The following is a 45305-nucleotide window of genomic DNA, read 5'->3' as shown; positions in this document are numbered from 1 at the left end:
AGAAGTGAAACGCCGTAGCGCCGATGGTAGTGTGGGGTCTCCCCATGCGAGAGTAGGGAACTGCCAGGCATCAAATTAAGCAAAAGGCTCAGTCGAAAGACTGGGCCTTTTGTTTTTGTCTGTTTCTGCCGGATGGCGGCTCCGCCTTATCCGGCCTACAGGAATTATCCCGCCTACGAAGCTGGTGCTCTTGTAGAACCGACAAGAGTACAACCCACCCAATCGTTAACGATGAACTATCCTTTACACGTGCTTATATAAGCAGTGAGGATTTTCATTGGCTATCAAACCTTTTAACTACCAGCAGGACTTTTCCAGCATTGACTTCCGCCAGCAGCCTGAATTGTATCAGGTTGGACGAGGCGAGCAGGGGGTGCTACTGGTTGAACCCTACAAAAGCGAAATTCTTCCTTTCTGGCGCTATAAAGATGAAGCATCGGCGATGAAATCCGCAGAACAGATCTACCAGTTGTTCGAAGCTTACCGGCAGCAGGATGATTTCGTTGGTATGGACATGGCGCGTAAATTTATTCAGATGGGATACACCCGCGCCAGGCGATACGCTAACTATAAAGGCGGTAAAAAGTATGCAGAAGACGGCAGCCTGAATACACGGGGTAATGATCCTATTAAGGCCGCGGCGGCAACGGTTTTCAAAGGTTGGTGGGATAAAATTCGTCAGGACGAAGACTATCTGAAACGGAAACGCCAGCATCAGGCACGGTGGGGATAAAAATTAGCAAACAAATAATTAACACTTTATTTACTTTTTGGTCTCGCGTAATCTGAATCTCCAAAATAAAAGGCCGATTAAGCCTGGCAACGAGGAGAACAGTATGGCAGAAATTATTCAGCGTATAGATAGAAACAACGCTGAGGCTCCGAAGATGCGGCGACGCATATGGGCTATCGTGGGTGCCTCTTCCGGAAACTTAGTGGAATGGTTTGATTTCTACGTCTACTCTTTCTGCTCGCTCTATTTTGCACATATCTTCTTTCCTTCTGGTAATACCACCACTCAGCTTTTGCAAACGGCAGGCGTCTTTGCCGCCGGTTTTTTAATGCGGCCTATCGGTGGTTGGCTGTTTGGACGCATTGCCGATCGACGCGGGCGCAAAGCCTCAATGTTGATTTCGGTGTGCATGATGTGCATGGGGTCGCTGGTGATTGCCTGCTTACCTGGTTACGATACCATCGGCACTTGGGCACCGGCGCTGCTACTTATTGCAAGGTTATTTCAGGGGCTCTCGGTAGGGGGAGAGTATGGGACCAGCGCGACATATATGAGTGAAGTTGCGCTTGAAGGTCGTAAGGGATTTTTCGCCTCGTTTCAGTATGTTACGCTTATCGGTGGCCAACTACTGGCATTGCTGGTCGTTGTGATTTTGCAGCAGGTTCTGGAAGATGCTGAGCTTCGTGCCTGGGGATGGCGTATTCCCTTTGCGCTGGGCGCCGTGCTGGCGGTTGTGGCGTTATGGCTACGTCGCCAGCTGGATGAAACCTCGAAGCATGAGACTCGCGCATTAAAAGAAGCCGGTTCGTTGAAAGGTTTGTGGCGTAATCGCAAAGCCTTTTTGATGGTGCTTGGTTTCACCGCGGCAGGCTCGCTGTGCTTTTATACTTTCACCACCTATATGCAGAAATATCTGGTAAATACAGCAGGTATGCATGCCAATGTCGCCAGCGGCATTATGACGGTCGCGCTGTGTGTTTTCATGTTGGTACAGCCGTTATTCGGCGCGTTATCCGATAAGATTGGCAGGCGCACTTCTATGCTATGTTTTGGCGCGCTCGCGACGCTTTTCACCGTTCCAATTCTCTCCGCGTTGCAGAATGTGACGTCGCCTTATGCCGCATTTGCTTTAGTGATGTGCGCGCTATTGATTGTGAGTTTCTATACCTCGATTAGCGGGATCCTGAAAGCGGAGATGTTTCCGGCGCAGGTTCGCGCCCTGGGCGTCGGTTTATCTTACGCGGTAGCAAATGCGTTATTTGGCGGCTCTGCGGAATATGTCGCGCTGTCGCTAAAATCTGTCGGTATGGAGAGTTCGTTCTTCTGGTATGTTACCGCGATGGCCGTTCTGGCTTTCCTGGTTTCGTTGATGTTGCACCGTAAAGGAAAGGGCTTACGCCTTTAGTATCGCGCCATTTGCCAGATAGCGTAACCGGTTGTCGCGCCAGCGACATCCCAGACAAAATCTTTCCAGCTCCAGCCGCTGCCTTCCGGGCGGCTGTCCCAGAGTTCTTTTGAGGCTCCGAGACTCAAAGAAAACATCAGCCCTATCGCTGCGCTGCGATCAGGGCTTACTCCCTGATGGCGCGCATACTCATTACCGGCTGCCGATAGCATCGCTGATGCCATAAAATGTTGGGCTTTATCCCGACCGCTCCAGTGGTCGTTAGCCAGATGGCTGCACCCGGAGAGAAACAACACCGCAAAAGGAATCAACACGCGCACCAGTTCACTCCTAAGAGAAAACCCCGTACAGGACGGGGCTTCGATTACAGGATACGGCTAATTAATCTGTCGATGCGGATCCGGCGCAGGCGGCGAATCAATTTACGCACTTTTATCGGATAGTCGGCAATGCTCTGCAGGTCACGATAATGTTTTACGATGGTTGTGTGCGTTCGGATAAGTTCCAGCTCTTTTTCCCGCTGAGGGGCAAGCTCCTGCTTAGGGTCGTGGATCAGAATGGCGTTTTCCAGATCCAGACGCCAGGCGCGAGGATTCAGGTTGTTGCCGGTGAGTAGCATCCATTTATCATCTACCCACATCCCTTTCAAATGATAGGTATTGTCGTCATCTTTCCACAGACGCACCACAAGCTGATCGGTATTGACGTAATACTGTAAACGGCTCAGGAAGCGGCGCAGGTTAATCTCATAGAGATAGGGCAGCGCGCCAATGATCTTGAACGGTTCATCTTCCGGAATGTAAAAATCATTCGCGGTTTTATCGCCAACAATGATTTCGACTTTCTTTCCGTCGCGCAGTAGCTGAATAATGTTCCGTACCAGTACCGCTGGTAGATTGAAGTAAGGGGTACAAATGGTGAGCTTATGCTCCGCACAGGGCATGAGATGGAAAATGGTTTTGTTCAGCAGACTGGATTTTCCAAGCCCGACCAGCGGCGTAACGGAGAGCTGCTCGTCATTAGCGTCACCCTGAAAATGATATGACGCATCACGCAGCTCCTGACGGTATAAGCGGATATCGTTTTTAATCTCCGGGCTTTTCGGCCGCTGGGTATTATCCAGACGATTCACACCACGGCCATTCATCAGATTTTGCGTCACCCAGTCAAACATGATGTCTGCCATTTGCCGATTGCGAATCAGCTGGTAGCGATCGTAACGATATTTGTCATGCTGATGGAGATAGACATCGTTCAGGCTGGCGCCGCTGTACAGGACGCTATCATCAATGATAAAGCCTTTAAAATGCAGTACGCCAAGCGCTTCTCGCGTATTAATCGGTACGCCGTAAACCGGGACATCAATGCCGGGGTTTTCCTGCGCCAGTCGGCAATACCAGTCTGCATTGGTATTCGAGGCCGCTGCGCCAATGCGCCCGCGTTGCGCGCGATGCCAGTCGACCAGCACCCTCACGTCCAGTTCAGGACGCTGCCGTTTAGCCGCATAGAGCGCGTCGAGTATACCTTTACCCCCATCGTCCTGTTCCAGATACAGGGCAACGATACAAATACGCTGCGTCGCGCTGGCGATTTTCTCCAGCAGTGTCTCCCGAAAAGTAGCAGGAGTATAAAAGAAATCTACATCATCAACTGACTGAGAAATCTTAGGGAGTTGGGCAAGGTGTTGTTGATGTTTATTACGCTTAAATTTTGACAACATCACAGTGCATTTCTTCTCTGTTCATTGAAGGGTCCTCTGTGCTATGCAGACGACATAAGCGAGCAATAATAACATCAGTACCCGTTAAAGTGGTCAACATTTCCAGTACATTACTCACGATTCATCACATTTGGCCAGATTCAGCGTCAATCCCACGATGCCCTCTTCGAGCTGAATATCGACCTGAAATCCCAGTTTTCTGGCCAGCGCGACCATGCCGCGATTGTTCGGCATCGTAATACCGTTCAGCCGCTTCAATCCGTGATCGCGAGTATAGGCAATCAATTTCTCCATTAAACGGCGTCCTAAACCCAACCCTTTGAGATCTGAACGCACCAATACGGCAAACTCGGCATCTACGTTGTCAGGATCGGAGATCGCGCGCGTTACGCCGAGGATCTCTTCAGCGTTGTCCATCCGCCTCACGGCCACAAAGGCCATTTCTCGATCGTAGTCGATCTGCGTCATGTTGGCTAAATCTTCATGGGTGAATTCGTTGATCTCGCTGAAATAACGGTAGTAAAGATCCTCTTTGGTGACCTGTGCGATGAATTGTCGCAGTTGGGGCTCATCTTCCGGCAGGATAGGACGGAACAGGCAGCGATCGCCATTTTTCATCTCCACCCACTCTTCAAGCTGGTGGGGATAGGGGCGTACCGCAAGTCGACTTTCGTTATCGCCATCAAACGGGGCAATATCCAGCGTCACATCCAGCGCGGTAAACTCACTGGCGGAAGCCAGCAACGGATGGATATCCAGACGCTGAATTTCCGGGCAATCGACAATCAGGTTTGAAACCTGGACCAGCAACTGGCTTAAACCGACAATATCCAGCGGACGCAGCGCGCTACGGGCGCGAATTTTCCGCTGTTTAATGCCCTGAATCACCAGATAGCGCGCCAGATTCATGTTGAGCGGCGGCAGCGCGACGACCGCCTGCTCTTCCGGACGCCACTCTACGCCGCCTTCACCCAACATAATCAAAGGACCAAATACCGGATCGTGCTCGACCACCACACGAAGCTCCTGCGCGCCGGCGCGGTTAGCCATGCTTTGTACCAGCAAACCGTGAATCCGCGCCTGCGGCCAGGCCATCTTTACACGATCGAAAATGGCGTTCGCGGCCTGTTGTACCTCGCTTGCGGTTCGCAGGTAAAGCATGACCCCCTGAACTTCAGATTTATGCGGAATGTCGGGCGAGCGTAGCTTGAGAGCTACCGGATAGCCTATCTGTTCGGCGATATGCACCGCTTCAGCGCTGTCGCTGGCAATCCAGGTTGGGAGCGTATGCAGCCCATAGGCGTGTAAAATCGGCTGTACTTCATGGGTATCCAGTGAGGTGGCGCCTTCCGCAATCGCCCGCTGTAACAGATTATGCGCCTCAGCGGTATTGGACGTCAGGTTACTCGGCAACGCTGGCGTTTCCCGCAGTTGCTTCTGGTTACGCCGGTATTCCACCATATGCATAAACGCGGTAATCGTGCCTTCCGGTGTGCGGTAGGTTGGTAAGCCGGCTTCGCTGAATAGCCGTCTTGCTTCCTGAGACGAGAACTCGCCGCACCAGTTTGTCAGCAGCGTAACAAACTTGCCTCTGGGGTGGCGCTTAATCGTCTCGATCAGGGCATGGGCGCTTTCCGTACCCGGCGCGGCAGCGCTGGGAGAGTGGATAACCATAAGCGCGTCAAAATCCTGACTGGCGAGCAGGATATCCAGCGTTTTGACGTAATGTTCGCTGCTGGCGTCATCACACAGATCCAGCGGATTGGCAATATCAATGTGCGCGGGAAGCGACTGCCGTAGTTGCAGGCAGGTCTCTTCGCTCAACGTCGCCAGCTTGCCGTTACGCGACCACAACTCATCTAACGCCAGCGCGGCAGGCGCGGCGCCATTGCTGATGATCATCAGTCTATCGCCGCGTAGCGGACGCATATGGCTCAGTGTTTCGACGGCGGAAAAAAGCTCGTGCGTATCCTGGACTCGCAGCAGGCCTGCGCGCTGGATGGCCGCATCCCACGCAGGGTCCATTCCCGCGCTGGTATTAAGTAAACGCTGGGCTGCCGGGCTTCGGCCGCTTTTAATCACCAGAATCGGTTTGTTACGTGAAGCGCTACGGGCGGCGGAAACAAAACGGCGGGCGTCGCTTAACTGTTCCAGATAGAGCAAAATTGCGCTGGTCTTGCTATCGCGCGCCAGATAGTCCAGTAGTTCATCGACATCAATATCCAGGCTATCGCCCAGCGCGATAAAGTAGGAAAAGCCCATTTCACGCTGTTGCGCCCAGTCAAGAATAGTATTGGAAACGGCGGCAGACTGGGAAATAAAAGCGAGCTTGCCCTGTTTAATCGGGACGGGAGAAAAGCTGGCATTCAGCCCTTGCCACGGCGCGAGGAGCCCAAGACTGTTTGGACCCAGCAGACGCATTTTATAATGCCGGGCACAGGCAAGAAGTTCTTCATGTTGCGACGTGGGAGCAGAAAGGATAATGCACGTTTTACACCCTTTCGCGCCAAGCGCGTCCAGTAACGCCAGGTTACGGCTGGCGTTAGTGCATAAAATAGCCAGATCGGGGGTGAAAGGAAGACTGGCGATATCCGGCCAGGCCATGACGCCTAAAACGGCTTTCCAGGCGGGCGTCACGGGAAGGACGGGGCCATTGAATCCGCCCGCCAACAAGTTACGCATCATCAGGTAACCCGCGCGGTGGGGCTTCATTGAGGCGCCAATCACCGCGATCGATTTTGGTCGCAGTAGCGCTTCTAGTCCTTGCTGGCTCATACCGGTTTCCCTTACACAGAAGTGACCGGATAATTTTAAACGCTTTCGCTATTTTATGCTGTGACGTTTCCCGGATGTTGCGTTTTTCCTGCCAGATAGCGCGTTTTAAAACGGGTAAAATGTTCACCTAAACTGGTTGCCGCCTCGGTATCTCCCGCCAGATCTAACAACGCTATGGCGACTTCGGCGGTACAATATTGCCCTTCGGCATGGATTTCACGCAGACGATAAGCTGAAAGACGCGATAAATCGACGGAAATGACCGGCAGATGATCCAGATAAGGGCTTTTACGAAACATTTTACGTGCTTCGGGCCAGGTGCCGTCCAGCATAATAAACAGCGGCGGTTTCCCGGCGGGCGGGGTGGAAATGACCTCGCGCGCTTCGCCGGCGTAGGACGCAGGAAAGACCACTATCGGTTGATAATCCGGATGCTGTACCAGCTCCAGCAACGCCTGCGGCGGCTCGGTACGCGACCACTGAAACGCCGCGGTATCCGGCAAAATATCGGCTATCAGCCGGCCGGTATTGCTGGGTTTCATCGGTTCAGTGTCAAACATGACCAGACAAAAACGGCTTTTCGCCTGAGAAGGCGTTAACGTATCACACAGGCAAGATTTTAGCGGCAGCAGGCAGCGTTGACAGCGGCGAACCCGATTGCCTCTGGCAAGAAAAGGGCGTGTAGCGCGCGCAAGCCGTTCGGCGCGTAACTGAAGGACAGCGTTATTGGTCATAGAAAGCGTTTGCGGAGAAAAACGCTATTGTGGCAGAGGTGAAAACGGGGCACAAGATGCGCCCCGTGGCGTTTACAGCGCTTCGTTCAGCCAGCTGTCGAAAGGCGCTTTAGGCACTGCGCCATTAAGCATATCGACCACCTGTCCATGTTTAAAAATCATAATCGTCGGGATGCTGCGGATACCGAAACGGGCGCTGAGTTCCCGTTCCGCCTCGGTATTTACTTTGACGAAACGGACTTTACCGCTGCGCTCTTCTGCGACATCCTCGAAGATTGGCGCAAAGTTACGGCAAGGGCCGCACCAGGGTGCCCAAAAGTCGATCACCACTGGAAGATCGTCCTTCAACAGTTTGTCCAGCGTTTCGCCGGTCGCATTAATGACTTCTCCGTCAAACAACTCATGACCGCAGCGTCCACATTTTGCCGCGTCCTGAAGCCGATCGTCGGGGATGCGGTTAATGGCCTGACAATGGGTACAAACGGTGTTCATAGCTAACCTCTGGATACGTCGGAAGACGTCCCGCTACGCGCGGGATGTTTCTATAATGTTACATATTATCGAGGAGTCTGTGCTAAACAACAATGTGTTTTATTCAATGAGTACAATAGTCGCAAGCTTTTAAACGAAATCATGGCTAACCGGATGCACATCGGGTAATCTTCGCGCTTCGCGCAGCGCTGGTGGAGAAAAGCATGAACGATGAATTAAAAAACAAAAGCGGCAAAGTCAAAGTGATGTATGTCCGTAGTGATGATGACTCTGATAAACGCACCCATAACCCGCGTACCGGGAAAGGGGGAGGCCGCCCAGCAAAGTCTCGCACTGACGGTGGACGTCGCCCCGCCCGTGATGAGCGAAATAATCAGAGCCGTGACCGTAAACATGAAACTTCGCCGTGGCGCACCGTGTCCCGCGCGCCAGGCGATGAAACGCCTGAGAAAGTCGATCATGGTGGTATTAGCGGTAAAAGTTTTATCGACCCTGAAGTTTTGCGTCGCCAGCGTGCGGAAGAGACACGCGTCTACGGCGAAAATGCCTGCCAGGCGCTATTCCAGAGCCGTCCTGACGCCATCGTGCGCGCATGGTTTATCCAAAGCGTGACCCCGCGTTTTAAAGAGGCGCTGCGCTGGATGGCGGCGAATCGTAAAGCCTACCATGTGGTGGATGAAGCCGAACTGGCAAAAGCTTCCGGGACTGAGCACCACGGTGGCGTGTGTTTCCTGATTAAAAAGCGTAACGGTACGACCGTTAAGCAATGGGTAAAGCAGGCGGCGGATCAAGACTGCGTGCTGGCGTTGGAAGATGTCGCTAACCCGCATAATCTGGGCGGCATGATGCGTAGCTGCGCGCACTTCGGCGTGAAAGGCGTGGTGGTACAGGATGCGGCGTTGCTGGAGTCCGGCGCGGCGATTCGTACTGCGGAAGGCGGGGCGGAGCATGTCCAGCCGATCACTGGTGAAAGCATTGTTGACGTACTGGATGATTTTCGTCAGGCGGGGTACACCGTGGTGACGACGTCCAGCGATCGCGGTCAGGCGCTCTTTAGTACGACCCTGCCGGAAAAGATGGTGCTGGTCTTAGGCCGTGAATATGACTACCTGCCGGAAGCGGCGCGCGAACCCGACGATCTGTGCGTGAAAATTAACGGCACGGGGAACGTGGAAAGCCTGAATGTGTCGGTTGCGACAGGCGTGCTGCTCGCCGAGTGGTGGCGACAGAATAAAGCGTAAGGGCTGCAGCCCGGTGACGCAACGCGCGCCGGGCCGATTATGTACTTCCTACCGCCCGGTCAGACAAGGCGCTTTCGCGCCGTTATCCGGGCGATAAAACGGCGAGTCGCCAACGTTATTCACTCTCAGCCGGTAATACTGGCGTCCAGTCGATAGTTTTCTCGCCGTGTTGTTCCAGCCATTGGTTCGTTAGCGCAAAATGGTTACAGCCAAAAAATCCGCGGTGCGCAGAGAGTGGCGAGGGATGCGGAGCTTTCAGAATATGGTGGCGTTGTGGATCAATAATCGCGCCTTTCTTCTGGGCGTGCGAGCCCCACAGCAGGAAGACAACCCCTTCGCGGTGTTGGTTAATCAGGCTTATCACTTTATCCGTAAAGGTTTCCCACCCCAGGCTGGCATGAGAATGCGCCTGGCCTGCCCGTACCGTGAGCACCGTATTCAGTAACAGTACGCCCTGGCGTGCCCAGCTTTCCAGATAACCGTGCGCGGGGCGAACAAAGCCGGGAATGGAGGCTTCCAGCTCTTTGTACATATTCACTAATGACGGCGGGGGAGCGATCCCAGGACGCACGGAAAACGCCAGACCATGTGCCTGGCCGGGGCCGTGGTAAGGATCTTGTCCCAGGATCACCACCTTAACGTCGCCCAGTTCCGTGAAGCGAAAGGCATTAAACACATCTTTTTGCGGCGGGTAGACCGTGATACCCGACTGACGCTCGCCAGCAACAGTGTGAAGCGTATTGATAAAGTAAGGTTGCTGTTTCTCATCAGCCAGCACATCGTGCCAGGTTAACTCAGTCGCCATCTCGCTCTCCTGCGAATTTCCAGTTCCCTTAGCTTAACTGCTTCTTTCTGCAGTGCAAAATCCTGCGTGCTACAAAAACGGTTACCTACAAAAGATAGTTGAAAATTTATGTAAAAAGTTTATAGGTCTGAATGGTGTAAGTTGATGTAAAACAATAAATTCCCTTCATCACCCTTTTTATGGTGTGGTTTTTATTGATTTAAATCAAAGAATGAAGGGTGATCGAAGGGTATATATACACTCAAGCAACAATGGTTTTACCAATTGGCCGGGATTAGGCCGACCGAAATCAAATAATTTTGCCTGGGGAGGCATCACATGATTACAGGTATCCAGATTACTAAAGCCGCTAACGACGACCTGCTGAATTCCTTCTGGCTGCTGGACAGCGAAAAAGGCGAAGCGCGCTGCATCGTTGCAAAATCCGGCTTTGCTGAAGATGAAGTTGTGGCTGTCAGCAAACTGGGCGAGATTGAATACCGTGAAATTCCGATGGAAGTTAAACCGGAAGTACGCGTTGAAGGCGGTCAGCATCTGAACGTTAACGTTCTGCGTCGTGAAACTCTGGAAGATGCGGTTAAGCATCCGGAAAAATACCCGCAGCTGACTATTCGTGTTTCTGGTTATGCGGTGCGTTTTAACTCCCTGACGCCGGAACAGCAGCGCGACGTTATCGCTCGTACCTTTACCGAAAGCCTGTAAGGCTTATCCGGTAATAACAAGCGGAAGAGGCCGGGCCTTTTCCGCTTTTGTTTTATTTGGGTCAGTAAAAAATCCGCACCGCGCAGTACACCAGCAGTAACGCCAGAATGATATTTAACTGGCGACCATAATGGCGAAACGCCCGCTGAAACAGATGTCCCGCCAGCGCCCAACACACATTACCGAACGTGCCGATCAATGCCAGCAATATACTGACGCCGATGACCCAGTTCAGCGCCTGCGTTTGCGGTAAAACAAATGTAGACAGAGCGGTAATGCCGTACAGAATAATTTTGACGTTCACAAACTGCAGGCCAAAGCTTACCCAAAAGCCAACCGGTTTTGGTCTGACATTCTCATCCACCGCTGGACTGGTAGCAATTTTCCACGCCAGCCACAGGATATACGCAGCCCCCACCCAACTGAGTAAATGAATGATTGCCGGATCGATAACCGCAAGGGAAAACGCGATCCCGGCGCACAGCAGCATGACGACCAAAAATCCCAGACTCATACCTGCCAGTACACGAATACTCTGCCGAAAACCATGTGCAGTTGCTGCGCTAAGCGCGAGAATATTGTTAGGGCCGGGGGTAAGGGCGGTGATTAATGTATAAGTCCAGAAAGCGCTTAAAAGCATCGGTGTCACTTGTCATCTCCTCTGTTTTAGCAGACAGTACCCGATATGAAATATTTAAAAAAATGAATGTTTTTTAATTCTTAATTCGAGATTTTCGATAGGTTGGTGGTTATGGATCTGCGTCGGTTTATTACGCTGAAAACGGTAGTGGAAGAGGGCTCGTTTCTGCGGGCTTCGCAAAAGCTGTGCTGCACTCAGTCGACAGTAACTTTTCATATTCAACAGCTTGAACGTGAGTTTTCCCTGCAACTGTTCGAGAAAATAGGGCGCCGAATGTGCCTGACCACTGAGGGGAAAAAGCTGATGCCGCATATCCATGAACTGACGCGTGTGATGGAGTTGATTCGTGAAGCCGCAAGGCAGGATGCGGAACCCGGCGGAGAGCTGCGCGTGGCGACAGGTGAAACCTTACTGGCGTACAAAATGCCGCAGGTTCTACAACGTTTTAAGCTGCGAGCGCCGAATGTCAAATTGTCGCTACAGTCGCTGAATTGCTATGTGATACGTGATGCGTTGCTGAATGACGAAGTCGATCTGGGCGTTTTTTATCGCGTAGGTAATGATGACGCGCTCACGATGCAACAATTGGGGGAGCAGTCGCTGGCGCTGGTGGCCTCTCCACTGCTACAGGATGCTGATTTTACGCAGCCAGATCAGCATATCCCCTGTAGCTTCATCATCAATGAACCGCAATGTGTCTTCCGCCAGCTATTTGAAAGTACGCTACGGCAGAGGCGGATTACGCTGGAAAACACCATTGAACTGTGGAGTATTGAAAGCATTAAACAGTGTGTGGCTGCTAACCTGGGCATCAGCTTTTTACCACGTTTTGCCGTTGAACGAGAACTTAGTACCGGTCAGTTGAAAGAGCTGCCGTTTGGCGCGCCGTCGCTATCGATCATGGCGCTGTGCGCCCATCATGCCGGGAAAGCGGTCAGCCCGGCAATGCAGATATTTATGCAGTGTATGGAGGCGTGTTTTACCGTGGAAGATAAAAAAATGCCGGGTTAACGAACCCGGCATTATCATCACTCTTCGCTGGATTGCTCCTGCATTTTTGTACCGCTTGGCTTGCGGCGCTTACCGATATTTTTTGTATCGCGGTGACGTTTCTTCACGCGCGGCTTCTCTTTTTCTTTCTCTTTTTTCTTCTCGGCGCGTTTCGCCAGCACTTTTTTCGACGGTTTGCCGGTCAGCTTTTCGCTGGGCGCACGCGTGGTCGGGCGAAGCTCATCAATGACGCGCGCTTTTAGCGGCTCTTCGATGTAGCGACCGATTTTCAGCAGCAACAGATGGTCGTGGGCTTCAACCAGCGAGATTGCAGTGCCTTTGCGGCCAGCACGGCCTGTACGACCAATGCGATGCAGATAGGTATCGCCACTGCGCGGCATGTCGAAGTTAATGACGTGGCTGACGTCAGGAATATCAATCCCGCGTGCCGCGACGTCGGTCGCGACCAGCACGTTAACGCGACCGTCGGTGAGACGCTTAATACCTTCGTTACGTTTGATCTGCGCCATCTCACCTTCAAGATAGCAATTGTTGATCCCTGCCAGACGCAGCGTTTCAGCCAGTTCATGGACGCGTTCACGTTTACGTACAAACACGATAGAACGGGTTGCATCGTCTTGTTTTAGCAGGTGCTTCAACAGCGCAACTTTATGTTCGAAATTGTCGGCACGGTAGTACCACTGGTGAATTTTCTTGCGCTCGCGGGTTGACGGATTGGCGGAAACCTCAACCGGGTCTTCCAGCAGGCGCTCGGCAAAATCTTTAATCGCATCGCCTTCCAGCGTGGCGGAGAACAGCATCGTCTGTTTACGCCAGCGGGTCTCACCAGCGATATGTTCAATGTCCTGAGCGAAGCCCATGTCGAGCATCCGGTCAGCTTCGTCAAGGATCAGTGTTTCAACCGCCCGGCAGTCAAAGTTCTCTTCTTTTATATATTGCAGCAGACGGCCCGTTGTGGCGACCACGATATCCTGGTTTTCGCTAAACACTTCAGCATGGTTCATATAGGCCACGCCGCCGGTAATCGTGGCGATATCCAGATGAGTATGCTTAGCCAGTTCACGAGCGTGATCGGCAACCTGCATTGCCAGTTCGCGGGTTGGCGTCAGGATCAGAATGCGCGGCGGCCCCGATTTTTTACGCGGAAAGTCGAGCAGGTGCTGCAACGCCGGCAGCAGATATGCCGCCGTTTTACCGGTGCCTGTCGGCGCAGAACCGAGTACATCACGGCCATCGAGCGCAGGCGGAATGGCGGCAGCCTGAATGGCGGTCGGGCGAGTGAAACCTTTATCCTGGAGGGCATCCAGCAGGCTTTCGTCGAGTTCAAGTTCGGAAAAAGTCGTTACAGTCATGTTCTACCTCTGTGTGGGGCGCTGATTATAGACGTTACGGCCGCAATCTTCATCTGTTTGTATGGATATCCCTTCTCAGGTATTGTTTTCACCCGGCGCTGTCGCCGTTTTTTGCAAGGTTGTTTTTACATGTCTCAGTCTGGCTCCGTTCTTCGTCGTAACGGATTTACGTTTAAACAGTTTTTTGTCGCACACGATCGGTGTGCGATGAAAGTGGGAACTGACGGTATTTTACTCGGGGCGTGGGCGCCGGTCGCGGATGTAAAGCGAATTCTGGATATCGGTACTGGAAGCGGTCTGCTGGCGTTAATGCTGGCGCAGCGGACGGATGACAATGTGCCTATTGACGCCGTGGAACTGGATGCCGGGGCTGCCATGCAAGCGCAGGAAAACGTGGCTCACTCTCCCTGGCCGCATCGAATAACGGTGCATACTGACGATATTCAGCGTTGGGCGCCTCGCCAGACGGTACGCTTTGATCTTATTATCAGCAACCCGCCTTATTACGAACCCGGTGTGGAATGCGCCACGCCGCAGCGGGAGCAGGCGCGTTACACCGCTACGCTGGATCACCAGACGTTATTGGCTATTGCGGCGGATTGTATTACCGAAGATGGCTTTTTTTGCGTAGTCTTGCCGGAACAAATAGGTAACGCTTTTACGCAGCAAGCGCTCAACATGGGATGGCATTTGCGGCTACGTACTGACGTTGCGGAAAACGAAGCGCGCTTGCCGCACCGGGTTTTGCTCGCATTCTCCCCACAAGCCGGGGAGTGCTTTAGCGACAGATTAGTAATTCGCGGGTCAGACCAGCATTATTCTGAAAGTTATACGGCGCTGACCCAGGCATTTTATCTGTTTATGTGAGGCGTTAACGGCGAAAGGATCGATGGGCCTGATTCAGCCAGTTGTTGCGGATAATCCAGCGTAAAGTGCAGCCCCCGGCTCTCTTTACGCATCATCGCGCAACGCACAATCAGTTCGGCCACTTGCACCAGATTGCGCAGCTCCAGTAAATTATTCGAGACGCGAAAGTTGGCGTAATATTCGTCAATCTCTTGTTGCAACATAGTAATACGCCGTAGGGCGCGCTCCAGCCGTTTCGTCGTGCGCACAATCCCCACATAGTCCCACATCAGCAGACGCAGTTCGTGCCAGTTATGCTGAATCACCACCCGCTCATCGGCGTTCTCCACGCGGCTTTCATCCCAGGCGGGAAGGACGTCAACGCTGTGGACAGAAGGCATTCGCCTGTCGATATCCATTGCTGCGGACCAGCCGTACACTAAGCATTCCAGCAACGAGTTGGACGCCATACGGTTAGCGCCGTGCAGGCCGGTGTAACTGACTTCGCCAATGGCATATAAGCCGTCTACATCGGTACGACCATAATCATCGACGACCACGCCGCCGCAGGTATAGTGCGCGGCAGGAACAACGGGAATCGGTTCTTTGGTTAAATCCATCCCCAAATCGAGCAGTTTCGCATAGATCATCGGGAAGTGCTGGCGGACAAAATCGTCAGGCTTGTGGCTGATATCGAGAAACATACAGTCTGCGCCGAGTCGTTTCATCTCATGATCAATAGCGCGGGCGACAATATCGCGCGGCGCCAGTTCGCCGCGTTCGTCAACGTCCGGCATAAACCGTGAACCGTCCGGACGTTTAAGGTATGCGCCTTCGCCGCGCAGCGCTTCGGTAAGGAGAAAATTACGCGCCTGCGGGTGATAAAGGGCGGTGGGATGAAACTGGTTAAATTCCAGATTAGCGACCCGACAGCCTGCGCGCCAGGCCATCGCGATACCGTCGCCGGAGGAAATATCCGGGTTAGTGGTATATTGATACACCTTTGAGGCGCCGCCGGTCGCCAGCACCACCGACTTCGCATGACAGGTTTCAACCCACTCTTTATTGCGATTCCAGATCCAGGCGCCGACGACCCGGCGAGGCCCCGGCAGACCCATTTTATCGGAAATAATTAAATCAACGGCGTTGCTGCGTTCCAGCACCTGAATATTAGGATGATTTTGCGCCCGACTGACCAACGTGGTTTCGACTTCCTTTCCGGTAGCGTCGGCGGCATGAAGGATACGGCGATGACTATGGCCGCCTTCACGCGTGAGATGATAGCTCTCCTTGCCGTTTGGCTGGACATGCGTATCAAACAGGACGCCCTGATCGATAAGCCACTGCACGCAGGTTCGGGCGTTGCTGGCGACAAACTCCACCGCGTGGCGATCGCAAATTCCGGCACCGGCAATCAGCGTATCTTCGACATGCGACGCAATACTGTCGGTTTCATCAAACACGGCGGCAATACCGCCCTGCGCATAAAACGTGGAGCCCTCGCTCACCGGCCCTTTACTCAGGACGATAACCTTATGCTTTTCAGCCAGACGCAGCGCCAGCGAGAGTCCGGCCGCGCCGCTGCCGATAATTAACACATCACAGGACAGTTCAGGAGTTGTCATCATGGTTCTTGTTTAATTTACTAAACATGGTTGCGGCAGATTAGCACTATATGGCGCTAAAAAGCACGTTATGATTTCGCTGGTGTTGTGCTTATTAAACATAAAATAAAAATACGGCGAGAGATAAACGGCAAAAAATATTTTATAGGGCAGGGTGTTAGCGTCGGATTTTGTAGTGAAATAAAGATGCTGTTAGGTTACTCTGCAAACGACGAAATGGGCATTTCTGTACAGATAGTGCGTTGTTCAGCATCTGTAGACTTATAATGGAAGATAAGACCTGTCTACAACATGACAAACAAAAACAAATGCGTAACGGAACTTTACGAAACATAGACACTCTAACCTGTTGCTTGCTCATAGTGCGGCTTATGGAGTGGCGTTTCGAAAGCGCGTGGAAATTTGGTTTGGGGAGACATTACCTCGGATGAGCGAGCAGTTAACGGACCAGGTCCTGGTTGAACGGGTCCAGAAGGGAGATCAGAAAGCCTTTAACTTACTGGTAGTGCGCTACCAGCATAAAGTGGCGAGTCTGGTTTCCCGCTATGTGCCATCGGGCGACGTTCCCGATGTCGTACAGGAATCATTTATTAAGGCCTATCGCGCGCTGGATTCTTTCCGGGGGGATAGCGCTTTTTATACCTGGTTGTATCGTATTGCGGTCAATACCGCGAAGAACTACCTGGTTGCGCAGGGGCGTCGTCCGCCTTCCAGTGATGTAGACGCGATTGAAGCAGAAAACTTTGAAAGCGGCGGCGCGCTGAAAGAAATTTCGAACCCTGAGAACTTAATGTTGTCAGAAGAACTGAGACAGATAGTTTTCCGAACTATTGAGTCCCTCCCGGAAGATTTACGTATGGCAATCACCTTACGGGAGCTGGATGGCCTGAGCTATGAAGAGATAGCGGCTATCATGGATTGTCCGGTGGGGACGGTGCGTTCACGTATCTTCCGGGCGCGGGAAGCTATTGATAATAAAGTTCAACCGCTTATCAGGCGTTGACGATAGCGGGATACTGGAAAAGGTATTAGGCATGCAGAAAGAAAAACTTTCCGCTTTGATGGATGGCGAAACGTTGGATAGTGAGCTGCTCAAAGCGCTTACGCACGACCCGGAAATGCAGAAAACCTGGGAGAGTTATCACCTGATCCGCGATTCAATGCGGGGGGATACGCCTGACGTTCTCCATTTCGATATATCCGCTCGCGTGATGGCCGCTATTGAAAACGAGCCAGTACGTCAGGTGTCGCCATTAATCCCTGAGGCCCAACCCGCTCCGCAGCAATGGCAGAAAATGCCGTTCTGGAAAAAAGTGCGTCCGTGGGCGGCGCAGCTTACCCAAATGGGCGTGGCGGCGTGCGTTTCACTTGCAGTTATCGTCGGTGTCCAGCACTATAATGGGCAATCTGAAACATCCCAACAACCTGAAACGCCGGTTTTCAATACCCTGCCTATGATGGGGAAAGCCAGCCCGGTAAGTCTGGGAGTGCCTTCTGAAGCAGCGCCTGTCGGCAGTCAGCAACAGCAGGTACAGGAGCAGCGTCGTCGCATTAATGCCATGTTGCAGGACTATGAACTGCAGCGCCGACTGCACTCCGAACAGCTTCAGTTTGAGCAGGCGCAAACCCAGCAAGCCGCGGTACAGGTGCCAGGAATCCAAACTTTAGGAACGCAATCGCAGTAATGAAGCAACTTTGGTTTGCCATGTCCCTTGTGGCGGCTAGCCTGTTCTTCTCAGCAAACGCCTCGGCCGACCCTGCGTCCGGGGCGTTATTGCAGCAGATGAACATCGCCAGTCAGTCACTGAATTACGAGCTGTCATTCGTCAGCATCACGAAACAAGGCGTTGAATCTCTGCGTTATCGACACGCACGCCTGGATAGTCGCCCGCTTGCGCAATTGCTACAGTTGGACGGTCCCCGCCGGGAGGTCGTACAGCGTGGTAATGAAATCAGTTATTTTGAACCGGGCCTTGAGCCGTTCACCCTGAACGGTGATTATATTGTCGATTCTCTGCCTTCCCTGATTTACACCGATTTCAAGCGTCTGGCGCCTTACTACGACTTTATTTCCGTCGGACGCACCCGTATCGCAGACAGATTGTGCGAAGTTATCCGCGTTGTGGCGCGCGATGGTACGCGTTACAGCTATATCGTCTGGATGGACATGGATACCAAACTGCCGATGCGCGTTGATCTGCTGGATCGCGATGGCGAGACGCTGGAGCAGTTCCGCGTTATTGCGTTCACGGTGAGTCAGGATATCGGCAGCAACATGCAGGCGCTGGCGAAGGCGAATCTGCCGCCGCTGCTTTCTGTTCCCGGTGGCGAAAAAACGAAATTTAACTGGAGTCCATCCTGGGTGCCGCAAGGCTTTAGCGAAGTTTCCAGCAGCCGTCGTCCGTTGCCGACGATGGATAACCTGCCTATCGAATCGCGGCTTTATTCTGACGGTCTGTTTAGCTTTTCCGTCAATGTGAACCGGGCGACGCAAAACAGCAGCGATCAGATGCTGCGCACCGGGCGCCGAACGGTTTATAGCAGCGTTCGCGACAACGCGGAAATCACCATTGTCGGCGAGCTTCCACCGCAAACGGCGAAGCGCATTGCCGACAGTATCAAATTCAGGGCAGTACAATGATTAAAGAGTGGGCAACCGTTGTCTCCTGGCAGAATGGTCAGGCGGTGGTGAGCTGCGACGTTAAAGCGTCATGCAGTAGCTGCGCCTCCCGTGCGGGATGCGGCAGTCGCGTGCTGAATAAATTAGGGCCGCAAACCACCCATACCATTGTTGTGCCAAGCGCGGAGCCGCTGACGCCGGGGCAGAAAGTCGAGTTGGGCATCGCCGAAAAAAGCCTTTTAGGTTCGGCGTTGCTGGTCTATATGTCGCCTTTAGCGGGGCTATTTCTTTGTGCGGCGCTTTTTCAGATGCTGTTTGGATCTGACCTTGCCGCATTAAGCGGGGCCGTGCTGGGCGGCGTGGGCGGTTTTCTGGTTGCCCGCGGCTATTCCCGAAAACTGGCGGAGCGCGACGCCTGGCAGCCGGTGATTTTAAACGTTGCCCTCCCGCCGGACCTTGTTCGCGTCGAAACTACCTCAATCGAAACGCGCCAGTAAACGTTTTACCCAACGGTACACCTGCCGCGTTGGGTTGTTGTCCCGATAAGCATGCGCTTTTCCTGCGTTGCGGTGTTTTACAGGAAAAAAGCGAGGCGTTTTCCAGTTCCCGCTCTCCTTACACTATGAACATTTCCTCGACTTAGCGTTGTAGTGTAGAATGCGGCGTTTCAGTTAAAACAGACGTTAAGCTCAGAACAGCGACCTCTAAAGTCTGGTCAACCAGGCGTAAGGCATAATAATTTATCTCTATGAAGAACATACGTAACTTTTCGATCATTGCTCACATTGACCACGGTAAATCGACGCTGTCTGACCGTATTATCCAAATCTGCGGTGGCCTGTCTGACCGTGAAATGGAAGCTCAGGTACTTGATTCGATGGATCTTGAGCGTGAGCGCGGTATTACTATTAAAGCCCAGAGTGTGACGCTGGATTTTAAAGCGTCTGATGGTGAAACTTATCAACTGAACTTTATCGACACGCCGGGACACGTTGACTTTTCCTATGAAGTTTCCCGTTCGTTAGCCGCCTGCGAGGGCGCGCTGCTGGTGGTGGATGCCGGCCAGGGCGTAGAAGCGCAAACGTTGGCGAACTGCTACACCGCGATGGAAATGGATCTTGAAGTGGTGCCGGTGCTTAACAAGATTGACCTGCCGGCCGCCGATCCGGAGCGTGTGGCGGAAGAAATCGAAGACATTGTCGGTATCGATGCGACGGACGCGGTACGCTGCTCCGCCAAAACGGGTGTCGGCGTGACGGATGTTCTGGAACGCCTGGTGCGCGATATCCCGCCGCCGCAAGGCGATCCGGACGGCCCGCTGCAGGCGCTGATTATTGACTCCTGGTTCGATAACTACCTGGGCGTGGTATCGCTGGTGCGTATTAAAAACGGCACCATGCGTAAAGGCGACAAAATTAAAGTGATGAGCACCGGGCAGACCTACAACGCTGACCGCCTGGGGATCTTCACGCCAAAACAGGTTGATCGTACCGAGCTGAAGTGCGGCGAAGTAGGCTGGCTGGTCTGCGCCATTAAAGATATCCTCGGCGCGCCGGTTGGCGATACCTTAACCTCAGCGCGTAACCCAGCGGAAAAAGCGTTGCCGGGCTTTAAGAAGGTGAAACCGCAGGTCTATGCAGGTCTGTTCCCGGTCAGCTCCGACGATTATGAAAGTTTCCGCGACGCGCTCGGCAAGCTGAGCCTGAACGATGCCTCACTGTTTTATGAACCGGAAAGCTCCTCGGCGCTGGGCTTTGGTTTCCGCTGCGGCTTCCTCGGCCTGTTGCACATGGAGATCATTCAGGAGCGTCTGGAACGCGAATACGATCTGGATCTGATCACCACTGCGCCGACCGTGGTTTATGAAGTAGAAACAACGGCGAAAGAGACTATCTATGTTGATAGCCCCTCCAAGCTGCCGCCGTTGAATAACATTTATGAACTGCGCGAGCCTATCGCCGAATGTCATATGCTGTTACCACAAGCCTATTTAGGTAACGTTATTACGCTGTGTATTGAGAAACGCGGCGTACAAACTAACATGGTGTATCACGGTAACCAGGTCGCGTTGACCTATGAAATCCCGATGGCGGAAGTGGTGCTCGACTTCTTTGACCGTCTGAAATCAACGTCGCGCGGCTATGCGTCTCTGGATTATAACTTCAAGCGCTTCCAGGCTTCCGATATGGTGCGTGTTGATGTGTTAATCAACAACGAGCGTGTCGATGCGCTGGCGCTGATCACGCACCGTGATAACTCGCAAAGCCGTGGTCGCGAGCTGGTGGAGAAGATGAAAGATTTGATCCCACGTCAGCAGTTTGATATCGCGATTCAGGCGGCGATTGGTACGCATATTATTGCCCGTTCGACGGTAAAACAGTTACGTAAAAACGTGCTGGCGAAGTGCTACGGCGGCGATATCAGTCGTAAGAAAAAACTGCTGCAGAAACAGAAAGAAGGTAAGAAACGCATGAAGCAGATCGGTAACGTCGAGCTGCCTCAGGAGGCGTTCCTCGCCATTCTGCATGTCGGTAAAGACAATAAATAATCCCTAAGGAGTTGGCATGGCGAACATGTTTGCCCTGATTCTGGTGATAGCCACACTGGTGACGGGCATTTTATGGTGCGTTGATAAGTTTGTTTTCGCGCCAAAACGTCGGGCGCGCCAGGCTGCCGCGCAAACGGCGTCGGGAGATGCGCTGGATAACGCTACGCTCAATAAAGTGGCGCCTAAGCCGGGCTGGCTGGAGACCGGGGCGTCGGTTTTCCCGGTTCTGGCGATCGTTCTGATCGTTCGTTCATTTCTTTATGAACCCTTTCAGATCCCGTCAGGCTCAATGATGCCGACACTGCTTATCGGCGATTTTATTCTGGTGGAAAAATTTGCCTACGGCATTAAAGATCCGATCTACCAGAAAACCCTGATTGAAACCGGTCATCCAAAGCGCGGGGATATTGTGGTATTTAAATATCCGGAAGATCCTAAGTTAGATTACATCAAACGCGCAGTCGGTTTGCCGGGCGATAAAATCACTTATGATCCGGTTGCGAAAGAGGTGACGATTCAGCCTGGCTGTAGCTCCGGTCAGGCGTGCGAAAATGCGCTGCCGGTTACCTACTCTAACGTTGAGCCGAGCGATTTTGTACAGACCTTTGCCCGCCGTAACGGCGGAGAAGCGACCAGCGGTTTCTTTGAGGTTCCGCTAAACGAGACAAAAGAAAACGGCATTCGCCTGACCGAACGTAAAGAGACGTTAGGCGATGTGACGCACCGCATCCTGATGGTGCCGATAGCTCAGGATCAGTTGGGCATGTATTACCAACAGCCAGGACAACCGCTGGCGACCTGGGTTGTACCGCCGGGGCAATATTTCATGATGGGCGACAACCGCGATAACAGCGCGGATAGCCGTTACTGGGGATTTGTTCCGGAAGCGAATCTGGTCGGTAAAGCGGTCGCTATCTGGATGAGCTTTGACAAGCAGGAAGGGGAGTGGCCGACAGGCGTACGCCTGAGTCGTATCGGCGGTATTCACTAACTGTGACGAAATGATCGTTCACGCTGCCGTCTTTTTAGCGGCAGCGTGAATTATTTCCTGGATAAATTCCCTCAGACTAACGACATCCCCTGTCGTTGTGTATAGAATATTCCCCCGAAGTTTTAGGTTGGCGCCGTTTGGTCGCCACGGCACACGAAACAGCGTTGGTTATAGACAACCTTCTTTCCGCTGCAGCGATGCGGCAGGACAGATGACGTGTATCAGGTCTGTTTCGTGTGCTGGATTGTTGACGCATTCATTTATTGGTATCGCATGAACCCCATCGTAATTAATCGGCTTCAACGGAAGCTGGGCTACACTTTTAATCATCAGGAGCTGTTGCAGCAGGCATTAACTCACCGCAGCGCCAGCAGTAAACATAACGAACGCCTGGAGTTTTTAGGCGATTCAATCCTGAGCTTCGTTATCGCTAACGCGCTTTATCACCGTTTTCCACGGGTGGATGAGGGAGATATGAGCCGTATGCGCGCCACGTTGGTACGTGGTAATACGCTGGCGGAATTAGCCCGTGAATTTGATTTAGGCGAGTGCCTGCGTTTAGGGCCGGGCGAATTAAAAAGCGGCGGATTTCGTCGGGAGTCCATTCTGGCGGACACCGTGGAAGCGTTAATCGGCGGAGTATTTCTCGATAGCAATATCCAGACCGTCGAGCAGTTAATCCTTAACTGGTATAAAACCCGTCTGGATGAGATAAGTCCGGGCGATAAACAAAAAGATCCTAAAACGCGCTTGCAGGAGTATTTGCAGGGTCGCCATCTGCCGCTGCCATCTTACCTGGTTGTGCAGGTACGCGGCGAGGCGCACGATCAGGAATTTACTATCCACTGCCAGGTCAGCGGCCTGAGCGAACCGGTGGTTGGCACGGGTTCCAGCCGTCGTAAGGCGGAGCAGGCTGCCGCCGAACAGGCGCTGAAAAAACTGGAGTTGGAATGAGCACTGACAAAACTTACTGCGGATTTATTGCCATCGTCGGACGTCCGAACGTTGGCAAATCCACCTTGCTGAACAAACTGCTTGGGCAGAAGATTTCGATCACTTCCCGTAAAGCGCAGACCACGCGCCACCGCATTGTCGGTATTCATACCGAAGGCCCGTATCAGGCAATTTATGTCGATACCCCGGGACTGCATATGGAAGAAAAGCGCGCCATTAACCGTTTGATGAATAAGGCGGCGAGCAGTTCGATTGGCGACGTTGAGCTGGTGATTTTCGTTGTGGAAGGCACCCGTTGGACGCCGGACGACGAAATGGTCCTGAACAAACTGCGCGATGGCAAAGCACCGGTTATTCTCGCCGTTAACAAGGTGGATAACGTGCAGGAAAAAGCCGATTTGCTGCCGCACCTCCAGTTCCTGGCAAGCCAGATGAACTTTCTTGATATCGTACCGATCTCTGCTGAAACGGGTATGAACGTCGATACCATTGCCGGTATCGTGCGTAAACATTTACCGGAAGCTATTCACCACTTCCCGGAAGATTACATCACCGATCGCTCTCAGCGCTTTATGGCGTCTGAAATCATCCGTGAAAAGCTGATGCGTTTTCTCGGCGCCGAGCTGCCGTATTCCGTTACCGTTGAGATTGAACGTTTTGTTACCAACGAACGCGGCGGCTATGATATCAACGGGCTGATCCTCGTCGAGCGCGAAGGGCAGAAGAAGATGGTGATTGGCAACAAAGGCGCCAAAATCAAAACCATTGGTATTGAAGCGCGTAAAGACATGCAGGAGATGTTCGAAGCGCCGGTACACCTGGAATTGTGGGTGAAAGTGAAATCCGGCTGGGCCGATGACGAACGCGCTCTGCGCAGTCTCGGTTACGTAGACGATCTGTGAGTTAACACAGCGTGGAAGGGTGGCAGCGCGCATTTGTCCTGCACAGTCGCCCCTGGAGCGAAACCAGCCTGATGCTGGACGTCTTCACGGAAGAATCGGGGCGCGTGCGCCTTGTCGCCAAAGGCGCGCGATCTAAACGTTCCAATCTGAAAGGCGCGTTACAGCCTTTTACGCCGTTATTGCTACGCTACAGCGGACGCGGCGAGGTGAAAACCCTGCGCAGCGCCGAGGCAGTTTCTTTGGCGCTGCCGTTAAGCGGTATTACGCTCTATAGCGGCCTGTACATCAACGAACTCCTCTCTCGCGTACTGGAATATGAAACGCGCTTCTCCGAACTCTTTTTTGATTATCTGAACTGTATTCAGGCGCTGGCGGGAACCACCGGCTCACCTGAACCGGCGTTGCGACGTTTCGAACTGGCGTTGCTGGGACATCTGGGGTATGGCGTCAATTTCACCCACTGTGCAGGCAGCGGCGAACGGGTGGATGACACCATGACCTACCGTTACCGCGAAGAAAAAGGCTTTTTCGCCAGCGTCGTCATCGATAACAACACCTTTACCGGACGGCACCTGAAAGCGCTGGAGGCGCGGGAATTTCCGGATGTAGATACCCTGCGTGCCGCTAAACGCTTTACCCGTATGGCATTAAAGCCGTATCTTGGGGGAAAACCGTTAAAAAGCCGGGAGCTGTTCCGGCAATTTATGCCCAAACGCACAGTAAAAACGAAGAAAGATTAACGAGGATTGTCATGGCTGAATTACTGTTAGGCGTCAATATTGACCACATTGCCACGTTACGTAATGCGCGCGGCACCGACTATCCGGATCCGGTACAGGCGGCGTTTATTGCTGAACAGGCAGGCGCGGACGGCATTACCGTACACCTGCGCGAAGATCGTCGCCACATTACCGATCGCGATGTGCGCATTCTGCGTCAGACGCTGCATACGCGTATGAATCTGGAGATGGCGGTGACCGAAGAGATGCTGGCGATCGCCGTAGAAACCAGGCCGCATTTCTGTTGTCTGGTGCCGGAAAAACGCCAGGAAGTCACCACCGAAGGCGGCCTGGATGTGGCCGGACAGCGCGATAAAATGCGTGATGCCTGTGCGCGCCTGGCGGCGGCTGGCATCCAGGTTTCGCTCTTTATCGATGCCGATGAAACGCAAATCAACGCGGCGGCGGAAGTCGGCGCGCCGTTTATCGAAATCCATACCGGCTGCTACGCCAACGCAGAAACCGATGCGGAACAGGCAAAAGAGCTGGCGCGTATTGCCAGCGCCGCGACCCTGGCGGCTCGCCTGGGGCTAAAAGTAAATGCGGGTCATGGCCTGACCTACCATAACGTCAAAGCTATTGCCGCGCTGCCGGAAATGCACGAACTTAATATCGGTCATGCCATTATTGGTCGGGCGGTGATGACGGGCCTGAAAGAGGCGGTGGCTGAAATGAAACGTTTGATGCTGGAAGCGCGCGGCTAATGGCGATTCTCGGCCTGGGAACGGATATTGTAGAGATTGCCCGCATTGAGGCAGTGATCTCCCGTTCCGGCGAACGTCTGGCAAGACGTGTGCTCAGTGACAACGAGTGGGCTATCTGGGAGACGCATCAGCAGCCGGTGCGTTTTCTCGCCAAGCGTTTTGCGGTCAAAGAGGCGGCAGCGAAAGCTTTTGGCACCGGCATCCGTAACGGTCTGGCGTTTAATCAGTTCGAAGTGTTTAACGATGAGCTGGGAAAACCACGTTTGCGGCTGTGGGGCGAGGCGTTAACGCTGGCGGAAAAACTCGGTGTGGCGCACATGCATGTCACGTTGGCCGATGAACGCCATTACGCCTGCGCTACGGTCATTCTGGAAAGTTAGATTTGCCGGATGGCGGCGTAAACACGTTATCTGACCTACAGGCCGATATATTGTCGGCCTGATAAGCATAGCGCCATCAGGCATTGTTGCGTTGGAAGTGCGTTAGCCCGCTTACAGTTTATCTGCGTGATGCATCAGAACAAACTTATCCCACAACTGTTCTTCGCTTTCGACATGGGCGGGATCCTGCAAAATCGTATTGGGGATCGGGCAGACTTTCTGACAGGTCGGCGTTTCGTAATGGCCTACACACTCAGTGCATTTGTCGCTGTTAATCTCATAAATGCTGTCGCCCATTGAAATCGCCTCATTCGGGCACTCCGGCTCGCACATATCGCAATTGATACATTTTTTGGTGATTAACAGCGCCATCAGGAAATTCTCAGAAACAACACAAATCGGGCGGGCATTATACGCCTATTTTCTGCTCGGGCCAGCTCTTTTCTGGCGCTGATTTGTTATCTACAGTGTAAAAATTTTTGATCTGCTTGAGCAGGCAGATGGTTGCGTTATCCAGTGAAAGATCATTACTGTGCACCAGCATGACAGGAATAAAGAATGCGGGGATGCCCAGTGAAACCAGGCGAACATTTTTGGGTGTCGATAAATGGGTTAGCGAGCGGGTAATAAATGCGATGCCAATCTGCGCTTCGGCATACTCAAGGCATGAGTAGTGGTTATCCAGTTCGCAGATGACGTTAGGAACGACTTTGCGGTTATTAAATTCTGTGGTGATGATCCCTCTTAATAGCAGAGAGTCATTAAGCACGATAATGGGCTGGTCGTTTAAATCTTTTAGATGCAGACGTTCGCGTGTCGCCAGAGGATGAGAAAGTGGGATTGCAGCGATAATTTCATCTTCAAACAGCATGGTCGAGCTTAGCTGGGCAGGGAGCGCTGTTCGATAAACAATGCCAATATCAACGGCGCTATCCGTCAGCTTTTTAATGGTTTGCTCAGTTGAGAACTCTTTAACATTTAAAGATATTTCCGGATGGTGCGCCATAAAGTTGCGAAAAGCGGGCAGGACCAGGTAGCTGCCTGACACCCCGATTGAAATAGTATCGCGCTGTTGGTCCTGATAGGGAAGAAGTTCATTTTCTGCATTTTTTAAATCCAGCATTATTTTGTTAGCGTGTCGTTGCAAAATAATGCCTGCTTTTGTTAATTTAATTCCTCTACCTTTTCGCTTAAATAATATTGTTTTAAGTGATGACTCAAGTTGTTTGATTTGCTGACTCAATGATGGCTGAGTGATAAACAGGCGACTGGCTGCCCGACCATAATGTAATTCATCACACAATATCAGGAAGGAATGTAGTTGTTTGATATTCATTAAAATTTAATGCCAATCGATTGGGTTTTGTTATAACGATTATAAAAAATACCAAATTGTTTGCCTATTTTGCTTTTTTTAAACTGTGATCAGTGCATTTTAAAAAGGGAAAATTATGTCGGCATCAATCAACCGCTGGGGAATGCTTGCCGCTCACGTGTGCATCAATTTTGTGCTCGGGGGCGTCTACGCATTTAGCTATTTCAAAACACCACTCATGGCGCAATATCACTGGGATCCGGCTACGCTGGCGTTAGCATTCTCTATCAACATGGGGATCATTCCTTTACCGATGATTTGGGGCGGGAGAATGATCGACAATGGTAAAGGAAAGCAGGCGATAGTTATCGGCGGTATCCTGTTTTCTTTAGGTTTTATCTTGTCCGGGTTTGTGGATAATTTGCCCATGCTGTTTTTAACCTACGGCGTCATTGCCGGGTTGGGATCGGGCCTGGCTTTTACGGGTAATCTTAATAATATTCTGAAATTTTTCCCCGACCGTCGCGGTCTGGCCAGCGGTATCGTACTGGCGGGTGTTGGCGTCGGGACGCTACTTTGCACCCGCCTGGCCGAATATTTTATGGCGCAAACTCACGATGTTAGTCGGGCGTTGTTATATCTGGGTATTGTTTATCTGGTGGTTATTTTTATCGTCCAGTTCTTTATTCGTAGCGCGCCAGCAAAAGATAGTGGAGGAATTAAAGCGTCGCCACTGGATAAAGACTATCGGCACATGCTGAAAGATCTGCGCTTCTGGCTGCTGTTTATGATTCTGGCGCTGGGCGTGTTCTCTGGGATGGTAATTAGCTCAAGTTCTGCGCAAATTGGTATGACGCAGTACGGTTTACTGTCCGGTGCATTAGTCGTTAGCCTGGTCTCGATATTTAACTCGATCGGACGCCTGTTCTGGGGAGGGTTAACCGATAAATTAGGCGGCTATAATACGCTGGTTATTGTTTACCTCTTTACCTGCTTGTGTATGCTGCTGTTATTTTTCTTCAATGGCAATACTTCGGTATTCTATTTCAGCGCTCTGGGCGTGGGCTTTGCTTATGCCGGTATATTAGTTATCTTCCCAGGCTTGACCAGCCAGAACTTTGGCATGCGTAACCAAGGGTTAAACTACGGATTTATGTATTTTGGTTTTGCCGTCGGTGCGGTGATTGCTCCTTACGTAACATCTGCTATTGCAAAATATACCGGAAGCTACAATACGGTATTTATTCTGACAACGGTGCTATTGCTTATTGGTGTTGTACTGACCCTGATAACGAAAAAATATGTCGCAACGGTTTTAGCCAAAATCCATTAATCAAATCATAAGGAAATAAAGATGAAAATTGCAATCGCAGGTGCAGGCGCTATGGGATGTCGTTTTGGCTATATGCTGCTGGCGGCCGGGCATGATGTGACGCTTATCGATAGCTGGCAGGAGCATGTCGATGCTATTCGCAGCAAGGGGTTGTTTGTCGAAACGGAAACGACCCAGCAGTATTACCCTATCCCCGCTATGATGGCTGATGAATCCCACGGGGAATTTGAGCTGGTTATTCTGTTCACTAAAGCCATGCAGCTGGATAGCATGCTGCAGCGTATTAAGCCGCTGCTGCCAGCCGCGAAGGTCGTGATGATTTTATCTAACGGTCTGGGAAATATCGAAACCCTGGAGAAATATGTCGATCGGCAGAAAATCTATGCGGGTGTGACGTTATGGTCCAGCGAACTGGAGGGGGCTGGGCATATTATGGCCACCGGTACCGGAACGATTGAACTGCAGCCGATAGCCAGCCAGGATTCAGCTCAAGAGGCTAAGGTCATTGCCACCCTTAATAGTGCTGGATTGAATGCTGAAATAAGCCCTGACGTATTATTATCGATCTGGAAGAAAGCAGCCTTTAATAGCGTAATGAACACCTATTGCGCGTTACTGGATTGTAATGTCGGCGGATTTGGTCAGCGGCCTGGTGCTTTAGATTTAGCGCAAGCGGTAGTTGATGAATTTGTGTTAGTTGCTGCCAGCCAGAATATTCCGTTGACTGAGCAAATGGTGATGAATACGGTGAAGAAAGTGTTCGATCCGCGTGAGAGCGGCCACCACTATCCTTCTATGCATCAGGATTTACATAAAGGCCGACTGACTGAAATCGACTATTTAAATGGTGCGATTGCGCGAATCGGCGCTCAGAACAATATTGCCGTACCGGTTAACAAACTCCTGACGCAATTGATTCACGCTAAAGAAGCGCAATAAACTTGATAGCTCTTCTGCATGAGGCGGAAGAGCCATTTTCAAACCAGTTTTTTTACCAGTGCCTCGCTATGGCGAATACGCTCCGGCGCCCGCTCTAAATCCTGTTGTACCAGCGCCATAAACAGTAAGTCGGTCAACATCATTTGCGCATGTGTCGAGGAGATAGCGGCGCTGCGCGTCGCCTGCTCTTCAGCAATCGTATACAGACAGCGGGTGGCGCGCTGCTGCAAGGCGTTGGGAGAAAAACCGGTAATGGCCAGGATCTTCGCGCCTGCGCGTAATGTTTCGTCCGCCGCCAGGTTCAGCTCGCGCCGTTCCCCGGAATAAGAGATCGCCAGCAGCAGATCCTCCGGCGCCAGCGCCTGCACCGTCGCCAGCAGGGCGTGCATATCGCGCTCAACCACCGCGTTAATGCCAATCTTCAGTAGCTTCCAGGCAAAATTTTGCGCCACCAGCCCAGAGGCGCCAATCCCGGTGATCACAATACGGCGGGCGTGGCGCAGCATCGTGACGCTTTCTAACAGCTTTTCTTCACTGTTAACGTCCAGCGTGGCGTGCATCGCCGCCACATTCTCTTTAATTAATTTTTCTCCGACCAGGCGCATCGGATCGTCGCCGCGAATCTGGTTATGAACGGGAACGGAATGCGGATTAGGATTGCTGGCCAACGCTTCGCTGATAGCCAGTTTCAACGCCGGAAACCCTTTAAACCCCAGTTTTTGCGCGAACTTGACTACGCTGGATTGGCTGACGCCCGCTTCGGCCGCCAGTTGCTGTGAGCTCAGATGCCGCGCCGTATCCGGTTGCGCGAGCAGATAATCCGCCAGTTTCCTGTCGCTTTGCGCGAGATCCGGATAACGCTGGCGAATACGAATCAAACAGTTCATGAGCAGCTCCTGCGAAACGTGATGGCGACGATAAAACGAAATTTCACTCGCCTGGGGGAATATTCTATTCCATCATGGACGCTTATTATGAATTAAAAATTCCAGAGGGACAAAAATGAATCTTGGTACCTTAGTGTCTGAAACCCGTAACCCGCAAACGATGGATCTGGATGCGTTGCCTACTCCTGAATTAGTTAAGCGTTTTAATGAACAGGATACGCGGGTAGCGGAAGCGGTAAAAGCCACTCTGCCTGACGTTGCGCGTGCGGTGGATGCCGCTGCGGCGGCACTGAAGTCTGGCGGACGTATCATCTATATGGGCGCGGGCACCAGTGGTCGGCTTGGCGTACTGGATGCCTCAGAATGCCCCCCGACGTTTGGCGTTCCGCACGGTCTGGTCGTCGGGCTGATTGCCGGCGGGCCGGGCGCGTTGCTGAAAGCGGTCGAAGGCGCGGAAGACAGCCAACAGGCAGGCGAAGACGATCTTGTCGCGCTAAATCTGCAAGAACAGGATCTAGTCGTGGGGCTCGCGGCGTCGGGTCGTACACCCTATGTGATTGGCGGCCTGCGCTATGCGCGACAGTCCGGTTGTACCACTGTTGCCGTCTCCTGTAATCCAGATTCGCCTATTGCGCGGGAGGCTAATATCGCCATTTCGCCCGTTGTCGGGCCGGAAGCGCTTACCGGCTCCACGCGGCTGAAATCCGGCACCGCGCAGAAAATGGTGCTCAATATGATTTCTACCGGCGCGATGGTGAAGTTCGGCAAGGTCTATCAAAACCTGATGGTGGATATGAAAGCCACCAACGTCAAACTGGTCGATCGCGCGTGTCGGATGGTCGTTGAAGCGACCGGGATAGGTCGTGAAGAGGCGGAAACGTTGCTGAAACAGACCGATTTTGAGGTTAAGCCCGCCATTTTGATGGCGCTTACGGGGCTGGATGCTGCAGCCGCCAGGGAAAAACTCGCCGCTCATCAGGGCTTTTTAAGGGCGGCGTTAGAACACTAAAGAGGTGTGTATGGATAAGACGGCAGCGCTCGCCAGCGACATTTTACGTGGTATCGGCGGAGAGCAAAATATTCTGCGCCTGGAAAACTGTATGACGCGAGTCAGGGTGGAGGTACAGGACGACAGCCAACTGGATATTCCGCGCTTAAAAGCGTTGCCTGGCGTCAGTGGATACGTAAAGCAAGGGGAGCAACATCAGCTGATCGTTGGGCCGGGGAAGGCTGCACAGGTGGTTGATGCGATGCGCGTGCAGATTGCCGCAGATGGTGTAAAGCCGGACGACGCTATGGCGCGTACCAAATCCGAGGCGAAAGCGAAGTATAAAGCGCCGATGAGCGATGCGTTGCGTAAGCTGGCGAATGTTTTTATTCCGCTTATCCCCGCCTTTATCGCATCCGGCTTGATTACCGGCATTATCAACATTCTTAAACGTCCGGATATCGTTGGCGATGTTGCCGTCCACTATCCTAACCTGCTGGGCCTGATGGGGATATTTGGTAGCGCGGTGTTCGCTATCATGAACATTCTGGTTGGCGTCAATACCGCGAAAGTCTTTGGCGGATCGCAGGCGTTAGGCGGCGTGATGGCGGGGATCCTTTCCAGCCCGCAACTGGCGCAGATTACGCTCTTTGGCGAGGCGCTTCAGCCGGGACGGGGCGGCGTCATCGCCGTCCTGCTGGTGGTAGCGTTAATGTGCTGGATTGAGCGCCAGTTCCGTAAGCTGCTGCCGGGGTCGCTGGAGTTAATTCTTAACCCTTTATTGACGACTGTTATCACCGGCGCGGTAGCGATTGTCGCTCTGCAACCGCTTGGCGGCTGGATTTCAGACGCTATCGCTCACGGCGCGTCCTGGGCTATCGATCGCGGCGGTTTTCTGGTGGGCGCGGTGTTAGCCGGAACCTTCCTGCCGTTGGTACTGACCGGGCTGCATCAGGGGCTGGTGCCTATTCATGTGGAGCTGGTGCAAGCGCACGGCTATAACGCGCTGTTTCCCATCCTGGCGATGGCGGGCGTTGGTCAGATAGGCGCGGCCATTGCCGTACTGATGAAAACCCGCAATGCGCGACTCAAAAAGGTGATTAAAGGCGCGCTTCCTGTCGGACTGCTGGGGATTGGCGAGCCGCTGATTTTTGGCGTCACGCTGCCATTGGGTAAGCCATTTATTGGCGCTTGCCTCGGCGGCGCGGTAGGCGGGGCGTTGATCAGCTACTGGAAAGTGGCGACGGTAATTACCTTTGGTATTTCCGGTTTGCCGCTGGCATTAACAATTGTTGCCGGAAAAGTCCTGTTCTATCTGTTAGGCTATTTAATAGCGGTAATTGCCGGGTTTATTTTTACCTGGCTGCTGGGGTTCAATGATCCAGAGGAGTAAGGTTTGGTCAGCCACGAGCGTCGTGTCGTCTTTTTTGATTTGGATGGAACGTTACATCAACAGGATATGTTCGGCAGTTTTCTGCGTTATTTGCTGCGCCGTCAGCCGCTAAATGCGCTGCTCGTACTGCCGTTGTTGCCCATTATCGGTATCGGTTTACTGGTAAAAGGGCGTGCGGCCCGCTGGCCGATGAGTCTGTTGTTGTGGGGCTGTACTTTTGGCCATAGCGAAACGCGTTTGCAGGCGCATCAGGCGGATTTTGTCCGTTGGTTTCGCGCTAACGTCACGGCGTTTCCGGTTGTACAGGAGCGTCTGACCACCTATCTATTGAGCTCTGACGCGGATATCTGGCTTATTACCGGTTCTCCGCAATCATTGGTAGAGCAAGTCTATTTTGATACGCCGTGGCTGCCGCGCGTTAACCTCATCGCCAGCCAGATGGCGCGACGGTATGGCGGCTGGGTATTAACCGTGCGCTGTCTGGGCCATGAAAAAGTCGCGCAACTGGAACGTAAAATCGGTACGCCGCTGCGTCTTTATAGCGGCTACAGCGACAGCAAACAGGATAACCCTCTGCTTTATTTTTGCCAGCATCGCTGGCGGGTGACGCCGCACGGCGAGTTGCAGCAGCTCGAATAGTGAAACGCATAGCGTCTGTGTATAATGCCGCCCGCTTTCATTACCGGAGTTATCTCTTTGTCTGATGTCGAATTAGATCACGAATACTGGATGCGCCACGCGCTGACGCTGGCGAAACGCGCCTGGGACGAACGCGAGGTTCCGGTTGGCGCGGTATTGGTGCATAACCATCGCGTCATTGGCGAAGGCTGGAATCGACCCATTGGCCGCCACGATCCTACTGCGCATGCTGAAATAATGGCGCTGCGTCAGGGCGGTCTGGTATTGCAGAATTATCGGTTACTGGATGCCACGCTGTATGTCACGCTGGAACCCTGTGTGATGTGCGCAGGCGCTATGGTGCATAGCCGCATTGGACGCGTTGTCTTTGGCGCGCGCGATGCAAAAACCGGCGCGGCCGGATCGCTAATTGATGTGCTGCACCATCCGGGAATGAATCACCGGGTCGACATTATTGAAGGGGTGCTGCGCGATGAATGTGCGACGCTGCTCAGTGATTTTTTCCGTATGCGTCGTCAGGAAATTAAAGCCCTGAAGAAAGCCGACCGTGCGGAAGGCGCGGGGCCGGCAGTATAGCGCAATGCCGGATAAGACGTTGCGCGTCGCCATCCGATAAGACCATCGCGCTATTTTTCTTCTTTCTTCTGCGGCGTAAACAGTAAAGACGGCGAATGCGTCAGGTAGCCTGATGACTGCGATAAAAACGACAGGAGGGGGAAGGGCGCTTTATTCAGCTCCTCCGGCGACACCGCCGGGTAATCCTGCGCCAGTTTCATGGCTTCCGCTTCCTGCTTTTCTTTTTCCTGCAAATACCCCACCAAACTTATCTGGTATTTACGGATATTTTCCACATAAGCATAAGCCTCATGTCCACGCGCGTAACCGTAGGTTAGCTTACTGTAATACGGTTTTTGGCTTAATAGCGGCAAACGCTGCTTCACATCGGTCCAGCTATCCGGATTGCCTTTGGTTTTTACCGTTAGCGATCTGGCGTCGAGCATGTGCGCATAACCCATATTGTAGGCGGCTAAAGCAAACCAGATACGCTCGTCTTCCGGAACGGTTTCGGGAACTTTAGCCATCATATCTTCAAGATAGCGAGCGCCGCCGCTGATGCTTTGCTCCGCATCGGTACGGTCGGTCAACCCCAGACTTTGGGCGGTATTTTTAGTCAGCATCATCAGGCCGCGCACGCCGGTTGGCGAGGTCGCCAGCGGGTCCCAGTGTGATTCCTGATAAGAAATCGCCGCCAGCAGGCGCCAGTCTATCTCTTTGGCATATTTTTTAAATAACGGTTCCAGCTCCGGCAGGACGTTATCCACCGCTCGCAGGAAAGAGCGGGTATCAACGTAGTCGAAATCATCGCCATGTCCCAGATATTTCTCTTCGATCCGCGCCAGAGAACCGTCTTCATTGATCGAATTGAAAAAATCGAGCAGCGCGGCGGAGAGCGTATTATCGTCGTCCAGTCGGCTAAACCAGGTCACGGGCTGTTCATCCGTGACGTCCAGCGCCACGGCCAGTTCGGGATGGACGCGCTGAAACAGACTGATCGCCACTGAATCGGCAATGGTGTAATCCAGTTTGCCGCTGATGACCTCTTCCAGCAGCGTCGTCGAGCCTTTTTTATCATCCACTTTCCAGCTCAGATCGGGAAACTTTGTCTCTTTTAAACGCTGTAAATCATTGACCACGACGTGCCCTGGCGCAATGGTAAGCTGATTCTCGTTAACGGTCGCCAGCGAACGTGGGCGATATTGTCCGACCCGGTAAACGAGCTGTTGCGAAACCGAATAATACATGGGACCAGGCTGATAGTTTTTAACGCGCGCGCTGTCGTAGACCAGCCCAGCCGCGAGCAGGTCGGCATTGCCGTTATCCAGATCGTCAAACAACTGGCTGATATTCTGGCGTACCGTCACTTTCAGCTTCACGCCGAGATAGTTGGCGAACTGCTGCGCCAGTTCATAGTCCAGACCATATTTTTTACCGTTGATAACGGAATAGGTTAATGGCGAGTCGATCGTACTGACGCGCAGTACCCCCCGGGCTTGAATCGCGGCGATATGGTTTTCGGTTTTACCGAACCAGGGGATTGAGGGCCAAAGGGCTGCTGCCAGCAGCAGCGTCAATATGCCGATGAACAGATAATTAATCTTTAATTTTTTCAATTAGTTAATTCTCTGGATCGTGCGTTGCCTCGGGCTGAAAAAGATGTTTTGCTGCAATGGATAAGTCATTAATGAGCGGCATTTTGCGTAACAATGCGCCAGTTGGCAACTTATTCGCAACGATAGCCGCACCGTATGACAAGAAAAAGCGGTGATTTTATTTCTACGCAAACGGTTTCGTCGGCGCGTCAGATTCTTTATAATGACGGCCGTTTCCCCCCTTGCGCACACCAAAGCTTAGAAGACGAGAGACTTATGATGGAAATTCTGCGTGGTTCGCCTGCACTGTCTGCATTCCGTATCAATAAACTGCTGGCGCGCTTTCAGGCTGCCAACCTCCAGGTCCACAATATATACGCTGAGTATGTCCATTTTGCTGACCTGAACGCCCCGTTAAATGATAGCGAGCAGGCGCAGCTTACCCGTCTGCTGCAATACGGCCCGGCGCTTAGCAGCCATACGCCGGCGGGTAAACTCCTGTTGGTCACACCGCGTCCTGGTACCATCTCCCCCTGGTCTTCAAAAGCAACGGATATCGCCCACAACTGCGGCCTGCAACAGGTTGATCGGCTGGAGCGCGGCGTAGCGTACTATATCGAGGCTTCGACGTTGACGGCGGAACAGTGGCGACAAGTGGCCGCAGAGCTGCACGACCGTATGATGGAGACGGTGTTCTCTTCTTTAACCGATGCGGAAAAACTGTTTATCCACCATCAGCCTGCGCCGGTTTCCAGTGTCGATCTGCTGAGAGAAGGCCGTCAGGCGTTAATTGACGCCAACCTGCGTCTCGGTCTGGCGCTGGCGGAAGATGAAATCGACTATTTGCAGGAGGCGTTTACCAAACTGGGGCGCAACCCGAACGATATCGAATTGTACATGTTCGCCCAGGCGAACTCCGAGCACTGCCGCCACAAGATTTTTAACGCCGACTGGATTATCGACGGTAAACCGCAGCCGAAGTCGCTGTTTAAAATGATTAAAAACACCTTCGAAACCACGCCGGACTATGTGCTCTCTGCCTATAAAGACAATGCCGCGGTGATGGAAGGATCTGCGGTGGGGCGCTACTTCGCCGACCACAATACCGGCCGTTACGATTTTCATCAGGAGCCCGCGCACATTTTGATGAAGGTCGAAACGCATAACCACCCAACCGCCATCTCTCCGTGGCCGGGGGCGGCGACCGGTTCCGGCGGCGAAATTCGTGATGAAGGCGCCACCGGGCGTGGCGCGAAACCAAAAGCCGGGCTGGTGGGCTTCTCCGTTTCCAACCTGCGTATTCCGGGCTTTGAACAGCCGTGGGAAGAGGATTTTGGCAAGCCGGAACGTATTGTCACCGCGCTGGATATCATGACCGAAGGTCCGCTGGGCGGCGCGGCGTTTAACAACGAATTTGGTCGCCCGGCGCTGACCGGTTACTTCCGTACTTATGAAGAGAAAGTGAACAGCCACAACGGCGAAGAGCTGCGCGGCTACCATAAGCCGATCATGCTGGCGGGCGGGATCGGTAATATTCGCGCCGATCACGTGCAGAAAGGCGAGATCGTCGTGGGCGCGAAGCTGATCGTCCTTGGCGGCCCGGCGATGAATATCGGCCTCGGCGGCGGGGCGGCTTCTTCAATGGCTTCCGGCCAGTCTGATGCGGATCTCGATTTTGCCTCTGTTCAGCGCGATAACCCGGAAATGGAACGCCGCTGCCAGGAGGTGATCGACCGCTGCTGGCAGTTGGGCGACGCTAACCCAATCTTGTTTATCCATGATGTGGGCGCGGGCGGTCTCTCCAATGCGATGCCGGAGCTGGTGAGCGACGGCGGGCGCGGCGGGAAATTCGAACTGCGCGACATTCTTAGCGACGAGCCGGGCATGAGCCCGCTGGAAATCTGGTGTAACGAATCCCAGGAGCGCTATGTACTGGCGGTCGCGGCTGACCAGTTGCCGCTGTTCGACGAACTGTGTAAGCGCGAACGCGCGCCGTATGCGGTCATTGGCGATGCTACCGAAGAACAGCATCTCTCGTTGCATGATAACCATTTCGACAATCAGCCGATCGACCTGCCGCTGGATGTCCTGCTGGGCAAAACGCCGAAAATGACCCGCGATGTGCAAACATTGAAGGCGAAAGGCGATGCGCTGAACCGCGCGGATATCACGATTGCCGACGCGGTAAATCGTGTTCTGCATCTGCCGACCGTGGCGGAAAAAACCTTCCTTGTCACTATTGGCGACCGTACCGTCACCGGTATGGTGGCGCGTGACCAGATGGTTGGCCCGTGGCAGGTCCCGGTGGCTGACTGCGCGGTCACTACCGCCAGCCTCGACAGCTACTACGGCGAAGCGATGTCGATTGGCGAGCGCGCGCCGGTGGCGCTGCTGGACTTTGCCGCCTCCGCCCGTCTGGCCGTCGGTGAAGCGTTGACTAACATTGCCGCGACGCAGATTGGCGATATCAAGCGCATCAAACTTTCCGCTAACTGGATGGCGGCAGCTGGTCATCCTGGCGAAGATGCCGGTTTGTATGACGCGGTTAAAGCGGTGGGAGAGGAACTCTGTCCGCAGCTTGGCCTGACGATTCCGGTGGGCAAAGATTCGATGTCGATGAAAACCCGCTGGCAGGAAGGCAACGAACAGCGCGAAATGACCTCGCCGCTGTCGCTGGTGATTTCCGCGTTTGCCCGCGTGGAAGACGTGCGTCACACCCTTACGCCGCAGCTGTCAACGGAAGATAACGCCTTGTTGTTGATCGATCTTGGCAAGGGCCACAACGCGCTGGGCGCAACGGCGTTGGCGCAGGTCTATCGTCAGCTTGGCGACAAACCCGCGGACGTGCGTGACGTCGCGCAACTGAAAGGCTTCTATGACGCCATGCAGGCGCTGGTCGCTGCGCGTAAATTACTGGCCTGGCATGACCGTTCCGACGGCGGTCTGCTGGTGACGCTGGCCGAGATGGCCTTTGCCGGCCACTGCGGCGTGCAGGTCGATATCGCTGCGCTGGGCGATGACCATCTGGCCGCACTGTTCAACGAGGAGCTGGGCGGCGTGATTCAGGTACGCGCTGAAGACAGAGACGCGGTCGAAGCGCTGTTGGCGCAGTACGGCCTTGCTGACTGCGTCCACTACCTTGGTCAGGCTCTGGCTGGCGATCGCTTTGTGATTACCGCTAATGACCAGACGGTATTCAGCGAAAGCCGCACTACGCTGCGTGTCTGGTGGGCGGAAACCACCTGGCAGATGCAGCGTCTGCGCGACAATCCGCAATGTGCAGACCAGGAACACGAGGAGAAAGCGAATGATGCCGATCCGGGCCTCAACGTGAAGCTGTCGTTTGATATTAATGAAGATATCGCCGCGCCGTACATTGCGACAGGCGCACGACCGAAAGTCGCTGTACTGCGCGAGCAGGGGGTGAACTCTCACGTGGAGATGGCGGCGGCGTTCCATCGTGCGGGCTTTGACGCGATTGACGTCCATATGAGCGACCTGCTGGGCGGTCGTATCGGTCTGGGTAACTTCCACGCGCTGGTGGCTTGCGGCGGCTTTTCCTACGGCGACGTGCTGGGGGCGGGTGAAGGCTGGGCGAAATCCATTCTGTTTAACCATCGGGTGCGCGACGAATTCGAAACCTTCTTCCATCGTCCGCAGACGCTGGCGCTGGGCGTGTGCAACGGTTGCCAGATGATGTCGAATCTGCGCGAGCTGATCCCGGGCAGCGAACTGTGGCCGCGTTTTGTACGTAACCATTCTGACCGCTTCGAAGCCCGCTTCAGCCTGGTGGAAGTGACGCAAAGCCCATCGCTGCTGCTGCAAGGAATGGTAGGCTCACAGATGCCGATTGCGGTTTCTCATGGGGAAGGGCGCGTTGAGGTGCGGGACGATGCGCATCTTGCCGCGCTTGAGAGCAAAGGCCTGGTCGCCCTGCGCTACGTTGATAACTTTGGTAAGGTGACCGAAACCTATCCGGCTAACCCGAACGGTTCGCCGAACGGCATCACGGCGGTGACGACCGAAAATGGTCGGGTGACGATTATGATGCCGCATCCGGAACGCGTATTCCGCACCGTCGCCAACTCCTGGCACCCGGAAAACTGGGGCGAGGATAGCCCGTGGATGCGTATCTTCCGTAATGCGCGTAAGCAGCTTGGTTAATTAGCCCGATAGCCATTAAGCCCCTCTTCACGAGGGGCTTTTTTGTAGACGGCGCTTATCAGGCCCACGGGGAAGCGCGGTTGTAGCTATCGTCTTGAACGTCAAGCGGTAGGCCGGATAAGGCGTTTACGCCGCCATCCGGCAATAAACTAGTGCTTATGCCACAAGATTAAAGTGTCGGGAAATCCCGACATGAGTGGAGGTAGGTTGTCGCCAAAAAGAGACATTTAACCATTTGATTTAAAATGATTTTATTTTTAGGTGTTGCAGCTGTTGCTGATTGGCGACAGAAAGGGCAAAAAACAGGCAGAGCCATTTTTAGCATGAATAACGATATTTTTCATATCTATCATTGTGTTAACAAAGTCTTTTGAATGTTGGCACAATTACTGCATAATAGTAATCAGTGGCTCATTCACCTTCTTATGTCAGCCCCTTAGGGACGCGCTACATAAACTTCGAATGACGCACAACAAGGTGCCTGCCGTCCAACTTCTGATAATAGCGTAGCTTTATCAACCTCCGGGCGAAACGTCGAGTTAGGCACCGCCTTATTCCATAACAAAGCCGGGTTTAGCCCGGCTTTGTTGTATCTGGCGCTCCCCTCGGTTAGCATCTTTTTTATTCTTCTTTTATGTGAGCGACACGTTGAAGCGCTGGTCTGTTTTCCCCCGTTCTTTACGACAATTGGTCATGCTGGCCTTTTTGCTGATCCTGCTGCCGTTGCTGGTTCTGGCCTGGCAGGCGTGGCAAAGCCTTAACGCGTTAAGCGATCAGGCTGCGGTGACTAACCGCAGCACGCTTATTGACGCCCGGCGCAGCGAGGCGATGACCAACGTCGCGCTGGAGATGGAGCGAAGCTACCGACAGTATTGCGTGCTTGACGATCCGACGCTGGCAAAAGTGTATCAAAGCCAGCGTAAGCGCTATAGCGATATGCTGGACGCCCATGCCGGCGTCTTGCCGGATGATAAGTTGTATCAGGCGTTACGCCAGGATTTAAACGCGCTGGCGCAATTGCAGTGTAAAGATAGCGGCCCGGAAGCGGCAGCGGCCGCGCGTCTGGAGGCCTTTGCCAACGCTAATACGGAAATGGTACAGGCGACGCGTACTGTGGTTTACTCGCGCGGGCAGCAGTTACAACAAGAAATCGCCGAGCGCGGACAATTTTTCGGCTGGCAGGCGCTGGTGCTATTTCTGGTGAGCCTGGCGATGGTGCTGCTTTTTACCCGCATGATTATCGGGCCGGTGAAAGGAATTGAACGGATGATTAATCGCCTGGGCGAAGGCCGTTCTTTGGGGAATACCGTCACCTTTACCGGTCCGCGTGAATTACGATCGGTGGGGCAGCGCATTATCTGGCTGAGTGAGCGTCTGGCGTGGCTGGAATCCCAACGCCATCAGTTTCTACGTCACTTGTCCCATGAGCTGAAAACTCCGCTGGCCAGTATGCGCGAGGGGACAGAGCTGCTGGCCGATCAGGTGGTTGGGCCGCTGACGCCGGAGCAAAAAGAGGTGGTCGATATTCTGGATGACAGCAGTCGTAATTTACAAAAATTGATTGAGCAATTGCTTGATTACAACCGGAAACTGGTAGACAGTGCCACAGAGCTGGAAGCGGTCGATATCGCGCCGCTTGTGGATATGGTGGTTTCCGCCCACAGTTTGCCTGCCCGCGCTAAAATGATGCATACCGATGTCGACCTGGAGGCCGAACGCTGCATAGCAGAGCCCATGTTGCTGATGAGCGTGCTGGATAATCTCTATTCCAACGCGGTGCACTATGGCGCTGAATCCGGTAACATTTGTATCCGTAGTCGCTCTCAGGGCTCCACGGTTTATATCGATGTGGTTAATAGCGGCGAACCGATTCCGCAAACCGAAAGAGAAATGATTTTTGAGCCTTTTTTCCAGGGAAGCCACCAGCGAAAAGGGGCGGTAAAAGGCAGTGGGTTAGGGCTGAGTATCGCCAGAGATTGTATTCGTCGAATGCAGGGAGAGATCCAACTGGTGGATGACAACGCGCAGGAAGTTTGTTTTCGCATCTCGCTGCCATTGCCTGCATCTGACAAACACTAATATGAATTTAAGCCTGGTGCGTATGTCACACGTTTTAGTCCAAACTATTAAACGATGCCTTTTGCGGTGGGGAATACCGGTGGGCATATCGTGTCTGGCGCTGACCGCATGTGTTCCCCATGCTTCACAGCAACTGCCCGATAGCGCAGCGCAGGACACGCTCCCCCATTATCAACTGGCGGATTATCTCCCGACGGCGTGCGCGGATATCTGGTCGCTACGCGGGCAGGCGGTGGAGACGAATCCGCTGTACTGGCTACGCACGATTGACTGCGCCGATCGTCTGATGCCGGTTCAGTCGCGCGCAGAGGCGCGCGCGTTGACGGATGATAACTGGCAGAATGCCTTCAGGCGCGGGATCTTACTGGCGGATGCAAAAATTACGCCGCCGGAGCGGCGCGCCATAGTGACCCGTCTGGAGGCGTTAAGCGCGCAAATACCGGCTCAGGTACGGCCCGTCTACCAAATCTGGCATGACGGTCAGGCGCTGCAATTAGCGCTTTCTGCCGAACGTCAGCGTTATAGCAAACTCCAGCAAACGTCAGATAGTGAGCTGGATGCGCTGCGCCAGCAGCAACAGGCCTTGCAAACGCAGCTCGATCTTACCACCCGTAAGCTGGAGAGTTTAACCGATATTGAGCGCCAGCTTTCGACACGAAAACCGGCAGGGAATTACAACGCCGATACGCCGCATACCAATGACAAAACCGCGACGTCTGAAGATGGCGCGGCGCCGTCGCCGTCACAAGATGAGGTAACGCCATGATAAGCCGTAAACCGGCGCACCTGTTGCTGGTCGATGACGATCCCGGATTACTGAAATTGCTCGGTATGCGCCTGACCAGTGAAGGATACAGTGTCGTGACCGCAGAGAGCGGTCAGGAAGGACTGCGGGTACTGCATCGGGAAAAAGTGGATCTGGTAATAAGCGACCTGCGCATGGATGAAATGGATGGTATGCAACTGTTCACAGAAATTCAGAAAGTACAGCCGGGAATGCCGGTTATCATTCTGACGGCGCATGGTTCCATTCCGGATGCGGTGGCCGCTACTCAGAAAGGCGTATTCAGCTTTTTGACAAAGCCGATCGACAGAGACGCGTTATATAAAGCGATAGATGAAGCGCTGGAGCAGTCCGCTCCCGCGACGGACGATAGCTGGCGCAACGCTATCGTTACCCGTAGCCCGCTGATGCTGCGACTGCTTGAACAGGCGCGCATGGTCGCGCAGTCGGATGTCAGCGTATTGATTAACGGACAAAGCGGCACCGGGAAAGAGATTTTCGCACAGGCGATTCATAATGCCAGCCCGCGCAGTAACAAGCCGTTTGTCGCCATTAACTGCGGCGCGTTGCCGGAACAGTTGCTGGAGTCCGAATTATTCGGCCATGCGCGCGGCGCCTTTACCGGCGCAGTGAGCAATCGTGAAGGGTTGTTCCAGGCGGCGGAAGGCGGCACGCTGTTTCTGGATGAAATTGGCGATATGCCCGCGCCGTTACAGGTGAAGCTGCTGCGGGTGTTACAGGAGCGCAAAGTCAGACCGCTGGGCAGCAATCGCGATATTGATATCGACGTGCGAATTATTTCCGCGACGCACCGCGATCTGCCGAAGGCGATGGCGCGGGGCGAATTTCGTGAAGATTTGTACTACCGGCTGAATGTCGTGAGCCTGAAAATTCCGGCGCTGGCGGAGCGTACCGAGGATATTCCGCTGCTGGCTAATCATCTGCTCAGACAGTCGGCACAGCGGCATAAACCGTTTGTTCGCGCCTTTTCTACTGATGCAATGAAACGGCTGATGACGGCAAGCTGGCCGGGCAACGTGCGCCAACTGGTCAACGTCATTGAACAATGCGTGGCGTTAACCTCTTCGCCGGTGATCAGCGATGCGTTGGTCGAACAGGCGCTGGAAGGCGAAAACACCGCGCTGCCCACCTTTGCCGAAGCGCGAAACCAATTTGAACTGAACTATCTGCGCAAGTTACTGCAAATTACCAAAGGTAACGTGACGCACGCGGCAAGGATGGCGGGGCGCAACCGCACGGAATTCTATAAGCTACTCTCCCGTCACGAACTGGATGCGAATGATTTCAAAGAGTAGTTTTCATGCCGTAAAGTAGCGCGAAATATGTTACGTTTAACCGATCAAAACACAGGCGACCTTTTCAAGGAATAGCATGAAAAAGATTGATGCGATTATTAAACCCTTCAAGCTGGACGATGTCCGTGAAGCGCTGGCCGAGGTAGGTATTACCGGCATGACGGTCACTGAAGTCAAAGGCTTTGGCCGTCAAAAAGGCCACACCGAGCTGTATCGCGGCGCGGAATATATGGTGGATTTTCTGCCGAAGGTAAAAATTGAAATCGTTGTGCCTGACGACATCGTGGATACCTGTGTTGACACCATCATTCGTACCGCGCAGACGGGGAAAATCGGCGACGGTAAGATCTTTGTCTTTGATGTCGCCCGCGTTATTCGTATCCGTACTGGCGAAGAAGACGACGCGGCTATCTGATGTGCCGATTCGCTGCCCGTCTCCTCCTTGTGGGCAGCGAACCACCGTTTAATCGCCCTGCGGTAGCGCCGATGTAGTCCGGGTGCAAACCCATCTCAGGCCGACAATGGCGACGATCAGCGCCACGCAACTTAGCGTCCACTCGCCCATTTGCGAGAAAAAGTGTCCGTAGGCGGCTACCGCCGTATCACTAATTTGCGATTCCGTGGTTTGTTGCGCGACGACGCCAGCCAGCCAGTTAGCGACCGCGCCGGTCGCCAGCATATAAATACCGGTCAGTACGCCCGTGACGCCAGGCAGGTTGAGGCGGGTAATTTGCGCCATCGCGACCGGATCAATAAACAGCTCCGCAAAGCCCATCAGCGCCAGCCCTGCGATCATCATTCCCATTGATGCCTGCCCGTCTAACCGGGCCTGATGCGCGTTTAGCGCCAGCAGCATAAAACCGCCGCCCATTAATACCAGCCCCACGGCAAATTTAAGCCAGACGCGCAGCACCGAGCGGGCGCTCTCTTTCGGGCTGCTCAGCCACGCCAGCACCACGCCCGCCGCCATCACCGCAATCGCATTGACCGACTGGAACAATGCAGTGGGGACGGTCATATTCAGCCAGTGGCGGTTGACAAAACGGTCGATGAATAAACTGATCGAACTTCCGCCCTGCTGCGCCAGAACCCAAAAGAGAGTGCCGGTGATCATTAACAGAACGATTTGCCACAAGGCGCGACGGTGTTCGGGAAATTTAACCATAATACGGGCGATAAGTTGCGCCGCGAAGACGCAGACAATGGCCAGCACATAGCCAGACCAGTTATTTTCCAGCAGGAGGGTGAAGAATACCGGCGCGATACACAGCATTAATACCAGCCAACCCCAGGTTGGAAGGGCGAATTTAACCGCCCGCAGCGCGGGGCGATTAACACCGCGCGTCTGCTGAAAGTGGC

General features: G+C 53.3%; 44 protein-coding genes (1 of these 44 cut by a window edge). 29 read left to right on the top strand and 15 right to left on the bottom strand.

What is annotated here, in order from left to right; all coding sequences use genetic code 11:
• Nucleotides 1-277: 277 nt before the first annotated feature.
• On the top strand, nucleotides 278-733 hold the full coding sequence (locus tag ACLJZ5_RS17270; RefSeq protein ID WP_000985653.1) for a DUF4385 domain-containing protein: 456 nt from the start codon (nucleotides 278-280) through the stop codon (nucleotides 731-733).
• 103 nt (nucleotides 734-836) lie between these two features.
• Complete coding sequence (locus tag ACLJZ5_RS17265; RefSeq protein ID WP_024798061.1) at nucleotides 837-2138, top strand: MFS transporter; 1302 nt, start codon at nucleotides 837-839, stop codon at nucleotides 2136-2138.
• Here ACLJZ5_RS17265 and ACLJZ5_RS17260 read toward each other — a convergent pair.
• The 5 genes from ACLJZ5_RS17260 to trxC all read right to left on the bottom strand — a co-directional run bounded on the left by ACLJZ5_RS17260 (nucleotide 2135) and on the right by trxC (nucleotide 7859).
• Nucleotides 2135-2458 carry a YfiM family lipoprotein gene (locus ACLJZ5_RS17260; protein WP_023138101.1) on the bottom strand — a complete coding sequence of 108 codons (324 nt, stop codon included), beginning with the start codon at nucleotides 2456-2458 and terminating at the stop codon, nucleotides 2135-2137. The two genes, ACLJZ5_RS17265 and ACLJZ5_RS17260, sit on opposite strands and share 4 nt — an antisense overlap.
• A gap of 44 nt (nucleotides 2459-2502) precedes the next feature.
• Nucleotides 2503-3858, bottom strand: a complete 1356-nt coding sequence (pssA, locus tag ACLJZ5_RS17255) for a CDP-diacylglycerol--serine O-phosphatidyltransferase (protein WP_000949286.1) — start codon at nucleotides 3856-3858, stop codon at nucleotides 2503-2505.
• 114 nt (nucleotides 3859-3972) lie between these two features.
• Nucleotides 3973-6633 (bottom strand): protein lysine acetyltransferase, encoded by a 2661-nt coding sequence (gene pat / locus ACLJZ5_RS17250; RefSeq protein WP_024798060.1) that lies wholly within the window; start codon nucleotides 6631-6633, stop codon nucleotides 3973-3975.
• A 53-nt stretch (nucleotides 6634-6686) separates the two neighbouring features.
• Nucleotides 6687-7367 carry a tRNA-uridine aminocarboxypropyltransferase gene (tapT, locus tag ACLJZ5_RS17245; protein WP_000183642.1) on the bottom strand — a complete coding sequence of 227 codons (681 nt, stop codon included), beginning with the start codon at nucleotides 7365-7367 and terminating at the stop codon, nucleotides 6687-6689.
• A 72-nt stretch (nucleotides 7368-7439) separates the two neighbouring features.
• Complete coding sequence (trxC, locus tag ACLJZ5_RS17240) at nucleotides 7440-7859, bottom strand: thioredoxin TrxC (protein WP_001098732.1); 420 nt, start codon at nucleotides 7857-7859, stop codon at nucleotides 7440-7442.
• 203 nt (nucleotides 7860-8062) lie between these two features.
• Between trxC and ACLJZ5_RS17235 the strand changes: the two genes are divergently transcribed.
• The gene (locus ACLJZ5_RS17235) at nucleotides 8063-9100 is read left to right on the top strand and encodes a tRNA/rRNA methyltransferase (RefSeq protein ID WP_000997368.1); all 1038 of its coding nucleotides are present in this window, start codon (nucleotides 8063-8065) and stop codon (nucleotides 9098-9100) included.
• Nucleotides 9101-9215: 115 nt separating this feature from the next.
• Here ACLJZ5_RS17235 and ung read toward each other — a convergent pair whose 3' ends face one another.
• Nucleotides 9216-9905, bottom strand: coding sequence for a uracil-DNA glycosylase (gene ung, locus ACLJZ5_RS17230; RefSeq protein ID WP_000179978.1), 690 nt, complete (start codon nucleotides 9903-9905; stop codon nucleotides 9216-9218).
• A 318-nt stretch (nucleotides 9906-10223) separates the two neighbouring features.
• Here ung and grcA point away from each other — a divergent pair, with 318 nt between their 5' ends.
• On the top strand, nucleotides 10224-10607 hold the full coding sequence (gene grcA / locus ACLJZ5_RS17225) for an autonomous glycyl radical cofactor GrcA (RefSeq protein WP_000627811.1): 384 nt from the start codon (nucleotides 10224-10226) through the stop codon (nucleotides 10605-10607).
• 61 nt (nucleotides 10608-10668) lie between these two features.
• Here grcA and eamB read toward each other — a convergent pair whose 3' ends face one another.
• Nucleotides 10669-11256 (bottom strand): cysteine/O-acetylserine transporter, encoded by a 588-nt coding sequence (gene eamB / locus ACLJZ5_RS17220; RefSeq protein WP_023205557.1) that lies wholly within the window; start codon nucleotides 11254-11256, stop codon nucleotides 10669-10671.
• A 102-nt stretch (nucleotides 11257-11358) separates the two neighbouring features.
• Here eamB and ACLJZ5_RS17215 point away from each other — a divergent pair, with 102 nt between their 5' ends.
• A complete protein-coding gene (locus ACLJZ5_RS17215; protein ID WP_001625993.1) occupies nucleotides 11359-12258 on the top strand; it encodes a LysR family transcriptional regulator in 900 nt (299 codons plus the stop codon).
• A gap of 17 nt (nucleotides 12259-12275) precedes the next feature.
• On the opposite strand, the gene srmB is transcribed toward ACLJZ5_RS17215, so the two are convergent.
• The gene (srmB, locus tag ACLJZ5_RS17210) at nucleotides 12276-13610 is read right to left on the bottom strand and encodes an ATP-dependent RNA helicase SrmB (RefSeq protein ID WP_000219174.1); all 1335 of its coding nucleotides are present in this window, start codon (nucleotides 13608-13610) and stop codon (nucleotides 12276-12278) included.
• A 129-nt stretch (nucleotides 13611-13739) separates the two neighbouring features.
• Here srmB and trmN point away from each other — a divergent pair, with 129 nt between their 5' ends.
• Nucleotides 13740-14477, top strand: a complete 738-nt coding sequence (gene trmN / locus ACLJZ5_RS17205; protein WP_000083343.1) for a tRNA(1)(Val) (adenine(37)-N(6))-methyltransferase TrmN — start codon at nucleotides 13740-13742, stop codon at nucleotides 14475-14477.
• Here the strand turns inward: trmN and nadB are convergent.
• Nucleotides 14462-16084: an L-aspartate oxidase gene (nadB, locus tag ACLJZ5_RS17200; RefSeq protein ID WP_000989187.1), complete on the bottom strand. Its 1623-nt coding sequence runs from the start codon at nucleotides 16082-16084 to the stop codon at nucleotides 14462-14464. The two genes, trmN and nadB, sit on opposite strands and share 16 nt — an antisense overlap.
• 263 nt (nucleotides 16085-16347) lie before the next feature.
• Here nadB and rseD point away from each other — a divergent pair, with 263 nt between their 5' ends.
• The 12 genes from rseD to acpS all read left to right on the top strand — a co-directional run bounded on the left by rseD (nucleotide 16348) and on the right by acpS (nucleotide 25959).
• Nucleotides 16348-16512 carry a rpoE leader peptide RseD gene (gene rseD / locus ACLJZ5_RS17195; RefSeq protein ID WP_014344135.1) on the top strand — a complete coding sequence of 55 codons (165 nt, stop codon included), beginning with the start codon at nucleotides 16348-16350 and terminating at the stop codon, nucleotides 16510-16512.
• A complete protein-coding gene (gene rpoE / locus ACLJZ5_RS17190) occupies nucleotides 16509-17084 on the top strand; it encodes an RNA polymerase sigma factor RpoE (protein ID WP_000003307.1) in 576 nt (191 codons plus the stop codon). The genes rseD and rpoE overlap by 4 nt, the downstream gene beginning before the upstream one ends.
• Nucleotides 17085-17115: 31 nt before the next feature.
• Entirely contained in the window at nucleotides 17116-17766 is a 651-nt protein-coding gene (rseA, locus tag ACLJZ5_RS17185; RefSeq protein WP_001168374.1) for an anti-sigma-E factor RseA, read from the top strand.
• Nucleotides 17766-18722 carry a sigma-E factor regulatory protein RseB gene (gene rseB, locus ACLJZ5_RS17180; RefSeq protein ID WP_000812019.1) on the top strand — a complete coding sequence of 319 codons (957 nt, stop codon included), beginning with the start codon at nucleotides 17766-17768 and terminating at the stop codon, nucleotides 18720-18722. The genes rseA and rseB overlap by 1 nt, the downstream gene beginning before the upstream one ends.
• The gene (rseC, locus tag ACLJZ5_RS17175) at nucleotides 18719-19198 is read left to right on the top strand and encodes a SoxR-reducing system protein RseC (protein WP_000589090.1); all 480 of its coding nucleotides are present in this window, start codon (nucleotides 18719-18721) and stop codon (nucleotides 19196-19198) included. The genes rseB and rseC overlap by 4 nt, the downstream gene beginning before the upstream one ends.
• Nucleotides 19199-19449: 251 nt before the next feature.
• On the top strand, nucleotides 19450-21249 hold the full coding sequence (gene lepA / locus ACLJZ5_RS17170; RefSeq protein WP_000790154.1) for a translation elongation factor 4: 1800 nt from the start codon (nucleotides 19450-19452) through the stop codon (nucleotides 21247-21249).
• A gap of 16 nt (nucleotides 21250-21265) precedes the next feature.
• Nucleotides 21266-22240: a signal peptidase I gene (gene lepB, locus ACLJZ5_RS17165; protein ID WP_000002559.1), complete on the top strand. Its 975-nt coding sequence runs from the start codon at nucleotides 21266-21268 to the stop codon at nucleotides 22238-22240.
• 273 nt (nucleotides 22241-22513) lie between these two features.
• A complete protein-coding gene (rnc, locus tag ACLJZ5_RS17160) occupies nucleotides 22514-23194 on the top strand; it encodes a ribonuclease III (RefSeq protein ID WP_001068341.1) in 681 nt (226 codons plus the stop codon).
• On the top strand, nucleotides 23191-24096 hold the full coding sequence (gene era, locus ACLJZ5_RS17155; RefSeq protein WP_000102230.1) for a GTPase Era: 906 nt from the start codon (nucleotides 23191-23193) through the stop codon (nucleotides 24094-24096). The genes rnc and era overlap by 4 nt, the downstream gene beginning before the upstream one ends.
• Before the next feature lie 11 nt (nucleotides 24097-24107).
• Nucleotides 24108-24836, top strand: coding sequence for a DNA repair protein RecO (recO, locus tag ACLJZ5_RS17150; RefSeq protein WP_000399380.1), 729 nt, complete (start codon nucleotides 24108-24110; stop codon nucleotides 24834-24836).
• 11 nt (nucleotides 24837-24847) lie between these two features.
• A complete protein-coding gene (gene pdxJ / locus ACLJZ5_RS17145) occupies nucleotides 24848-25579 on the top strand; it encodes a pyridoxine 5'-phosphate synthase (RefSeq protein ID WP_000818972.1) in 732 nt (243 codons plus the stop codon).
• The gene (acpS, locus tag ACLJZ5_RS17140) at nucleotides 25579-25959 is read left to right on the top strand and encodes a holo-ACP synthase (RefSeq protein ID WP_000986043.1); all 381 of its coding nucleotides are present in this window, start codon (nucleotides 25579-25581) and stop codon (nucleotides 25957-25959) included. The genes pdxJ and acpS overlap by 1 nt, the downstream gene beginning before the upstream one ends.
• A 111-nt stretch (nucleotides 25960-26070) precedes the next feature.
• On the opposite strand, the gene ACLJZ5_RS17135 is transcribed toward acpS, so the two are convergent.
• Both ACLJZ5_RS17135 and ACLJZ5_RS17130 read right to left on the bottom strand, forming a co-directional pair.
• Nucleotides 26071-26331, bottom strand: a complete 261-nt coding sequence (locus ACLJZ5_RS17135; RefSeq protein WP_001196290.1) for a YfhL family 4Fe-4S dicluster ferredoxin — start codon at nucleotides 26329-26331, stop codon at nucleotides 26071-26073.
• Between the two features lie 37 nt (nucleotides 26332-26368).
• Entirely contained in the window at nucleotides 26369-27295 is a 927-nt protein-coding gene (locus ACLJZ5_RS17130) for a LysR family transcriptional regulator (RefSeq protein ID WP_001022463.1), read from the bottom strand.
• A gap of 115 nt (nucleotides 27296-27410) precedes the next feature.
• Here ACLJZ5_RS17130 and ACLJZ5_RS17125 point away from each other — a divergent pair, with 115 nt between their 5' ends.
• On the top strand, nucleotides 27411-28607 hold the full coding sequence (locus ACLJZ5_RS17125) for an OFA family MFS transporter (RefSeq protein ID WP_001276364.1): 1197 nt from the start codon (nucleotides 27411-27413) through the stop codon (nucleotides 28605-28607).
• Nucleotides 28608-28628: 21 nt separating this feature from the next.
• Nucleotides 28629-29546: an oxidoreductase gene (locus ACLJZ5_RS17120; RefSeq protein WP_024798416.1), complete on the top strand. Its 918-nt coding sequence runs from the start codon at nucleotides 28629-28631 to the stop codon at nucleotides 29544-29546.
• A 38-nt stretch (nucleotides 29547-29584) separates the two neighbouring features.
• Here ACLJZ5_RS17120 and ACLJZ5_RS17115 read toward each other — a convergent pair whose 3' ends face one another.
• A complete protein-coding gene (locus tag ACLJZ5_RS17115; protein WP_000995694.1) occupies nucleotides 29585-30433 on the bottom strand; it encodes a MurR/RpiR family transcriptional regulator in 849 nt (282 codons plus the stop codon).
• 115 nt (nucleotides 30434-30548) lie between these two features.
• On the opposite strand from ACLJZ5_RS17115, the gene murQ reads away from it, so the two are divergent.
• From murQ to tadA, 4 genes are read left to right on the top strand one after another with little or no spacing between them, the layout of a single operon-like run.
• Nucleotides 30549-31442 (top strand): N-acetylmuramic acid 6-phosphate etherase, encoded by an 894-nt coding sequence (murQ, locus tag ACLJZ5_RS17110; protein WP_001048535.1) that lies wholly within the window; start codon nucleotides 30549-30551, stop codon nucleotides 31440-31442.
• Nucleotides 31443-31452: 10 nt separating this feature from the next.
• The gene (locus ACLJZ5_RS17105; protein WP_024797671.1) at nucleotides 31453-32814 is read left to right on the top strand and encodes a PTS transporter subunit EIIC; all 1362 of its coding nucleotides are present in this window, start codon (nucleotides 31453-31455) and stop codon (nucleotides 32812-32814) included.
• 3 nt (nucleotides 32815-32817) lie between these two features.
• On the top strand, nucleotides 32818-33453 hold the full coding sequence (yfhb, locus tag ACLJZ5_RS17100; protein WP_000253558.1) for a phosphatidylglycerophosphatase C: 636 nt from the start codon (nucleotides 32818-32820) through the stop codon (nucleotides 33451-33453).
• Nucleotides 33454-33477: 24 nt separating this feature from the next.
• Nucleotides 33478-34029 carry a tRNA adenosine(34) deaminase TadA gene (tadA, locus tag ACLJZ5_RS17095; RefSeq protein ID WP_024797670.1) on the top strand — a complete coding sequence of 184 codons (552 nt, stop codon included), beginning with the start codon at nucleotides 33478-33480 and terminating at the stop codon, nucleotides 34027-34029.
• Between the two features lie 50 nt (nucleotides 34030-34079).
• Here tadA and mltF read toward each other — a convergent pair whose 3' ends face one another.
• Both mltF and ACLJZ5_RS17085 read right to left on the bottom strand, forming a co-directional pair.
• Nucleotides 34080-35624, bottom strand: coding sequence for a membrane-bound lytic murein transglycosylase MltF (mltF, locus tag ACLJZ5_RS17090; protein ID WP_000734249.1), 1545 nt, complete (start codon nucleotides 35622-35624; stop codon nucleotides 34080-34082).
• Nucleotides 35625-35858: a hypothetical protein gene (locus tag ACLJZ5_RS17085; RefSeq protein ID WP_031617765.1), complete on the bottom strand. Its 234-nt coding sequence runs from the start codon at nucleotides 35856-35858 to the stop codon at nucleotides 35625-35627.
• 21 nt (nucleotides 35859-35879) lie between these two features.
• Between ACLJZ5_RS17085 and purL the strand changes: the two genes are divergently transcribed.
• The 5 genes from purL to glnB all read left to right on the top strand — a co-directional run bounded on the left by purL (nucleotide 35880) and on the right by glnB (nucleotide 44361).
• Complete coding sequence (purL, locus tag ACLJZ5_RS17080; protein WP_024797669.1) at nucleotides 35880-39767, top strand: phosphoribosylformylglycinamidine synthase; 3888 nt, start codon at nucleotides 35880-35882, stop codon at nucleotides 39765-39767.
• A 648-nt stretch (nucleotides 39768-40415) separates the two neighbouring features.
• The gene (gene qseE, locus ACLJZ5_RS17075; protein ID WP_001670672.1) at nucleotides 40416-41846 is read left to right on the top strand and encodes a two component system sensor histidine kinase QseE/GlrK; all 1431 of its coding nucleotides are present in this window, start codon (nucleotides 40416-40418) and stop codon (nucleotides 41844-41846) included.
• Between the two features lies 1 nt (nucleotide 41847).
• On the top strand, nucleotides 41848-42612 hold the full coding sequence (qseG, locus tag ACLJZ5_RS17070) for a two-component system QseEF-associated lipoprotein QseG (protein WP_077913995.1): 765 nt from the start codon (nucleotides 41848-41850) through the stop codon (nucleotides 42610-42612).
• On the top strand, nucleotides 42612-43946 hold the full coding sequence (gene glrR / locus ACLJZ5_RS17065) for a two-component system response regulator GlrR (protein WP_024131115.1): 1335 nt from the start codon (nucleotides 42612-42614) through the stop codon (nucleotides 43944-43946). Before qseG ends, glrR begins: the two co-directional genes overlap by 1 nt.
• A gap of 76 nt (nucleotides 43947-44022) precedes the next feature.
• Nucleotides 44023-44361 carry a nitrogen regulatory protein P-II gene (glnB, locus tag ACLJZ5_RS17060; RefSeq protein ID WP_000717694.1) on the top strand — a complete coding sequence of 113 codons (339 nt, stop codon included), beginning with the start codon at nucleotides 44023-44025 and terminating at the stop codon, nucleotides 44359-44361.
• A 48-nt stretch (nucleotides 44362-44409) separates the two neighbouring features.
• Here the strand turns inward: glnB and dtpD are convergent, their stop codons facing one another.
• Nucleotides 44410-45305, bottom strand: partial view of a dipeptide permease DtpD gene (gene dtpD, locus ACLJZ5_RS17055; protein WP_000856793.1) — the 3' portion only. 565 nt of this gene lie beyond the right edge of the window; the window shows 896 of its 1461 coding nt (coding positions 566-1461); the start codon falls outside the window, past its right edge; it ends in the stop codon at nucleotides 44410-44412.

Source organism: Salmonella sp. 5800 (genome assembly GCF_046558195.1).
Taxonomy (GTDB): domain Bacteria; phylum Pseudomonadota; class Gammaproteobacteria; order Enterobacterales; family Enterobacteriaceae; genus Salmonella; species Salmonella enterica.
This window is presented reverse-complemented; position numbering and strand designations above follow the sequence as displayed.

Excerpts from the sequence above, each read along its gene's own strand:
- trmN (WP_000083343.1), top strand. The coding sequence starts at position 13,740 with ATGTCTCAGTCTGGCTCCGTTCTTCGTCGTAACGGATTTACGTTTAAA.
- ACLJZ5_RS17135 (WP_001196290.1), bottom strand. The coding sequence starts at position 26,331 with ATGGCGCTGTTAATCACCAAAAAATGTATCAATTGCGATATGTGCGAG.
- rseC (WP_000589090.1), top strand. The coding sequence starts at position 18,719 with ATGATTAAAGAGTGGGCAACCGTTGTCTCCTGGCAGAATGGTCAGGCG.
- glnB (WP_000717694.1), top strand. The coding sequence starts at position 44,023 with ATGAAAAAGATTGATGCGATTATTAAACCCTTCAAGCTGGACGATGTC.
- murQ (WP_001048535.1), top strand. The coding sequence starts at position 30,549 with ATGAATCTTGGTACCTTAGTGTCTGAAACCCGTAACCCGCAAACGATG.
- qseG (WP_077913995.1), top strand. The coding sequence starts at position 41,848 with ATGAATTTAAGCCTGGTGCGTATGTCACACGTTTTAGTCCAAACTATT.
- tapT (WP_000183642.1), bottom strand. The coding sequence starts at position 7,367 with ATGACCAATAACGCTGTCCTTCAGTTACGCGCCGAACGGCTTGCGCGC.
- rnc (WP_001068341.1), top strand. The coding sequence starts at position 22,514 with ATGAACCCCATCGTAATTAATCGGCTTCAACGGAAGCTGGGCTACACT.
- ACLJZ5_RS17115 (WP_000995694.1), bottom strand. The coding sequence starts at position 30,433 with ATGAACTGTTTGATTCGTATTCGCCAGCGTTATCCGGATCTCGCGCAA.
- trxC (WP_001098732.1), bottom strand. The coding sequence starts at position 7,859 with ATGAACACCGTTTGTACCCATTGTCAGGCCATTAACCGCATCCCCGAC.
- ACLJZ5_RS17105 (WP_024797671.1), top strand. The coding sequence starts at position 31,453 with ATGGATAAGACGGCAGCGCTCGCCAGCGACATTTTACGTGGTATCGGC.
- srmB (WP_000219174.1), bottom strand. The coding sequence starts at position 13,610 with ATGACTGTAACGACTTTTTCCGAACTTGAACTCGACGAAAGCCTGCTG.
- rseA (WP_001168374.1), top strand. The coding sequence starts at position 17,116 with ATGCAGAAAGAAAAACTTTCCGCTTTGATGGATGGCGAAACGTTGGAT.
- acpS (WP_000986043.1), top strand. The coding sequence starts at position 25,579 with ATGGCGATTCTCGGCCTGGGAACGGATATTGTAGAGATTGCCCGCATT.
- lepB (WP_000002559.1), top strand. The coding sequence starts at position 21,266 with ATGGCGAACATGTTTGCCCTGATTCTGGTGATAGCCACACTGGTGACG.
- ACLJZ5_RS17235 (WP_000997368.1), top strand. The coding sequence starts at position 8,063 with ATGAACGATGAATTAAAAAACAAAAGCGGCAAAGTCAAAGTGATGTAT.
- ACLJZ5_RS17120 (WP_024798416.1), top strand. The coding sequence starts at position 28,629 with ATGAAAATTGCAATCGCAGGTGCAGGCGCTATGGGATGTCGTTTTGGC.
- rseD (WP_014344135.1), top strand. The coding sequence starts at position 16,348 with ATGGAAGATAAGACCTGTCTACAACATGACAAACAAAAACAAATGCGT.
- ACLJZ5_RS17125 (WP_001276364.1), top strand. The coding sequence starts at position 27,411 with ATGTCGGCATCAATCAACCGCTGGGGAATGCTTGCCGCTCACGTGTGC.
- rpoE (WP_000003307.1), top strand. The coding sequence starts at position 16,509 with ATGAGCGAGCAGTTAACGGACCAGGTCCTGGTTGAACGGGTCCAGAAG.
- pdxJ (WP_000818972.1), top strand. The coding sequence starts at position 24,848 with ATGGCTGAATTACTGTTAGGCGTCAATATTGACCACATTGCCACGTTA.
- pssA (WP_000949286.1), bottom strand. The coding sequence starts at position 3,858 with ATGTTGTCAAAATTTAAGCGTAATAAACATCAACAACACCTTGCCCAA.
- ACLJZ5_RS17265 (WP_024798061.1), top strand. The coding sequence starts at position 837 with ATGGCAGAAATTATTCAGCGTATAGATAGAAACAACGCTGAGGCTCCG.
- rseB (WP_000812019.1), top strand. The coding sequence starts at position 17,766 with ATGAAGCAACTTTGGTTTGCCATGTCCCTTGTGGCGGCTAGCCTGTTC.
- purL (WP_024797669.1), top strand. The coding sequence starts at position 35,880 with ATGATGGAAATTCTGCGTGGTTCGCCTGCACTGTCTGCATTCCGTATC.
- nadB (WP_000989187.1), bottom strand. The coding sequence starts at position 16,084 with ATGATGACAACTCCTGAACTGTCCTGTGATGTGTTAATTATCGGCAGC.
- grcA (WP_000627811.1), top strand. The coding sequence starts at position 10,224 with ATGATTACAGGTATCCAGATTACTAAAGCCGCTAACGACGACCTGCTG.
- ACLJZ5_RS17215 (WP_001625993.1), top strand. The coding sequence starts at position 11,359 with ATGGATCTGCGTCGGTTTATTACGCTGAAAACGGTAGTGGAAGAGGGC.
- pat (WP_024798060.1), bottom strand. The coding sequence starts at position 6,633 with ATGAGCCAGCAAGGACTAGAAGCGCTACTGCGACCAAAATCGATCGCG.
- ung (WP_000179978.1), bottom strand. The coding sequence starts at position 9,905 with ATGGCGACTGAGTTAACCTGGCACGATGTGCTGGCTGATGAGAAACAG.
- era (WP_000102230.1), top strand. The coding sequence starts at position 23,191 with ATGAGCACTGACAAAACTTACTGCGGATTTATTGCCATCGTCGGACGT.
- ACLJZ5_RS17130 (WP_001022463.1), bottom strand. The coding sequence starts at position 27,295 with ATGAATATCAAACAACTACATTCCTTCCTGATATTGTGTGATGAATTA.
- tadA (WP_024797670.1), top strand. The coding sequence starts at position 33,478 with ATGCCGCCCGCTTTCATTACCGGAGTTATCTCTTTGTCTGATGTCGAA.
- lepA (WP_000790154.1), top strand. The coding sequence starts at position 19,450 with ATGAAGAACATACGTAACTTTTCGATCATTGCTCACATTGACCACGGT.